The sequence below is a fragment of the Caulobacter sp. genome (assembly GCF_017744445.1).
Classification (GTDB): Bacteria; Pseudomonadota; Alphaproteobacteria; order Caulobacterales; family Caulobacteraceae; genus Caulobacter.
In genome coordinates this window covers 1-57,671 of sequence record NZ_JAGIBH010000018.1, presented here as the reverse complement: position 1 = coordinate 57,671, position 57,671 = coordinate 1, and the positions used below count along the sequence as shown (strand labels likewise).

General features: G+C 68.1%; 48 protein-coding genes (1 of these 48 running past the window's edge). 25 read left to right on the top strand and 23 right to left on the bottom strand.

Translation table 11 applies throughout. The features are described from left to right. Positions 1-1,361 carry the 3' portion of a M1 family metallopeptidase gene (locus J7528_RS21345; protein ID WP_291878708.1) on the top strand. It extends 1,069 nt beyond the left edge of the window, so the window shows 1,361 of its 2,430 coding nt (coding positions 1,070-2,430); the start codon falls outside the window, past its left edge; the stop codon is at positions 1,359-1,361. A 2-nt stretch (positions 1,362-1,363) separates the two neighbouring features. Beyond that, on the top strand, positions 1,364-1,873 hold the full coding sequence (locus tag J7528_RS21340) for a DUF6702 family protein (RefSeq protein WP_291878705.1): 510 nt from the start codon (positions 1,364-1,366) through the stop codon (positions 1,871-1,873). A gap of 180 nt (positions 1,874-2,053) precedes the next feature. On the opposite strand, the gene J7528_RS21335 is transcribed toward J7528_RS21340, so the two are convergent. Next, complete coding sequence (locus J7528_RS21335; RefSeq protein ID WP_291878703.1) at positions 2,054-3,265, bottom strand: HAMP domain-containing sensor histidine kinase; 1,212 nt, start codon at positions 3,263-3,265, stop codon at positions 2,054-2,056. Then, positions 3,255-4,733 carry a sigma-54 dependent transcriptional regulator gene (locus J7528_RS21330; protein ID WP_291878700.1) on the bottom strand — a complete coding sequence of 493 codons (1,479 nt, stop codon included), beginning with the start codon at positions 4,731-4,733 and terminating at the stop codon, positions 3,255-3,257. Before J7528_RS21330 ends, J7528_RS21335 begins: the two co-directional genes overlap by 11 nt. A gap of 19 nt (positions 4,734-4,752) precedes the next feature. Here J7528_RS21330 and J7528_RS21325 point away from each other — a divergent pair, with 19 nt between their 5' ends. The 7 genes from J7528_RS21325 to dinB all read left to right on the top strand — a co-directional run bounded on the left by J7528_RS21325 (position 4,753) and on the right by dinB (position 14,240). Further along, positions 4,753-6,036: an efflux RND transporter periplasmic adaptor subunit gene (locus J7528_RS21325; protein WP_291878696.1), complete on the top strand. Its 1,284-nt coding sequence runs from the start codon at positions 4,753-4,755 to the stop codon at positions 6,034-6,036. Between the two features lie 11 nt (positions 6,037-6,047). Beyond that, positions 6,048-6,728 carry an ABC transporter ATP-binding protein gene (locus tag J7528_RS21320; RefSeq protein ID WP_291878693.1) on the top strand — a complete coding sequence of 227 codons (681 nt, stop codon included), beginning with the start codon at positions 6,048-6,050 and terminating at the stop codon, positions 6,726-6,728. An 11-nt stretch (positions 6,729-6,739) separates the two neighbouring features. Further along, positions 6,740-9,199, top strand: coding sequence for an ABC transporter permease (locus tag J7528_RS21315; RefSeq protein WP_291878690.1), 2,460 nt, complete (start codon positions 6,740-6,742; stop codon positions 9,197-9,199). 133 nt (positions 9,200-9,332) lie between these two features. Beyond that, positions 9,333-10,019 carry a response regulator transcription factor gene (locus J7528_RS21310; RefSeq protein WP_291878687.1) on the top strand — a complete coding sequence of 229 codons (687 nt, stop codon included), beginning with the start codon at positions 9,333-9,335 and terminating at the stop codon, positions 10,017-10,019. Continuing rightward, positions 10,013-11,377, top strand: a complete 1,365-nt coding sequence (locus J7528_RS21305; protein ID WP_291878684.1) for a HAMP domain-containing sensor histidine kinase — start codon at positions 10,013-10,015, stop codon at positions 11,375-11,377. The genes J7528_RS21310 and J7528_RS21305 overlap by 7 nt, the downstream gene beginning before the upstream one ends. Positions 11,378-11,559: 182 nt before the next feature. Beyond that, positions 11,560-13,092, top strand: coding sequence for a serine hydrolase domain-containing protein (locus J7528_RS21300; RefSeq protein WP_291878681.1), 1,533 nt, complete (start codon positions 11,560-11,562; stop codon positions 13,090-13,092). Between the two features lie 77 nt (positions 13,093-13,169). Continuing rightward, on the top strand, positions 13,170-14,240 hold the full coding sequence (gene dinB, locus J7528_RS21295; protein WP_291878678.1) for a DNA polymerase IV: 1,071 nt from the start codon (positions 13,170-13,172) through the stop codon (positions 14,238-14,240). On the opposite strand, the gene J7528_RS21290 is transcribed toward dinB, so the two are convergent. From J7528_RS21290 to J7528_RS21280, 3 genes are all read right to left on the bottom strand, one after another. Then, on the bottom strand, positions 14,237-14,455 hold the full coding sequence (locus tag J7528_RS21290; protein WP_291878675.1) for a hypothetical protein: 219 nt from the start codon (positions 14,453-14,455) through the stop codon (positions 14,237-14,239). The genes dinB and J7528_RS21290 overlap by 4 nt on opposite strands. Positions 14,456-14,493: 38 nt before the next feature. Beyond that, positions 14,494-16,566, bottom strand: a complete 2,073-nt coding sequence (locus J7528_RS21285; protein WP_291878672.1) for an ATP-dependent helicase — start codon at positions 16,564-16,566, stop codon at positions 14,494-14,496. Positions 16,567-16,780: 214 nt separating this feature from the next. Then, the gene (locus J7528_RS21280; RefSeq protein ID WP_291878670.1) at positions 16,781-17,020 is read right to left on the bottom strand and encodes a hypothetical protein; all 240 of its coding nucleotides are present in this window, start codon (positions 17,018-17,020) and stop codon (positions 16,781-16,783) included. A gap of 262 nt (positions 17,021-17,282) precedes the next feature. Between J7528_RS21280 and J7528_RS21275 the strand changes: the two genes are divergently transcribed. From J7528_RS21275 to J7528_RS21255, 5 genes are all read left to right on the top strand, one after another. Continuing rightward, positions 17,283-17,645: a hypothetical protein gene (locus J7528_RS21275; protein ID WP_291878667.1), complete on the top strand. Its 363-nt coding sequence runs from the start codon at positions 17,283-17,285 to the stop codon at positions 17,643-17,645. A 122-nt stretch (positions 17,646-17,767) separates the two neighbouring features. After that, on the top strand, positions 17,768-18,529 hold the full coding sequence (locus J7528_RS21270; RefSeq protein ID WP_291878664.1) for a damage-inducible protein: 762 nt from the start codon (positions 17,768-17,770) through the stop codon (positions 18,527-18,529). After that, on the top strand, positions 18,492-19,967 hold the full coding sequence (locus J7528_RS21265) for a DUF6504 family protein (RefSeq protein ID WP_291878661.1): 1,476 nt from the start codon (positions 18,492-18,494) through the stop codon (positions 19,965-19,967). The genes J7528_RS21270 and J7528_RS21265 overlap by 38 nt, the downstream gene beginning before the upstream one ends. Before the next feature lie 8 nt (positions 19,968-19,975). Then, entirely contained in the window at positions 19,976-23,149 is a 3,174-nt protein-coding gene (locus J7528_RS21260) for an error-prone DNA polymerase (protein WP_291878660.1), read from the top strand. A 67-nt stretch (positions 23,150-23,216) separates the two neighbouring features. Beyond that, positions 23,217-23,435, top strand: coding sequence for a hypothetical protein (locus J7528_RS21255; RefSeq protein WP_291878656.1), 219 nt, complete (start codon positions 23,217-23,219; stop codon positions 23,433-23,435). 68 nt (positions 23,436-23,503) lie between these two features. On the opposite strand, the gene trbB is transcribed toward J7528_RS21255, so the two are convergent. Both trbB and J7528_RS21245 read right to left on the bottom strand, forming a co-directional pair. Continuing rightward, the gene (trbB, locus tag J7528_RS21250) at positions 23,504-24,457 is read right to left on the bottom strand and encodes a P-type conjugative transfer ATPase TrbB (RefSeq protein WP_291878653.1); all 954 of its coding nucleotides are present in this window, start codon (positions 24,455-24,457) and stop codon (positions 23,504-23,506) included. Between the two features lie 4 nt (positions 24,458-24,461). After that, positions 24,462-26,393 carry a type IV secretory system conjugative DNA transfer family protein gene (locus J7528_RS21245; RefSeq protein ID WP_291878650.1) on the bottom strand — a complete coding sequence of 644 codons (1,932 nt, stop codon included), beginning with the start codon at positions 26,391-26,393 and terminating at the stop codon, positions 24,462-24,464. A 137-nt stretch (positions 26,394-26,530) separates the two neighbouring features. Between J7528_RS21245 and J7528_RS21240 the strand changes: the two genes are divergently transcribed. Further along, a complete protein-coding gene (locus J7528_RS21240) occupies positions 26,531-27,409 on the top strand; it encodes an endonuclease/exonuclease/phosphatase family protein (protein ID WP_291878648.1) in 879 nt (292 codons plus the stop codon). Between the two features lie 52 nt (positions 27,410-27,461). Here J7528_RS21240 and mobQ read toward each other — a convergent pair whose 3' ends face one another. Then, a complete protein-coding gene (mobQ, locus tag J7528_RS21235; protein WP_291878645.1) occupies positions 27,462-28,958 on the bottom strand; it encodes a MobQ family relaxase in 1,497 nt (498 codons plus the stop codon). Positions 28,959-29,212: 254 nt separating this feature from the next. Between mobQ and J7528_RS21230 the strand changes: the two genes are divergently transcribed. After that, entirely contained in the window at positions 29,213-29,779 is a 567-nt protein-coding gene (locus tag J7528_RS21230; protein ID WP_291878642.1) for a hypothetical protein, read from the top strand. On the opposite strand, the gene J7528_RS21225 is transcribed toward J7528_RS21230, so the two are convergent. The 9 genes from J7528_RS21225 to J7528_RS21185 all read right to left on the bottom strand — a co-directional run bounded on the left by J7528_RS21225 (position 29,776) and on the right by J7528_RS21185 (position 38,385). Continuing rightward, positions 29,776-30,105 (bottom strand): hypothetical protein, encoded by a 330-nt coding sequence (locus J7528_RS21225; RefSeq protein ID WP_291878639.1) that lies wholly within the window; start codon positions 30,103-30,105, stop codon positions 29,776-29,778. The genes J7528_RS21230 and J7528_RS21225 overlap by 4 nt on opposite strands. 390 nt (positions 30,106-30,495) lie before the next feature. Beyond that, positions 30,496-30,729 carry a hypothetical protein gene (locus J7528_RS21220; protein ID WP_291878636.1) on the bottom strand — a complete coding sequence of 78 codons (234 nt, stop codon included), beginning with the start codon at positions 30,727-30,729 and terminating at the stop codon, positions 30,496-30,498. A 358-nt stretch (positions 30,730-31,087) separates the two neighbouring features. Then, the gene (locus J7528_RS21215) at positions 31,088-31,771 is read right to left on the bottom strand and encodes a cell wall hydrolase (protein ID WP_291878634.1); all 684 of its coding nucleotides are present in this window, start codon (positions 31,769-31,771) and stop codon (positions 31,088-31,090) included. Positions 31,772-31,785: 14 nt separating this feature from the next. Then, positions 31,786-32,307, bottom strand: coding sequence for a S26 family signal peptidase (locus J7528_RS21210; RefSeq protein ID WP_291878632.1), 522 nt, complete (start codon positions 32,305-32,307; stop codon positions 31,786-31,788). A gap of 165 nt (positions 32,308-32,472) precedes the next feature. Next, entirely contained in the window at positions 32,473-33,537 is a 1,065-nt protein-coding gene (locus J7528_RS21205; protein WP_291878629.1) for a ParB/RepB/Spo0J family partition protein, read from the bottom strand. Positions 33,538-33,551: 14 nt separating this feature from the next. Next, positions 33,552-34,760, bottom strand: a complete 1,209-nt coding sequence (locus J7528_RS21200; RefSeq protein ID WP_291878626.1) for an AAA family ATPase — start codon at positions 34,758-34,760, stop codon at positions 33,552-33,554. Between the two features lie 313 nt (positions 34,761-35,073). Next, positions 35,074-36,036 (bottom strand): replication initiator protein A, encoded by a 963-nt coding sequence (locus J7528_RS21195; RefSeq protein WP_291878623.1) that lies wholly within the window; start codon positions 36,034-36,036, stop codon positions 35,074-35,076. A gap of 309 nt (positions 36,037-36,345) precedes the next feature. Further along, positions 36,346-36,747 carry a single-stranded DNA-binding protein gene (locus J7528_RS21190; protein ID WP_291878622.1) on the bottom strand — a complete coding sequence of 134 codons (402 nt, stop codon included), beginning with the start codon at positions 36,745-36,747 and terminating at the stop codon, positions 36,346-36,348. A 708-nt stretch (positions 36,748-37,455) separates the two neighbouring features. After that, a complete protein-coding gene (locus J7528_RS21185; protein ID WP_291878620.1) occupies positions 37,456-38,385 on the bottom strand; it encodes a DUF2493 domain-containing protein in 930 nt (309 codons plus the stop codon). A gap of 558 nt (positions 38,386-38,943) precedes the next feature. Here J7528_RS21185 and J7528_RS21180 point away from each other — a divergent pair. Next, entirely contained in the window at positions 38,944-40,383 is a 1,440-nt protein-coding gene (locus J7528_RS21180; protein ID WP_291878617.1) for an EAL domain-containing protein, read from the top strand. Positions 40,384-40,482: 99 nt separating this feature from the next. Further along, positions 40,483-40,869: a response regulator gene (locus tag J7528_RS21175; protein WP_291878614.1), complete on the top strand. Its 387-nt coding sequence runs from the start codon at positions 40,483-40,485 to the stop codon at positions 40,867-40,869. A 2-nt stretch (positions 40,870-40,871) separates the two neighbouring features. Here J7528_RS21175 and J7528_RS21170 read toward each other — a convergent pair whose 3' ends face one another. Continuing rightward, the gene (locus J7528_RS21170; protein WP_291878612.1) at positions 40,872-42,395 is read right to left on the bottom strand and encodes a ShlB/FhaC/HecB family hemolysin secretion/activation protein; all 1,524 of its coding nucleotides are present in this window, start codon (positions 42,393-42,395) and stop codon (positions 40,872-40,874) included. 225 nt (positions 42,396-42,620) lie between these two features. On the opposite strand from J7528_RS21170, the gene J7528_RS21165 reads away from it, so the two are divergent. Genes J7528_RS21165 through J7528_RS21155 form a run of 3 tightly spaced genes read left to right on the top strand, consistent with a single transcriptional unit; the run spans position 42,621 to position 47,428 of the window. After that, on the top strand, positions 42,621-44,708 hold the full coding sequence (locus tag J7528_RS21165) for a FecR family protein (protein WP_291878609.1): 2,088 nt from the start codon (positions 42,621-42,623) through the stop codon (positions 44,706-44,708). Positions 44,709-44,750: 42 nt separating this feature from the next. Next, positions 44,751-47,021: a CHASE2 domain-containing protein gene (locus J7528_RS21160; RefSeq protein WP_291878606.1), complete on the top strand. Its 2,271-nt coding sequence runs from the start codon at positions 44,751-44,753 to the stop codon at positions 47,019-47,021. A 14-nt stretch (positions 47,022-47,035) separates the two neighbouring features. Continuing rightward, positions 47,036-47,428 carry a response regulator gene (locus tag J7528_RS21155; protein WP_291878604.1) on the top strand — a complete coding sequence of 131 codons (393 nt, stop codon included), beginning with the start codon at positions 47,036-47,038 and terminating at the stop codon, positions 47,426-47,428. Positions 47,429-47,485: 57 nt separating this feature from the next. Here J7528_RS21155 and J7528_RS21150 read toward each other — a convergent pair whose 3' ends face one another. After that, positions 47,486-48,007 carry a GcrA family cell cycle regulator gene (locus J7528_RS21150; RefSeq protein ID WP_291878729.1) on the bottom strand — a complete coding sequence of 174 codons (522 nt, stop codon included), beginning with the start codon at positions 48,005-48,007 and terminating at the stop codon, positions 47,486-47,488. A 328-nt stretch (positions 48,008-48,335) separates the two neighbouring features. On the opposite strand from J7528_RS21150, the gene J7528_RS21145 reads away from it, so the two are divergent. The 3 genes from J7528_RS21145 to J7528_RS21135 all read left to right on the top strand — a co-directional run bounded on the left by J7528_RS21145 (position 48,336) and on the right by J7528_RS21135 (position 50,347). Beyond that, positions 48,336-48,494: a hypothetical protein gene (locus tag J7528_RS21145; protein ID WP_291878602.1), complete on the top strand. Its 159-nt coding sequence runs from the start codon at positions 48,336-48,338 to the stop codon at positions 48,492-48,494. Between the two features lie 63 nt (positions 48,495-48,557). Further along, entirely contained in the window at positions 48,558-49,262 is a 705-nt protein-coding gene (locus tag J7528_RS21140; RefSeq protein ID WP_291878601.1) for a HEPN domain-containing protein, read from the top strand. A gap of 173 nt (positions 49,263-49,435) precedes the next feature. Next, complete coding sequence (locus J7528_RS21135; protein ID WP_291878599.1) at positions 49,436-50,347, top strand: 3'-5' exonuclease; 912 nt, start codon at positions 49,436-49,438, stop codon at positions 50,345-50,347. Between the two features lie 88 nt (positions 50,348-50,435). On the opposite strand, the gene J7528_RS21130 is transcribed toward J7528_RS21135, so the two are convergent. Next, positions 50,436-51,542 (bottom strand): N-6 DNA methylase, encoded by a 1,107-nt coding sequence (locus tag J7528_RS21130; RefSeq protein WP_291878597.1) that lies wholly within the window; start codon positions 51,540-51,542, stop codon positions 50,436-50,438. Beyond that, positions 51,539-52,150, bottom strand: coding sequence for a hypothetical protein (locus tag J7528_RS21125; protein WP_291878594.1), 612 nt, complete (start codon positions 52,148-52,150; stop codon positions 51,539-51,541). The genes J7528_RS21130 and J7528_RS21125 overlap by 4 nt, the downstream gene beginning before the upstream one ends. A gap of 308 nt (positions 52,151-52,458) precedes the next feature. Here J7528_RS21125 and J7528_RS21120 point away from each other — a divergent pair, with 308 nt between their 5' ends. Then, on the top strand, positions 52,459-53,547 hold the full coding sequence (locus tag J7528_RS21120; RefSeq protein ID WP_291878591.1) for a hypothetical protein: 1,089 nt from the start codon (positions 52,459-52,461) through the stop codon (positions 53,545-53,547). Between the two features lie 218 nt (positions 53,548-53,765). On the opposite strand, the gene J7528_RS21115 is transcribed toward J7528_RS21120, so the two are convergent. Together J7528_RS21115 and J7528_RS21110 are read right to left on the bottom strand one after the other, a co-directional pair. After that, a complete protein-coding gene (locus tag J7528_RS21115) occupies positions 53,766-54,905 on the bottom strand; it encodes an acyltransferase (protein ID WP_291878588.1) in 1,140 nt (379 codons plus the stop codon). 227 nt (positions 54,906-55,132) lie between these two features. Next, positions 55,133-57,671 (bottom strand): calcium-binding protein (locus tag J7528_RS21110; RefSeq protein ID WP_291878586.1); only part of this gene is annotated, 2,539 nt, incomplete at its 5' end.

Genomic DNA, 57,671 nt, shown 5'->3' with positions numbered 1-57,671 from the left:
TGGCCATGTCCTTCTTCCCGAAGGAAGCCCGTCCGCTGTGGGACGCCTATTCCACCAAGTCCATCGCCCACACCCTGAAGGTCTATTCAGACTTCACCTTCGCCTACCCCTATCCGGTGGCCCAGTCGGTCAACGGCCCGGTCGGCGGGATGGAGTATCCGATGATCAGCTTCAACGGCCCGCGGCCGGTGAAGGACAAGAAGACCGGCGCTCTCACCTACACCGAACGCGCCAAGTATGGCCTGATCGGCGTGGTCATCCACGAGGTCGGCCACAACTACTTCCCGATGATTGTCAATTCCGACGAGCGCCAGTGGACCTGGATGGACGAGGGCCTCAACAGCTTCCTCGAGTTCCAGGCCGAGGTGCAGTGGGACAAGGCGTTCCCGTCGCGCCGCGGCGAGCCCAAGGACATCGTCGAGTACATGGTCAGTCAGGACCAGGTGCCGCTGATGACCCAATCGGACTCGGTCATCCAGTTCGGCCCGAACGGCTACTCCAAGCCGGCCACGGCCCTGGTGATCCTGCGCGAGACGGTCATGGGCCGCGAGCTCTTCGATCGCGCTTTCAAGGAGTACGCCAACCGCTGGCGCTTCAAGCACCCGACCCCGTACGACTTCTTCCGCACCATGGAAGAGTCGTCTGGCGTCGATCTGGACTGGTTCTGGCGCGGCTGGTTCTACTCGACCGACCATGTCGACATCGCGCTGGACAAGATCGTCAAGGCGCGCCTGGACAGCGGCGACCCCGACATCGAGGCCAGCGCCCGCAAGAGCCTGGACGCCAAGGAGCCGCAATCGCGCACCGCCGCCAACAACACCGGCGCGACGGTGGTGGAGCGCGACCCTAAGGTCCGGGACTTCTATAACGAGACCGATCAGTTCTCGGTCTTCGAGAGCAGCCGCAAGAAGGCCAAGACGGCGCTCGAGGACCTGACGCCCGAAGAGCGTGCGGCTCAAGAGCTGAAGGACAACTTCTACCGCTTTACCTTCCGCAACATCGGCGGCCTGGTGATGCCGGTCATCCTGAAGATGGACTTCACCGACGGCAGCACCCAGACCGTCCGCATTCCGGCCGAGATCTGGCGAAAGAATTCCAAGCAGGTCACCTGGCAGTACGTCTCGCCCAAGGACCTGAAGGGCGCCGAACTTGATCCGCTCTGGGAAACCGCCGACGCCGATCGCGGCAACAATGTCTATGAGGGCGCCATCGCACCGATGACGCTCAAGATCCAGAAGGCGCCAGACACGGCCAACCGCATGAAAGACGCCAACCTCAAGGTCGAGCCGGGCGGCCTGGCCACCCTGCCCGCCGAAGAGCCGAAGAAGGACGACGCCAAGAAGGACGAAGGCGCGAAGTGAGCATGCGTGCGGCCGTCATGATCGCGGCGGCGAGCCTTTTGCTCGCCCCCGTTCCGGCGGCCGCGCATCGCGGCCACGGCGCGCTCAGCGTCGTGGAGATCGACGCCAGGACCGGTGGGATCATGGTCAGCCACCGGATCGCGGCGCACGACGCCGAGCCGGCCCTGGCCAAGATCGCGCCAGACGCCCAGGCCAGCCTGGACGATCCAGAGGCGATCGAGGCCTTCAAGGCCTACATGCTGGAGACGTTCACGCTCGCGGTTGACGGCGCGGCCGTCGACCTGACGCTCAAGGCGATGACGCTCGGGGCCGACGAGGTCCGCCTGGAATATGCCGGCAAGGTCTCCGCTCACGATGTCGGCGCGCCCGTCACGGTCAGGGCCGCCATGTTCGCCGATATCTATGACGACGAGGTCAACCAGGTGAATATCCGCCGCAACGGGATCACGCGGACCCTGGTCTTTAGCGGTGAGGAGGCGCACGCGACGCAATCGGCGCCCGAGGCGCCCTGACAGGCTCTGAAGGCCGCCGTTCATTCCAGGCCCATCCGGATCGTCACCCGACGTTGACGCGCGGTCCGGCCGTCTTCGACCAAAGCGCTCGTGATCGCGACAGCCACGCCGATCGGGGTCGCGCCGGAAGCCGAACCTTGATCTGGGCGCGGCAACCCCACAGGCGAGCGCTAACGGCCCTCAAACGAGGATGGTGAAGCGTGCGCCGCCTCCGGGCGCGGCTTCCGCCACGACGTCGCCGCCATGAGCCAGAACGATTTGGCGGGTTATGGTCAGCCCAATGCCGCTGCCGCCTGGCTTGCTGCTCAGAAACGGACGGAACACCAGCGCCGGATCGAGGTCGCCAAAGCCTGAGCCGCTATCCTCGATCGTGATCTGAAAGTGCTCGCCATGATCTCGGGCCATCAAGAGCACCCAGGGCTTATCGGCTCGGGCCAATGCGGCCTCGGCGGCGTTGGTCAGGACATTGAGCACCGCCTGCGAGAGGAGCGTTCCATCCAGGCGCCCCCGCAAGCCCGACGCGATGTCAGAGCGTAGCGCCACGCCCTGTTCATCCCATCGCCCTCGGAAAAGGTGGGCCATGTCCTCCAGCAGTCGGGTCAGATCGGTCGGCGTCTTCTGAGGCTCTGGCAGCCTGGCCAGAGTGCGATAGCTGTCGACGAACCGGAGCAGTTCGGCGGAGCGACGCGACAGGCTTTCCACCGACTGCTGGGCTTGCCGCAGCGCCTCGTCCTGCCGATCGACATCGCGCAACAGCCCAGCCGCCGTCTGGGCCAAGGAGGTCACCGGCGTCATCGAGTTCATGATCTCGTGCGAGAGCACCAGCATCAGCTCTCGATGCGCGGCGGCTTCGGCCACCTGCACCTCGGCCTGGACGTCCATCAGGACCGCGATGCGCACGACGTCGCCTTCGCTGACGAGCTCGGCCATCGTCAGGGCGTAGGCGCGCGGGGAGCCGGTGATGTCCAAGCTGAGCGCTCCGCGCACGCCCGGCTCCAAACCTAGCATCGACGCCACCAGCGCCTGGGGCGGATCGACGATCACGTCGTCGGTCCCAAACATCCGCCGGGCGGCGAGATTGATCGCCTCGATACGATCTCGTCCACGCATGGCCAGCAGCGGCGCGGGGGCGTGATCGAGGAAAGCCGTCAGGGTCTTTGCCTGCCGCTCTCTGTCGAGCAGGGCGCCGTGCAGCCTTTCCTCCGTAGCCTCCAGCCCCGCCCGCGCTTCCAGCGCCTCGGCGGCGATCCGGCTGATCGCCCAGACGCCGATTCCAGCGCAGATCGCCAGGCTGGCGAAGTAGCCGGCGTTCCAGGCCGCCTGGGCGCCCGCTCCAGCCAGGAACAGGATCCCAAGGCGAATGGCCAGGCGCGAGGCGGGCTTAGAGACCATGCTTGTCCATCCGCCGGTACAGCGCCGCCCGGGTCAGACCCAGATCGCGGGCCGCGTGGCTGACATTGTAGTGGTGCTTCTGCAGCGCTTGGACGATCTTGGCCTTTTCGGCCCGTTCAAGGTTGAGATCGTCCGTCGGCGCGGCGAACCCTGATCGGCGCGACGGCGCCGGCGCGCGGCTGAGGACGAAGTCCTCGGCCGCGTAGCTTGCGCCCTCGCTCAGGATCACCGCCCGTTCCATGGCATGACGCAGCGCCCGGACGTTGCCAGGCCAGGCGTCGGCCTTGAGCGCCAACCCGGCGGCGTCCGACAAGGGCTTCTTCTCCGGACGGCCGTAGCGTCGGGCGTAGAGCTTCAAATAGTGCCTGGCCAGCTCGACGATGTCGTCCCCCCGCTCGCGCAGCGGCGGGACGATCAACTCCACGGTGTTGAGCCGATAGAGCAGATCGGCGCGAAACACGCTCTCGGAATAGAGCTGGGGGCGCGGCAGATTGGTCGCGGCGATGATCCGGGCGTTCAACGGCACGGGCGTGTCGCCGCCGACGGGCGTGACCTGGCGACGCTCGATGGCCGAGAGCAGCTTGACCTGAAGGGCGAGCGGCAAGTGGCCGACCTCGTCCAGGAACAAGGTCCCGCCATGCGCCGCGGCCAGACGTCCTGGTCGATCCTCGCCGCCGCCGCGCTGGCCAAACAATTCGGCTTCGAAATTGGCTTCGGCCAGGGCCGCCAGATCGACCGGGATAAACGGCCCTGGGGCGCGCGGCGAAGCCTGGTGGAGCGCGCGCGCGACAAGCTCCTTGCCCGAGCCGTGCTCACCCAGCACCAGGACATTGGCCTCGGTGGGTCCCGCCTTCGCGATCAAGCCGCGCAGTCGAGACATGGCCGGGCAAGAGCCCAGGAGCATCGCCTCCTGATAGGCGTCTTGGACGAGCGCGGTGTTCTCGGCCTGGAAGGCGCGGGCTTGGCGCCGACGGCGACGCAACTCCACGGCGGTCGCCACGGTCGTGGCCAGGCGCTCGTTGCTCCACGGTTTGGTGACGAAGTCGCTCGCGCCCGCCCGCATGGCGCTGACGGCGATATTGATCCCGCTGTGACCGGTGATGACCACCACCACCGCGTCGGGATCGTGGGCCAGGATATCCTGCAGGCAGCTCAACCCCTCGTCGCCCGACGTCGCGCCGCGACTGAAGTTCAAGTCCAGCAGGACCGCGTCAAAGCTGTGCTCGCCGAGCAGCTTCAGGGCGGCGGCGGGACCGCTGGCGCCATGAGGCTCCATGCCCTCGCGCGACAGCAACACCCGCACCGACTGGAGGATGTCTGGGTCGTCATCAACGACGAGAATCACAGGACGGACGGACGCGTCTTTCGTCACCAAGCCTGACCGGACAAGTGTTCGTTTTCGGACACCTGCTTCGCGCGCTTGGCCAGGAAGTGCAAGTAAACTCTCAGGGTTTGGCGATCCTCCCAACCCGCCCGCCTAATGAGGCATGGATCCGACACCCTTCTCTACAGCCCCCGGCGCGGGCATGGACCGCGTGGTCGCCCGTAAACCTCGCCGGCGCTGGCTGCCCCTTGTCCTCGGGGGCGGCGCGCTTGTCATCGCCATGGTCGCGTACCTCGTCTTTTCGCCGCCCGGCGCGCTGGCGATCGAGGCTGAGAACGCGGAAATCACCACGGTCAGGCCGGCCGCCTTCCACGACTTCGTGCCGGCCCGGGCCCAGGTCACGCCTCGGGTCACGGTGTATCTGGACGCTGTGGAGGGTGGCCGGGTCGAGCGCCTGATCGCCGCCGATGGCGCCTTGGTCGGCGCGGGCGAACTGCTCGCGACGCTGACCAACCCGCAGCTGGCGCTTGAGGTCGGCGCGCGCGAGGCCGACATCTCCGCCCGCCTGGGCGATGCGCGCGGCCAGTTGCTGCAGATCGCGCGAAGCCGCGTCGACCGCGACCGTGAGCTGGCCCAGGCGCGTTTCGACCTCCTCCAGGCCGAGCAGAAGCTGGGTGTTCGGCAGCGGCTGCACGATCAGGACATCGTGTCGGACGCCGAGCTGAAGGCTGTCACCGGCGAGGCGGCCCACCACCGCGCCAGGGTCGCGGCGCTGGAGGCTTCGATCCAGCCGGAGGTCGGCATGATGCGCGGTCAGGCCCAGGAAATCCGGCAGATGCAGTCCCAGCTGCACGACAACATGGCCTCGGTGCGCGCCAGCCTGGAGGCGCTGAAGCTGCGCGCCCCGGTGGCCGGCCGGCTGACAGCCTTCGACCTGCAGTTGGGCCAGACCGTGACCGCCGGCCAGCGCGTGGGCCAGATCGACAGCGAGAACGACTACAAGCTGACCGCCGATGTCGACGAGTACTATCTGGGTCGCGTCAATCCGGGCCAGGTCGCCACGGCGCAATATGAGGGCAAGGCCTATCGGCTGACGGTCAGCCGCATCCTGCCGCAAGTCCGCCAGGGCCGCTTCCAGATCGACCTGGCGTTCGAGGGCGCGACGCCGCCCGCCTTGCGTCGCGGCCAGAGCCTGGACCTGGAACTGACGCTCGGCGCCACGCGCCAGGCGCTCGTCCTGCCCAACGGCCCGTTCATGCAAGCCGGCGGCGGCAGCTGGGTGTTCGTTGTTGGCCCAGACGGCCGACGCGCCGCGCGCCGGGCCATCCGGGTCGGCCGGCGCAATCCGCAATATGTCGAAGTGCTCTCGGGGTTACGGCCCGGCGAGCGCGTCCTGACCTCTTCCTATGACGGGTTCGCGCAAGAAACCCGCCTCATCCTCCGCTGAAGGACGATCCGATGATCACCCTGGCCGGCGTCAATCGCCTGTACCAATCCGACGCGGTGGAGACGACCGCGCTCCGCGACATCGAGCTGAACGTCACGGCCGGCGAGTTCGTCGCGGTCATGGGTCCGTCAGGCTCAGGCAAGTCGACCTTGCTAAACGTGCTGGGCCTGATCGATCGCCCCACCGAGGGCCAGCATCTCTTCCTGAGCCACAAGGTCAGCGACATGTCCGAACGCGATCGGGCCGCCCTGCGGCGAGACAAGCTCGGCTTCATCTTCCAGAGCTTCAATCTGATCGACGAACTGACGGTCGCCGAGAACATCGAGCTGGGCCTGACCTATCGCAAGGACTCGCCGAAGAACCGCAAAGCGCTGGTCGCCGACGCCATGGACCGGGTCGGCGTGGGCCATCGCGCCAAGCACCACCCCCATCAGCTGTCGGGCGGTCAGCAGCAGCGCGCCGCCATCGCCCGCGCCATCGTCGGCGAGCCGGCCCTGCTGCTGGCCGACGAGCCGACCGGCAACCTCGACACCGCCAACGGCGCCCAGGTCATGGATATCCTCAAGAGCCTGAACCAGGAGGGCGCCACCATCGTCATGGTCACCCACTCGGCCAGCCAGGCCGATCAGGCCAAGCGGGTCGTCAACATGCTGGACGGCCGGATCGTCGCCAGCGCCCGCCGCGCGGTCTGAGGGAGAACGCCATGCTCAAGAGCTACGTCCTGACGCTCTATCGCTCGCTGCTGCGCCACAAGCTCTTCTCGGCCCTGAACATCCTGGGCCTGGCCGTGGGGCTGGCGGTGTTCCTCACCCTGACCATCGCGACGCGGTTCGAGCTCAGCTACGACCGCTGGATCCCCAACGCCGAGCGCACCTTTCGCGTCACCGGCGTGATGGACATGGCGGGACGGCCGCGCGAGGCGATCGCGCCGATCCCCGGCCCGGTCCTGCCCAACCTGCGGGCGGAGTTTGGTCCTCAGATCCAGGCGGGCGTCCGACTGCTCAACCGCGCCTTTGCGGTGCGCCGCGGCGAGCAGGCCGACTACGAGGAGATCATCTTCGCCGACGCCAGCTTCTTCGACGTCTTCGACCTTCCCTTGGCGGCGGGTGACCGGGCCCAGGCGCTTGCCGGGCCAGGCAAGCTGGTGCTGAGCCAAACCGCGGCGCGCAAATACTTTGGCGAGGCCAACGCCATGGGCGAGCGCCTGACCCTCACCCTGGACGGCCAACCGCGCGACTATGTCGTGGCCGCCGTGCTCAAGGACCTGCCCGAAAACACCCACCTGAAGATTGACTTCCTGGCCTTGCTCGACAGATCGGTCTTGCCGGAATCGGCCGAGTATCTCGACCAGTGGAACGCCACCAACTACCTGACCTATGTGCGCCTGCCGCGCGCGGCCGCCGCGACACCGATCGACGCGGCCCTGGCGGACGTCATGCGCCGGCGGGGTGGCGGGGACGTGCATGAATGGTTGGGTCTGAAGCTTGAGCCTCTCACCGACCTGCACTTCAACGCCGAGCAGATGGGCCAGTTCAAGCCCGGCGTGGATCGGCGTTTCGTCATCACCCTGCAGGTCATCGGCGTCCTGACCCTGGGGCTGGCGATCATCAACTACGTCAACCTCTCCACCGCCCGCGCGGTGCTCCGGGCCCGCGAGGTGGGGCTGCGCAAGGCCTTTGGCGCGACACGCAGCGCCCTGATGGCGCAGTTCCTGATCGAGGCGGTGATCGTCAGCCTGGTCTCGGCGCTGATCGCCTTGGCCTTGGTCGAGCTCAGCCTGCCGCTGGTCAACAGCGCCTTGGGCGGCAAGCTGCAGTTGCACTACCTCGGCGCGGACGGCGTTCTGCGCCTGCTGATCCCCGTGGCGGTCCTGGTGGGACTGGCGGCCGGCATATATCCGGCCCTGGTGCTGTCGCGCTACGAGCCCGCCGCCGTCCTGGCTTCGGCCAAGGCGCCTGGCGGCGGCCGCGCCGCGGCCCTGGTGCGTGAAGTGCTGGTCGTCGCGCAGTTCTCCGTCTCGATCGCCTTGCTCATCGCCACCGCCGTGGTCTTTGCGCAAGCCCAGTTCGTTCGACGCGCTGAGCTGGGCTTTCAGCGACAGGGCCTGATCGTGGTCCCGGGGGTGGATGGCCCCGACATCCTGCCGCGTCGTGACACGGTGCTGGCGGCGTTCCGCAGAACCGATGGCGTGACGAGCGCGACCATTTCGGGCCGCTATCCCGGGCGCGGCGGCGTCGCGCGCAGCACGAAGTTCACCCGCACCGGCTCGACGGCCGATCCGTCCCTGTCGATGGAGTTTGTCGCGCCCGACTACTTCAAGACCTTGGGCATGGGCGTGGCGGCGGGCCGGCCGCTCGACAAGACAAACGCCCTCGATGATCTTGGCCGGGTCGGCGCGGCGGACAAGGGCCGCACGGCCAATGGCGTCAATGTCGTCATCAACCAGGCGGCCGCCAAGGCGCTGGAATTTTCGACCGCTCAGGCGGCGGTCGGCCAGTGGCTGCGGGTCGGCGACGATGAACTGCGGATCGTTGGGGTGATGAAGGACGCCCGCTATGGCTCGCCTCGCGAGAAGGTGCCGCCCCTGGTCTACTTCCTCAACAGCGCCCCCGGCGCTTCGCTCACTGGCTTGGAGACGCTGATCGTTCGCTACGATGGAGACCCCGGCCTCGTCATGGAACGCCTAGCGCGCGCCTGGCGCCAAACCCTGCCCAATGCGCCGTTCAAGGGGCAAACCGTCGAGGCCGCGCTCGATCCTTTCTATCAGCCCGACGAGCGCCGCGCGCGGCTCATCACCCTTGGCGCTGTCGTCGCCTGCTTGATCGGTTGCCTGGGCCTCTATGGCTTGGCGGCGTTCAACAGCGAGCGGCGCACCAAGGAGATCGGGATCCGCAAGGTGCTGGGCGCGTCCACCGCTGACATCTTCCGTCTCCTGGCGGGCCAATTCCTGCGCCCGGTGCTGATCGCCAACCTCGTGGCCTGGCCGCTCGCCTATGGCCTGATGCGCGAGTGGTTGAACGGCTTTGACCAACGTATTTCGCTGGGTCTGGCCTATTTCGCCCTGGCGACGCTCCTGGCGCTCCTCGTCGCCCTGCTGACCGTCTGCGGCCAGGCCTTCAAGGTCGCGCGCGCCGATCCCGCCGCGGCGCTTCGGTACGAATAGGGACACGGGCGCGCGCGGCCTCCCCGCGCGCGCCCATCGCCCCATGCGCCGCGGGGCGCAGCCGACCAGCCCTTTCCCATTCATCGACGCTGGCGCCAGCTTGCCGACAGGTTCGTCCTATAGGATCGCGCCTATGAACGAGGGTTCGCGCATCTTGCTGGTCGAGGACGATCCCGCGCTTGGCGCGGCGCTCGTCTGCGCGCTCGAACAGGACCGTTGGCCGGTGGACCATGTCACCACGCTCGCCGACGCCTTCGAGGCGATCCTGCAGCGGTCGTATCGGGTGATCCTGCTCGACCGCGGCCTGCCCGATGGGGATGGGGTCGCCCTCGTCGCGGCCGCAAAATCCCGCAAGCCGCGGCCCGCCATCATCTTCGTGACGGCGCGCGACGCCGTCACCGACCGGATTGAGGGCCTGGACGCGGGCGCTGACGACTATCTGGTCAAGCCGTTTTCGGTCGCGGAACTGAATGCGCGGCTGCGCGCGGTCTATCGGCGGCCGGCCGACCACGGAGACAGACGCCTCATCGAAGCTGGCCGCCTGGCCTTCGACCCCGTCAGCCGAGAAGTTCGCCTGGCGGAACGGCCGCTCGCGCTTGCCCGTCGTGAACTGGCCTTGCTGGCGGTGCTGATCCAAAGGTCGGGCCGGGTGGTCCAGAGGGCGCAATTGGAGTTGGAGATCTACGGCCTGGACGAGGAGGTCTCGGCCAATGCGCTCGAGACCCAAGTCTCAAGGCTGCGGCGTCGGTTGGAGGTCGAGGGCGCGGGGGTTGAGCTTCGGACGATTAGGGGCGTGGGCTACATGCTGCGACCATGCTGAGTTGGCCGCGCTCGCTGGCCCTGCGCGCCGTGGCCGCCCTGCTGGCGGTGCACGTGCTCACCATCGTCCTAGGTCTTGGCCTTGGAATGCTGGAGGGCCGCAAGACGCCGTACGCCGGCGCGGACGTGGCGCTCGAACTGGCCGTCAAGGACCTCGCCTTCGACGGCCGCCAATGGATCTTCCCCCCTGACGGCGACTTCGCGACGCTGGCCGCCAAGAACCCGTCTCTGTGGCTGATCGGCCGCGATGAGCATCACCTGGTTGTCGTGGGAGCTCCGCCGCCCGCCGCCCGAAGGTTGGTCGGGCTCGCTGGCGTCGAGCCCTCCCCCGACGGCGCCGATGACGGCTTTGGGGCCCTTTTGTCCGACGCGGTGATCGAGCGCGAGCAGATCGGCGGTCGCGCGATCCTCTTGGCGAGCGGCGGCGTGGATCCGGCGACGATCACGTCAAAGGACATCCTGCGGACGTACGCGCTGGCCCCCGCGGTCGCCCTTTGTCTCGGCTTTGGCGGACTGGGATTGATCGCGGTCTTCCTGGCGATCCCGCTGTTGTCACGCGCCGTCCGACCGATCGCCCAGGCCGCGGCGTCGATCCATCCCGACGACCTCGCAAGCCGGCTCGACGAGAACCGCGCCCCGCTCGAGCTCTTGCCGCTTGCCCGGGCGTTCAATGGCGCGCTCGATCGCCTGCAGGCCGAACTTCGTCGTCGAAAGCGTCTCATCTCCAATGTGGCCCACGAGCTGCGCACCCCTCTGGCCGTTCTCTCACTCCGCGCCGACACTCTCTCGGGTCCCGCTGGGGAGCGCGAGGCGCTGCGCGCGGCGGTCGGACGCATCGCCCGACTCGTCGAGCAGATGCTCGACCTGGAACGCCTCTCGCTGCCGGCTGGTCCGCGCACCGCGATCGAGCTGACCCAATTGGCGCGGGCGGTGATCTCGGAGCTGGCCCCGATGGCGTTGAGCACCGGCTATGACCTGGCGCTGGACGCTCCGGCGGCGCCCGTGACGGTTTTGGCCGAACGCCAGGCATTGGAGCGCGCCCTGACCAATCTTGTGAGCAACGCGATCCTGCATGGCGGCGGCCGCGGCCTGATCAGCGTCCGGGTCGGCCAGGCATGGCTTGAGGTCAGCGATGAAGGACAAGGCATCCCAACGTCGCTGGAACCGCGTCTCTTCGAAGCCTTCGCGCGCGGCAGCGGCGACAGCGAGGGGTCTGGCCTGGGCTTACATCTGACGCGGGAGATCATGCGGGCGCTGGGCGGCGAGGTTTGCTGGCGCCGCGAGGGCTCCCGAACGGTCTTCAGGCTCGAGTTCCCGGCAACGTTGACCTTGAGCGCCCAGCCCCCCACGACCTTCTGATCTCCCCGCCGGGGTCTCCCAAGGCCATGGCTGGCGACCGGTCCAGCTGGCGGCGAAACCTGTCGGCAGGCTGTCGCCTCGCGGTCTTCAGCGTCAGGTGACCGCCAGTCGCCGTCGCTATGGCTTGCAGGCCGCCCGCCCACTCTGGCGGCGGCCCAGCACCCGAAAAGGCGGAGCAGACAATGTCGATCAGCAGCTACCGGATTACGCTCGTCAGCCTTGCGGCCCTGAGCCTGAGCTTTGCCGCGACGGCGGCCACGGCGCGGATCAGCGACCCGCCCGCGGTCGATACCGCTCAGGGCGCCGCGACGCCCCACCCCTTCGAGGACGTGCGGAAGGTCATCCTCAAGACGCTTGAGGAAGCCAAGGTCCCCTCCATCGCCGTCGCCGTTGTCCAGGATGGCAAGATCATCTGGGAAGAGGGGTTTGGCTGGGCCGACAAGGAACAGAAAATCCCGGCGACGGCGCACACCGCCTATTCGCTCGCCTCGATGACCAAACCGATCACGGCCACGGCGGTGATGAAGCTTCGCGAGGCCGGCAAGCTTGATATCGACGCGCCGATCGAACGGTACCTGGGCGGCGTCAAACTCGCCGGCCGGGCGGGGAGCACGAAGGCCGTGACCGCGCGCCGCATCATGGCCCATTCGGCGGGCCTTCCACAGTACGGCAACTTCTATCTCGATGGCGCCGAACCCGCCGGCTCCAAGGAGACGATCGCGAAGTTCGGGATCGTGGTCTTCCCGCCAAACACCCGATTTGAATATTCCAACATCGGCATGAGGATCCTCGACGCCGCCATCGCACAGATGTCAGGCCTCTCCTACGGCGCGTACCTAGAACGCGAGATCTTCAAACCCCTGGGCATGACAGACAGCGCGCTGGGCCTGCCGCCCGGCGCGCGGGCCGCCATGCGCTACGACCATGACCGCCATCCCATGCGCTTCTACCGGACCGACCATCCCGGCTCGGGCGACGTGTGGGCCAGCGCTCACGACATGGCGCGATTCCTCGCCTTCCACATGGGCGCGCCCCTCCCCGACCAGGCGGCGATCCTTCGCGCCGCGACGCGTCTGGAAATGCAGCGCGCGGCCAGTCCCATGCCGATGCCGACACCGCCGGGCGCTCCGCGCCGGGATATCGCCGCCAATTGGATCGTGACGACCATCAATGGCCACCCTCAGGTCTGGCACTCGGGAGGGCAGCCGGGCGTCAGCACCTTCATGACCATGTACCCCGACCAGAAGCTGGCATTCGTGATCCTCGCCAATTCCTCCGCGCCCTTGGGCCGGGTCGGGCAGGCCATCCGCGCGGCGATCGCGCCGGAGGTGTTGGAGCCGACAACCGAGCCGTCGACCGCCTCCCCCCAACCCGTTCCGTTTCACGGCAAGTGGATCGGGACCGCCACGAGCTACGCTGGCGAGCAGCCCCTCGTCTTGACCTTCGAGACGACGGGCGAAATCAAGGTGCAGCTTGACGACCAGCCTCGCGCCGCCTTGATCAAGCCCGCGTTCGAGAACGGCGCCCTCACGGCGCGGTTCGACGGGCGGAGCAATATCCCAGAGGCGGCAAGGGCCGAGCATGGCCTTTCGCTGAAACTTATCCTCGTCAAAGGCGAGCTCGTGGGCCAGATGGTCGCCCAGGGCATGAACGACAAGACGGTGTTCATGCTGCCAAGCTTTGTTCGCCTCCACGCCGCGTCGGAGACACGCTAGCGGCGCCTTCATCCAGGAACTTACCTCGCTGAAGACGAAAGTTCCGGTTTCGTTCACGGGATGCTAAAGCTCGCGACATGGACTTGCCGGCTCGAAAGATCATCCACATCGACATGGACGCCTTCTACGCGTCGGTCGAACAGCGCGATAATCCGGACCTGCGCGGCAAGCCGGTCGTGGTCGGCTCGCCGGCCGCGCGCGGGGTGATCGCCGCGGCCAGCTACGAGGCCCGGCAATTTGGCGTACGCTCGGCCATGCCGTCCAGCACCGCATTGAGGAAGTGCCCGCAGCTGATCTTCGTGCCCCACCGGTTCGAAGTCTATCGGGCCGTCTCGCGCCAGATCCACGAGATCTTCGCCGACTTCACCGATCTCATCGAGCCCTTGTCGTTGGATGAGGCCTATCTCGACGTCAGCGCCGACAAGGCGGGGGTTGGTAACGCCACCGAGACGGCCCGTCGGATCCGGGCGCGCATCCTGGAGGAGACGGGCCTGACCGCCTCGGCGGGGATTTCCTACAACAAGTTCCTGGCCAAGATGGCCAGCGACCAGAACAAGCCCAACGGCCAGTTCGTGGTCGGACCAGGCCAAGGCGAGGCCTTCACCCGCACCCTGCCGATCGGCCGCTTCTACGGCGTGGGCCAGGTCACCGAAGCCAAGATGAGGGGTTTGGGCATCGAGACCGGCGAGGACCTGCATCGGCAGAGCCTGGAGTTCCTGGTCCGTCACTTTGGCCGCTTGGGCCCGTGGTTCTTCGGCATCGCGCGGGGGATCGACGAGCGGCCGGTCAATCCAGACCGCGAGCGCAAGTCCTCGGGGTCGGAGACGACCTTCGAGACCGACCTCCTCGACACCGACCGCATAGAGGCCGAGATCGCCGCCCTGGCCAACAAGGTCTTTGCCTGGTGCCAGAAGGCCAACGCCTATGGCCGCACCGCGACGGTGAAGATCAAATATGCCGACTTCGAGCAGGCCACGCGTCGCCGCTCGCTGCCCAGCGTGATCGGCGAGGCCGACACACTCAGGCTCCTGGCCCAGGACCTGGTCCGCTCGGTCTACCCGCTGCGCGCGGGCGTGCGTCTCCTGGGCGTCACCGTCTCCAGCTTCGAGACGCCGCCGCCGGCGGTGCAGGCCGCCCTGCCCGTCTAGCGCATCGTCCAGGGCCGCACGATCAGCACCATGACCGTGAAGAGGCCGACAAAGAGCGCTGGCGCAAACATCGGCGATAGGGCGGCTTCGAGATGCTGGACGATCGTGGTCAACACCAGGGTCGGCATGACGGCCGTCAGCAGACAGCCAAGCCAGGCGATGGGCTCGCGCCAAGGCCGTGGACCGGCCGGTTCGTTGTCGTCATGCCACCCCATAGGCGCCACCCTAACGCGGGCTCGACGCGGCCGGCCAGCTACTTCCACATCCCCCGCATCTGCGCGGCCAGGTTCACGGTCACGGCCGGCGCGGTGCGCGTGCGGTCCTCGTGATCGACGATCGGCCAGCTCGTCCTGTCGAACAGGCCCAAGAGACTTTTCGGAATGAAGCGGGTGCGATTGGCCAGGACGTGCCGATCCCCGGTCGGACTTTGGCCATGGGTGTAGAAGCGCTGGGGGGTCACCAGGCTGAGGTCTTCCTTGGCGCGGGTCATGGCCACGTAGAGCAGGCGCCTTTCCTCCTCCAGCTCGGCGGCCGCGCCGGTTCCCAGATCCGACGGAATGCAGCCATCGACCGCGTTGAGCAGGTAGACCGCCTTCCACTCCTGCCCCTTGGCCGAATGGATGGTCGACAAGATCAGGTAATCCTCGTCGAGCAGCGGCACGCCGGCCTGGTCGCTGGTCGCGTCGGGCGGGTCCAGGGTCAGTTCGGTCAGGAACTTTTCGCGCGAGGCGTAGCCGCCGGCGATCTGCTCCAACTGCCAAAGGTCGGCCAGACGCGTTTCGGCGTCTTCGTGCATGCGCTCCAGGTGCGGCTCATACCAGATCCGCGCCCGCTCCAGCTCGGCGGGCCAGGGCGCATCGCCCTGACGGAGGTCGCGCACGACACCCACGAAAGCATCAAACCCCGCAGCCGCCTTGCTTGGCCTGGGCGCGGTCTCCAGGGCCAGCACCAGATCCGGGCCGGCATCGACATGGTCGAGGATCTTGCTGGCCGAGGCCGGCCCGATGCCGGCCAAGAGATTCATCAGGCGAAAGCCCGAAACCCGGTCGCGCGGGTTCTGCACAAAGCGCAGCAAGGCCATCAGGTCCTTGATGTGGGCCGCGTCCAGGAACTTCAGGCCGCCGAACTTCACGAACGGAATGTTGCGCCGCGTCAGCTCCACCTCGAGCGGGCCAGAATGGCTGGAGGTGCGAAACAGCACCGCCTGGTGCTTGAGGCGCGTGCCTTCTTCGCGCCGGGCCAGCACCTGCTCGACGATGTAGCGGGCCTGGTCGGCCTCGCCGCGCACGGTGACCAAAGCGGGCCGACCGCCGCCTTGCTTGTCGGTCCAAAGGTTCTTGGTGAAGCGCTCGGCCGCCAGTTCGATCACCGCGTTGGCCGCTGTCAGGATGCCCTGGGTGGAGCGGTAGTTTCGGTCCAGGGTGACGATCTGGGCCGGCGGGTCGAAGGCCTTTGGAAAGTCGAGGATGTTGCGCACGGTGGCGGCGCGGAAGGCGTAGATCGACTGGGCGTCGTCGCCGACCACGGTCAGGCCCGCGCCCGTCGGCTTCAGCGCCAGCAGGATCCCGGCCTGCAGGGCGTTGGTGTCCTGATACTCGTCGACCAGAACATGATCAAAGCGCTCGGCCAGATCCGCCGCCAGAACCGGGTGGGCCATCATCTGCGACCACCAGAGCAGCAGGTCGTCATAGTCGAGCACGTTCTGGGCCTGCTTGGCCTCGACATAGGCGGCAAACAGCGCCCTGAGCTCGGCGACCCAGGCGTTGCACCACGGAAAGGTCTTGGCCAGGACGGTCTCGATCGGCCTTTGGCTGTTGACGCAGCGCGAGTAGATCGAAAGGCACGTCCCCTTGGTTGGGAACCGGTTTTCCATCTTGGAATAGCCAAGCTGATGCCGCACCAGGTTCATCAGGTCGGCGGCGTCCTCGCGATCGTGGATGGTGAAGGCCGGGTCCAGGCCGATGGCCTCGGCGTGCTCGCGCAGGATCCGCGCCCCGATTCCGTGGAAGGTCCCGGCCCAGACCAGCGCCTCGGTCAGGGCGTGGGCCTTGTCGCCCATAACCTTGCGGCCGATGCGTTCGACGCGCCGGATCATCTCGCTGGCCGCGCGGCGCGAGAAGGTCATCAGGAGAATGCGGCGCGGATCGGCGCCATTCATCAACAGGTGAGCGACCCGGTGGGCCAGGGTGTTGGTCTTGCCCGAGCCGGCCCCGGCGATGACCAGCAAGGGAGGCCCCGGCGTGGTGTCAGCCGGCGCGACGCCATGCTCGACGGCCCGGCGCTGCTGGTCGTTGAGACCGTCGAGATAGGCGAAGGCAGCGGACACGGGACTCGATCGCGAGGAAACGGAACGGGAACGAAATTCGCAGGTTCGCCAGGCCTTCGCAATGGGCGTGGCGGCAACCGGGCCGCATGCCGGGACCGTTGCGGTTCAAAGTGGTGACCCTGTCTGATCCGATCGTCCCGCTCGAGGATCGACCAGGCCGGCCGACGCCGGCTCAGGCGATGATCGGCCCCAAGACACGCCCGCTCAATGACGCCTAGGGCGTGATCTCGGGCGCGTCGCCGCTCGCATCGCCCCGGGGCCAGGCGCGAACGCCGTCGCGGGCGATCTTCTCGACCAGCTTTTCGTCCTGCCACACCTCGACGACAGCGGTGCTGGCGTGCTCGCGCAGGAGGTTGAAGGCGTGCGAGCGGATCGCCTCGGCGTCGATCGGTTGGGGATCGACGAAGGTGGCGACCTGATTGTCGGTCAGACAGATGAAGGTGTAGCTGCTCAACACGATCCTCACGGGCGGCGACGCTATCAGATCGCGCGGGCTTCGCCGTCCGCTAGCCGACCTTCGCCATAGATTCCGAACCGGTCCAGTAATGTCCTCGCCAGCGTCTCGAACCGCTTGGCCATCGCGGCGGCGCCCGCGACGCCGTCACGGCCGCCCGCCTGACCTCCTCAAAGCGGGGCCTGACAAGCGCTTCGCTTAAGCTTTGTTGACGGTGCGCGTCGGATGTCCTCGCCGTCCATTGGGACGGGAAGGCGGCGTCATGGTCGAGACAACCTTTGTCAATCTGGCGATGTCCGTCGGCGTCGCCGCCAAGATCGCCGCGCTGTCGGCCGATTGCGATCGGGCGCTCGCCGCGCTCTCGAACCAGGACGGCGCACGGTGGTCGTCGCGCCTTGAGGACCAGCGGCAACTGCTGCGCAATCCGACCTTGCGCGCCATCGTCGCCCTGACGACTCGCCTCGCCGAAGAACAGCCGGGCCTTGCCGCGCCCGTCGCCCCCGCCCTGGCGAAGTTGATCGAGCGGCATCCGGAGTTCGCGCCCTACTATGCGCGTGTCCAGGCTCTGCAACCGGCAGGCCTTCCCCGCACGGCGTCAAAAGCGGACGCCGCCAAAAAATTCTGATTCCTCGCAAAGCCTTGCGCCACCGGGAATCTTGACCTTGCAACGCCGCAAGGTCGCACCCTGCCGCCGTTGACTCCGCATCGGCGACAAGAACAAAGATGGAACAAGATCGTTCTGTCAGCATGTCATTGTCCCTCTCCTCGCCCGCGCTGGACGCGCTCCGCCGTCAGGTCCGGTCTATCGAGACCGCCGACCAGACGCGGCGCGAGGTGCTGCCGTTCGGGGTTCCGCAGATCGACCAACGCCTGCCGGGCGGCGGGCTGGCGCACGGCGCCTTGCACGAGGTCGCGGGCGGCGCGGATGACGCGCTCCATGGGGCGAGCGCCGCGGCCTTCGCCGCCGGCATTCTCGCCAGAGCCGAGGGGCCGGTGCTGTGGTGCCGTCGATATGCCGACCTTTTCGCCCCGTCCCTGGCCCAGGTGGGCCTGGCGCCGGACCGGGTGATCTTCGCCGACGCCGGCGACGAGGCCGGGGTGCTGGCGGCGATGGAAGAAGGGCTCAGACATCCGGGTCTGGCCGGCGTCGTCGGCGAGGTCGCCAAGCTCTCCATGACCGCCTCGCGAAGGCTGCAGCTGGCGGCCGAGAAAAGCGGCCAGCTGGCCGTGGCGATCCGGCGCTGGAAGCGGGTCGCTGACGCGGCCGACCTGGGCCAGCCCACCGCGGCCATGACCAGGTGGCGGGTCTCGACCCTGCCCTCACCGCTTCTCCCCGTGCCCGGCGTGGGTCCCCAACGCTGGTTTCTCGAACTTCTCCGCTGCCGCGCCGGCGACGCCTTCGACATTGAGCTGGAAGCCTGTGACGCCAAGGGTCATCTCCATCTACCTGCCCCACTGGTCGACCGATCGGTTGGCGAGATCGCAGGGCAAGGCCGCGCCGCCGCCTGAGACGCCGGTGGCGATGATCGGCCGCCGCAACCGCGCGCGGGTGGTCGCGGCGATGAATCCGGCCGCCGCCCAGTTGGGCCTCCGTCTGGGACAGGCGGTGGCCCACGCGACCGCCGCCACACCAGGCCTGGTCCTGCACGCGCTGGACGCCGCGGACGACGCCGCCGCCCTGCATCGCCTCGCCCTCTGGGCCCAGAAGCTCTACTCGCCGGTCGTGGCGGCCGATGGCGCTGATGGCCTGGTGATCGAGGCCAGCGGCTGCGCCCATCGCTTCGGCGGCGAGGAGAAGATGTTGATCGATCTCCGCGCGCGGCTGACCAGGGCAGGGTTTGGCGTCAGCATCGCCATGGCCGACAGCTGGGGCGGCGCTCATGCCTTGGCCCGCTGGAGTCGGCGCGCGATCTTCGTCGCCGCCCCGGGAGGCACCGGCCGCGAGCTCGCCGCCCTGCCGGTCGCGGCCCTGCGCCTGCCCCACGACCTCGTCCAGACCCTTTCCGGCGTTGGCTTCGACACCATCGCCGAGCTGGAGCAGACGCCCAAGGGCCCGCTGGCCAAGCGCTATGGGCTGGAGCCGGTTCGCCGCCTCGATCAGGCCTTCGGCCGCGTCGCCGAACCGATCCAGCCCGTGATGGCCCCGGAAACCAAGGCCGTGAGCCGGGTCTTCGCCGAACCGATCGGCGCGCCCGAGACCCTGGCGCGCTATCTCACCGACCTCACGAGCAGCCTGTGCGGCGCGCTGGAAGAGGCCAGCCTCGGCGCCCTGCGGCTCGACGCCTATTTCATCCGGGTCGACAATCGCATCGAGACGGTGCGTCTGGGCCTGGCCAAGCCTTCGCGCGACGCGCCCCGTCTGGCCAAACTGCTCTGCGGCAAGCTGGAGACCGTCGATCCGGGCTTCGGCGTCGAGAAGATGATGCTCGCCGCCCCTGGGGCCGAGCCCCTGGTCTACCACCAGGCCCAAGCCCTGGGCGGCCGGGCGCCCGCGCCGGATCTGGCCGCCCTGGTCGACACCCTGGCCACGCGCCTGGGGCCTGAGAACGTCTACAGCCTGGCCAGCGTCGATAGCGACATTCCCGAACGCTCGGTGCGCAAGGCCTCGGCGCTGGACCCGCTGGCCACCCATTCCTGGCCGATCGATTGGCCAAGGCCTTCACGTCTGCTGGGCCGCCCCGAACCGATCGAGACCATCGCCCTCTTGCCCGACGCCCCGCCCAACCTCTTCACCTGGCGCGGCAAGCGCCGGCGCGTGCGCTGCGCCGACGGGCCCGAGCGCGTCTATGGCGAATGGTGGAAGCGCGACGCCGAGCTCTCGACCTCGCGCGACTATTTCCAGGTCGAGGATGAGGGCGGCGAGCGGTTCTGGATCTTCCGGGACGGCGACGGCGAACATGCCGACAGCGGCAGCCAGCGCTGGTTCATGCATGGCCTGTTCGGATGAGCGGCCCAATGTCCGATGCCGAAGACCTTGGCGCCTATGTCGAGCTGCAGTGCGCCTCGCACTTCTCGCTCCTGCGCGGCGTATCCTCGCCGGGCGAGCTGTTCGAAGAGGCCGCCCGACTGGGCTACCGCGCCCTGGCGATTTGCGATCGCAACAGCCTGGCCGGCGTGGTGCGCGCCCATGTGGCGGCCAGGGCCACGGGCGTGCGGCTGATCATCGGCTGCGAGCTGGCCTTGAATGACGGCACGATCTTGCTGGTGCTGCCCACCGACCGGGCCGCCTACGCCCGGCTCTGCCGGCTGCTGTCCCTGGGCAAGAGCCGGGCCGGCAAGGGCGAGTGCGACCTGGGCCTGGACGATGTCGCCGCCCATGCCGAGGGCCTGATCGCCATCCTTGTCCCCGACCGCGCCGACGAGACCTGCCGCCTGCGGCTAAGGAAGATCGCCGCGATCTTCGGTCCAAACGCCCACGTCGCCCTGACCCTCAGGCGTCGACCCAACGACGCCCTGCGGCTCTATCAGCTCGACCAGCTGGCCCGCGCGGCCGGGGTCACCCCCGTGGTGACCAATCGCGTCCTCATGCATCGGCGCGAGCTGCGGTTGCTGCAGGACGTCGTCACCTGCATCCGCGAAAAGACCACTATCGACGATGCCGGCTTTCGACGCGAACGTGACGCCGACCGCCAGCTGCTGGCCCCTGCAGAAATCCAGCGCCGGTTCTCGCGCCTCGGATCGGCCTTCGACATCGCCGGCGCCATCGCCGCCTCGACCCGGATCGCCGGTCGCTGCGGGTTCTCGCTCGACCAGCTGACCTACCAGTATCCCCACGAGGTGGTGGAGGCGGGCCGCACGGCCCAGGAGACCCTGGAGCGCCTGACCTGGGAAGGCGCGGCCCAGCGCTTTCCCGACGGGGTGACGCCAGAGGTCGAGCGTCTGCTGCGCCATGAACTGAAGCTCATCGGCCAGCTGGGCTATGCCCCCTACTTCCTGACCGTCAACGCCATCGTCCGCTTCGCCCGCAGCCAGGACATCCTCTGCCAGGGCCGCGGCTCGGCCGCCAACTCGTCGGTCTGCTACGTGCTGGGCATCACCAGCATCGACCCCGAGCGCAACGATCTGCTGTTCGAGCGTTTTGTCAGCCAGGAGCGTGACGAGCCGCCGGACATCGACGTCGACTTCGAACACGGTCGGCGCGAAACGGTGATGCAGTGGGTGTTCGAGACCTATGGCCGCCACCGCTCAGCCATCGTCGCGGTCGTCCAGCGCTTCCGCCCCAAGGGCGCGGTCAAGGACGTCGGCAAGGTCCTGGGCCTGCCCGAGGACATGACCGAGGCCCTGGGCAACCAGGTCTGGAGCTTCTCGCGCGAGCAGATCGAGGAAAAGCACGCCCGCGACGTCGGCCTGGATCTGACCGATCGGCGCCTGCGCCTGACGCTGGAGCTGGCGGCCCTGCTGCTCAACACCCCACGCCACTTCTCCCAGCATCCCGGCGGCTTCGTCCTGACCGAGGACCGGCTCGACGAGCTGGTGCCGATCGAGCCGGCCCGCATGGACGGCCGCCAGATCATCGAGTGGGACAAGGACGACATCGACGAGCTGAAGTTCATGAAGGTCGACTGCCTGGCGCTGGGCATGCTGACCTGTCTGAAGCGCGGCCTGGACCTGCTGGCCGATCACAAGGGCATTCAGCTGGACCTGGCCACCATCCCGCCAGAGGATCCGCGCACCTACGCGATGATCCGGCGGGCCGACACCCTGGGCGTCTTCCAGATCGAGAGCCGAGCCCAGATGGCCATGCTGCCCAGGCTCAAGCCCCGCAGCTTCTACGATCTGGTCATCGAGGTCGCCATTGTCCGGCCTGGCCCGATCCAGGGCGACATGGTCCACCCCTATCTGCGCCGGCGCGAGGGCAAGGAGAAGGTCAGCTACCCCAAGCCGGAACTGGAGAAGGTGCTGGGCAAGACCCTCGGCGTGCCGCTCTTCCAGGAGCAGGCCATGCGGGTGGCCATCGAGTGCGCCGGCTTCACGCCCGGCGAGGCCGACCAGCTGCGCCGGGCCATGGCCACCTTCAAGTTCACCGGCGGGGTCAGCCATTTCCGCGACAAGCTGGTCGGCGGCATGGTCGCGCGCGGCTATGATGAGGCCTTCGCCCTGCAGACCTTCAGCCAGCTGGAGGGATTTGGCAGCTATGGCTTTCCGGAAAGCCATGCGGCCAGCTTCGCGCTCCTGGCCTACGCCTCCAGCTGGCTCAAGCGCCACCACCCCGACATCTTCTGCGCGGCCCTGCTCAACAGCCAGCCGATGGGCTTCTACCAGCCCTCCGACATCGTCGACGACGCCAAGGCCCACGGCGTCGAGATCCGGCCGATCTGCGTCAACGCCTCGCGTTGGGACTGCACGCTCGAACCCATCGGCCAGACCGGGCGGTTCGCCGTGCGCCTGGGCTTGAGACTGGTCCGAGGGCTGCGCGAGGACGAGGCCGCGCGCATCGTCCTGGCCCGCGCCGACGCCCCTTATGTCTCGATCGACGACGTCTGGCGCCGGTCCGGCGCCATGACCGCCTCGCTCGATCGCCTGGCCAAGGCCGACGCCTTCGCCCCGTCGATGGTCCTGCCGCGCCGCGCGGTGACCTGGACGATCAAGGCCCTGTCCGATGCGCCCCTGCCGTTGTTCGATCATGGCCAGGTTGCCGAACTGAACGAGCCCGAGCCGGCGCTCAAGCCCATGACCGAGGGCCGCCAGATCATCGAGGACCTGCACAATGTCGGCCTGTCGCTGCGCCGCCATCCCCTGGCCCTGCTGCGTCCAGAGCTGGAGGCCCTGGGCCGCGTGCCCTGCCAGGTCGCCGCCACCGCCCGCGATGGGCGCCACGTGCGCACCGCCGGTCTCGTCATGGTTCGGCAGATGCCCGGGACGGCCAAGGGCGTGATGTTCATGACCATCAAGGACGAAACGGGCGTCTCCAACCTGGTGATCTGGAAGACGCTCTACGAAAAGCAGCGGCGCATCGCGCTCGGCGCTCATCTGATCGGCGTCGACGGCCGCATCCAGCGCGAGGGCGATGTCGTCCACCTCGTCGCCGACAAGCTTCACGACCTCAATGCGGTCCTGGGCGACCTGCAGGATCGCGGGGCCGACGCCGGCGACTTGGCCTGGGCCCGGCGCAGCCGAAACTTCTGCTAGGCTGGCGGCCCGCCAATCCCCAGCAGAGCCAAGACAAGCCGCCGCGGATCATCCCGCCAACCCGCGCTTGGCGCGACGTCCAGACGACGGCGTCATCACCCCGTTCCGGCGCGTCAAGCGCAAGGCCTCGACCGCCGAGCACCTGAACAAGCGTCACCACGATATCGCGGTGACCGACATGAACGGCTTCCGCGGCGAGACCGGGCGGGTTTGGACCCGCGACGCTGGCCCCCGGGCTCTCGCCCATATCGACACCCCGCGACGGCCGCGCGCCTCCAAGCCCTGATGATTCAAGGCGCGGATCGCGCCGGGCGGCGCGGGACCGAAACGTCGCCCTGGCGCGGGCCCCGAGGATCATAGCGGCGAGAGTTGGTAGCCGATCCCCTCCTCCCAGCCGTCCACCCGCACCAGGCTGTCGAGCAGCCGCCCGCCCGGCGCGCGGCGCAGGAAGGCGATGAGGTCGATCGCCTGGCCGATCGCCCGCCGCGGCACGGTCTGGCTGACCTCGCCGATCAGATCCTCCAGGCGGGTCAAGGCTTCGGCGGCGCTGTTGGCGTGCAAGGTCGCCAAGCCGCCGGGATGGCCCGTGTTCCACGCCTTGAGCAGATCGAGCGCGCTGCCGTCGCGCACCTCGCCGATCACGATCCGGTCGGGTCGCAGCCGCAAGGACACCTTGACAAGGTCGGCCATGGTCACGGCTGGATCCGCGCCGCGGGTCAGCAGGGAAAGCTGATCGCGCGCGGCGCATTTCAGCTCTTCGGTGTCCTCGATCAGGATCACGCGGTCCTGCGCGAACGCCGGCAGGGCCAGGATCGCATTGCCCAGCGTGGTCTTGCCCGACCCCGTGCCGCCGGCGATCAGGATGTTGTCGCGGGCGGCGACCGCCTCGGCGAGCGCCCGGGCCTGCGCCGGGCTCATGACGGCCTGTTCGACATACTGATCGAGCGTGAAGATTTCCGAGGGCGGCTTGCGGATCACGAAGCTGGGCCCCTTGGCCACCGGGCCGTAGACGCCCTGGAACCGCTCCCCGCCCGGCAGGGTCGCGGCGATCAGCGGCTGGTCGTGATTGACCACCACACCGGCATGGTCGGCCACGAGCCGCAGGACCCGCTCGGCGTCGAACCGCGTCAAGGTCGCGCCGCTGAACGCGCGGCCCGCCGCGAGCCGTTCGATCCAGATATGGCCGTCGGCATTGACGATGACCTCCTCGACGTCGGGCGCGGCGAGCGCCTCGGCGATCGCCGCGCCCAGCGCCTGAATCAGGGCCTCGGACTTGCGCGACAGGGTTTCTGGCGAGGGGCTCGACATGGGGTCAGTCCTCGAAGCTGTAGACGAGATCGGCGATGCTGAGGCTGGCGGGCGGCGGGGCCTGGCCCGCCCCCGCCCCCACATCGGGCGCCGGCTGGAGCGGCGGGGCGTAGGGCTCCACGGGCCGAACCCCGAGCCAGTCGATCGGCGGCGGGCCCGCAGTGTCCAGCGTCTCTGGCGTCTGCACGAACCGAGCGCGCTCGCCGGCGAAGAAGTTGCGCGTGCGCGCCTTCAGGGCCGGCTCCTCGTGATAGCGCAGCTTGTCGGTAACGAAGGGCTTGGCGTTGTTGACGAACAGGAACTGCTTGTCGGCCGGCAGGGCGCGGACATCCTGTTCGCCCAGGATGTAGCGTTCGACCTCGGCCTGGCTGCGGCTGCGGTGGCCCTTGGCGAAGGCCAGCCTCGGATCGCTGAAGCTTTCCCGCATCTCCAGCGCCCGGCCCGCGCGCTTGACCACCCGCTCGATGCTGGTCGGCTCGGACGTCGCGAAGGCGGCCGTGACGTGGCAGTTGTCGAAGATCGAGGTGTGGACGCCGTAATATTTGAACACGTCGTTGAACGACTGGCAGATCAGGTGCGCGACGATGCCGTAGCCGGCCATCTCACCGATGGCGTTCTCCAGGAACGGCATGGGGCCAAGCCTTGGAAACTCGTCCAGCATCAACAGGAGATCATGGCGTTTCTCGCGCCCCCGGCTGTCGCAGTCGACGGTTTCCATCAGGCTGTTGATGCTCTGGCGCAGCATCACCCGCACCAGAAAGGCCAGTCGGTCGGCATGGGCCTGGGGCGTGATCAGGTAGAAACTCACCGGCGCCGTCGCGCAGACCAGGTCGCCGATGCAGAAGTCCGACGCGCTCGTGGCGTGGGCGACCAGCGGGTCCGCCCACAGGGCCAGCGATTTCTGGGCGGTGGCCAGGACGCTCGAACGAACCCGAGGCTCCATCGTCCGAAGCGCGGTCGCCCCCAGCCAGACCTCCGGATGCACCTCGGCGATGGGGCGGCCATCCTGATCACGCGCCAAACCGTCGGCCGCCGCAGGGTCGGGCTTCCAGCGGTGCTTTGTGCCCAGCATCGCATCGAGCGTCGCCTCGATGTCGATCAGCAGCCGCCGGACATGGGCCAAGGTCTTGTTCTCGTCGGCCTCCGCATAGAGGCAATGCAGGATCACGCCGGTGAAGAAATTGGCCGCGCTCTGGTCGAAGAAGTCGAGATTGCCGCCCTTGAGCCCGATCGGATCGACCAGGATGCCCACGATGTTCTGAATGTCGGCGACTTCCATGGGTCCCTTGCGGACCTCGAACAGCGGATTCCAGCGCGCGGTGCTGGGGTCGGTCGGCGCGAAATAGAACGTGTGGGAAAAGGTGCGCCGATGGTCAGCGGTGATGTGCCAGAGCTCGCCCTTCCGATCATAGACGAAGACGCTCTCGCCCCAGCTGATCAGCGTCGGCACGACGTGCCCAGCCCCCTTGCCGGATCGCGAGGCCCCGACGATCACGCAATGGACGAGCAGGGTGATGACCAGCAGGCGGCCGCGCAGCCGGCCCAGCACCCGGCCCGTCAGCCTGCCGTTCGACACCAGCCGCGCGCGGCGGGCATCGGCCAGCGTCCCCCAGGCGCCCTTGCCGAACGGTTTGGGCCGCGCGACGAAGCGACGCGTCAGGCCGATGGCCAAAAGCAAGGGCCAGAGGAAGACGCCGAGCCCAGCCAGGGCGGCCTGGTCGAAGGCGCGCGGATAGGCGTTGGCATAGCGTCCGTACCAACGCAGAAACGTCCATGGCGCATAGATCCTGACCGCGGCCGCGTCCGACCAGCCGGGCCCGAGCGCGGCGGCATAGTCGAGCTGGTGGGCCAGCATCTGCGTCGCCGTCGCCAGACCACAGCTCGCCGATACGGCGCCCAGGATCACCATGGCCAGGCCCTTGCGCGCGGGGATCAATCACACACTCCCTAGCCCCCGCGCCTAGACGAGCAACCCGCGCGGACGGCGCCAATCCCTCAATTTTAAGGGGTGGCGGCCGAGGCCTTGGCCGCTATGCAGGCCAGGCGCCGCGGGGCGCCAAGCTGGAGATCCTGATGTTGCGATCGCTCGCCGTTCTTGCCGTCTGCCTCGCCGTGAGCGCCTGCGCCCACACACCCGCGCCGCGTCAGGGGCCGCTGCGGATCGCGACCTGGAACATGGAGCATCTGTCGGAGGATGGCGCGCAGGGCTGCAAGCCGCGCGCCGACGCCGACTACGATCGCATGCGCGCCTATGCCGATCGGCTCGGCGCCGACGTCGTCGCCTTCGAGGAGGTGGAGTCGATCAAGGCCGCCGCCCGCGTGTTCGATCCCGGAAAATACCAGCTCATCATCGAGGACCGGCCGGCGGGCGACCACTTCCCGTGTGGCGGCCAGGCCGGTCGCAGGCTGACGCGCCAGGCGGTCGGCTTCGCCGTTCGCAGAGGGCTGGCGTTCGATCGCGCGCCCGACCTGGCCGCCCTGGCCCTGGGCAATCCGAACCTGCGCTCGGGCGTTGACATCACCGTCAAGCCGCGCGGCCGCGCGCCGGTCCGGCTCCTGGCCGTCCATCTCAAGTCAGGCTGTTTCAATGGCCTGAACGGCGAGGCCTGCCAGACCCTAAGACGGCAGATCCCGGTGCTTGAGGCCTGGATCGACGCGCGCGCGGCCGAGCCGCTTCGCTTCGCCGTGCTCGGCGACTTCAACCGCCGCCTGGCCCGCAAGGACGACCCCCTCTGGGCCGACCTGGACGATGGGCAGCCGGCCAATGCCGATCTGACCCTAGCCGAGGGCGTTGCGACCCCGCGCTGCGACCCGCGCTTCAAGGAGTTCATCGACCACATCGTGCTCGACGCGCGCGCGACGCGCGATCTCGCCGGTTTCCAGGAACTGACCTACGCGCCTGCCGATGGTCACCCCTCCGATCACTGCCCGATCATGGCGCTGCTGAACTAGTCGCGGCGCTCCGCCACGAGGGCTCACGGCGCGCCAAGGGTCGCCCTTGGGATCACCGCTGCGGACGAAGGCCTGGAGCCTTGCCGGCAATGAGCGCCTGCACCTTGTCGAGGCTCTTTTGCTGGGCGGCCGCGGGATGCCCGGCGATCGCGTCGACCACCCGTCGGTCGATTTCGCGCACGGCTTGGCTAACCCCCAGTCGCATCTGCGATGGGGCCACGAGCGTCTCCTCGCCCAGCGCCTGGGCCACCAGGAGCTTGGTGCGGGTGCGCGCGACCGCCTCGATCCGCTTGTTGGCGCGCTTGATCTTGCGCTCGAGCGTGCGGCCTTCGCGGCGCGCGGCCTCGGCGGCCTGCTTTTCCGGATCAAGCCTCGCCGCCAGGAAGGCCCGCCCATCGGCGCTTCGGAGCCAATCGCGGCGGACCTCCCAGCGCACCCGCGCCAGTCGAGCGTCGCGTTGGGCGCGGGCCAGGGCGTTGAGCTCGGCGTGGGCCGCCCAGATCATCCGCGCCGGGTTCTTGATCCACCGCGCCAGGGTCGCGCGCCGGACCCGGCCCTCTTCAATGCGGCGCTCGGTCCTGGCGAGCCGCTGCACGGCGCGGGTCCTGTCCGCCCCGGCCTCGGCGAGAATTTCGCGCACGATCTCGCCAGCGCGCGGCGGATCCGGGCGCTGCAAGCGACCAAGCTCGCGGGCCCAGGCGTCGCGTTCCTGAACCATGGTGGCGTGGATCGTCTCGAACTCGCGGATGACGGCGCCGATGGGATAGGGCCCCCGCTCCAGCGTCTGGGCCATCCGGTCCTCCAGGTCGCGAACCTTGGCCGGGCCCTCCTTGCGCGCGGCGTTGCGGTCCTCGATCCGGCGGTTGATGTCGCCCCGGTCGGAGGCCTCGCCCCGGCGCTCCATGCCCGAGGCCGCCGGGCCCAGATGAATGGTCGGCTCGCGATCCTCGGCCTGGTGGGTGAGGCTGTGATGGGAGACCTGCGGGGCGTCGGGCCCCAGGTGTTGGCGAAGATGCTGGTTCTGGATCTCGCACCACGCCAGCCGCAGCGACCGCACGGCCTCCGGACCGTCCCAATCTCGCGCCTTGAACGCGAAACCCTCGGGCGTCACCCGGCGGGTGGTCACCAGGATGTGGGCGTGATGATTGCGCTGGTCGCCATGGGCGTCTGGGTCATGCAAGGCGTAGTCGGCGATCATGCCGCGGGCCACGAGGCTCTGGGTGACGAAGGCCCGCACCAGGGCGTGACGCTGGTCGTCGGTCAGCTCGTGCGGCAGCGAGATCAGCACCTCGCGGGCCGTGCGCGAGTCCGCGCGCTTGTCGGCCGCCTCGGCGGCGTTCCACAGCATCTCGCGATCCAGGAACTGAGCCGGCGCGGTTTCAGGGGCCATGACGCCGGCGAACACCACTCCGCCCTTGGCGGTGTAGTCGAAGGTCATCTCCAGGCGCTTGTCGTGCAGGCTCGTCGCCGCCCGATAGGCGGCGGCGGCCACGGACGAGCGGCCGTCCGCGCGCTTGATCGCCTGCACTTCGAGCCGAAATTGGGCCACCTCAACTCCTCGTTCCCAACGCGCCGCAGGCCGGATCGCTAAGGGGCTTGCCCCTTGGCTTCTGCCGACCCGGCGGCCCGATTTCGGGCCGGCCCTGGTCGGCGCGCCGGCGACGCCGGCCGCAGGCATTGTTCGCAATGCATAACTGCGCCCTTGCCACCAACGGCGAGACAGGGTTACGCTCCCGCCAGTCCGAAATCAAGACGTCCGAAATCAAGACGCCGCCCGCCCATTCACGCACAGCCCTCGCCGTCATGCCCGCCTCCGCCGCTCGCCCGCCCCGTAGACCCGAAAGCCAAACCGCCCGTCGCCGGCGCCTGGACGCGCTCGAGGTCAATCTCGCCGATCGCGAACACCAGGCGCAGGAACGGCTCGCGGGTCTCAGTGGACGGCTGCCCCGCAACCGGGGTCACGTGAAGCCCCTGGCCAAGATCGAGGACGACGAGACGCGCCTGGCCGTCTGGCGCGCGCGGGTCGAGCGCCTGGAAGCCCTGCTCGACCAGACCGAGCGCAAGCGCGAGACGCGGGCCAAGATCGTGCTGGGGGCCACCCTGCTGGCCGAGGCTGTCGCCGATCCCGACGACCCGTTGCTGGCCCGGCTGATGGCGATCGTCGATCAGCGCGTCCATCGGCCGAAGGATCGCCGCGCCATCGCCGAGACCCTGGGCCTGGCCATCGCGCCCGTGAAGGATCGCGCGGTCCCGGACCTGCCCGACTTCGACGCGATGGCCCAGGCGAAGATGGCGGCCGGCCATGGCCCGGCGACCGCGGCGCCCAGGCCAGACCGGCGCAAAAAAGGGGGCCAAAGCCCCCTGCCCTAGTGCCGGGTGGTCAGGGTCCACCGGTCGATCATCTGGTCGATCAGCCGATCGCACTCGGCCTTCAGCTGCGCGTTCGACTTGCCATGCGGCGGGAAGGTCACCGCGACGGTGTCGAGACCAAGATGATCGAACGTCACCACCGAGAGCATGGCCGGCTCGGCCGCGGCGATGGCGTGCCGCGTCAGGGCCTCGTGCTTGTCGTCGGTCCAGCTGCGGATAAACGCGCCGCCATCGAGCTTCAGGACGATGCTGTAGCGGGGCTGGCCGCTGTCGATATGGGCTTGGATCAGCTGACGGTCGATGAGGTCGAAATGGGTCGAGGACATGGGACAGCTCCGGCTGGATCGACGCTCCCCTTGAGCGCCTTTGTCCCCCTCCCTCTGTCGGGCCCCGGCCTGTCACCGCAGGGGGCGTGCGCGCGCGACCCCGGAGGGGAACCCGCGCCAGCGGGTTGACGGGCCGGGTGACAGGGTATCCTTGGAAGAGGCGCCCCCAGGCTCAGTAGCCGACGCCGCGCCGTCGCCAGTCGACGGCGACGGACGCCCTTCAGGGCGGACGCCAGCGAGGCGGGCCCACGGCCAGACGCGCGCCGACCGACCCGCGCGCGCCAGCGCTGGGGCGCGGAGGCAAGCGCCCCCAAGCTGTCGGTAGGGCGCGCGCCCCGAAGGTCGGCGCCGCCCGGTCCGCTCAGAGGGTCAAGCGCAAAAAGGGGGCCGTCAGCCCCCCCTCCCCTTCTCCGCGCCCATGATCACGGCGTCGAAGACCAACAGGTAAAGCATTGCCACCAGGTCCATGGCGATGATGCAGCCGCACGCGTCCATCACCCTGGGCCCGATCGCGTGCGGCAGGAAGAACGCGGTGACGAACCCCAGGCAGCCCAGGACGCCGGTCGCCATGGACAGCTTGAAGAGGACGGTGACAACGCGCTTTTCGAGATGTGAGAAGGTCATGGTTCTGATCTCCGATCGACGCTCCCCATGAGCGCCTCTGATCCCCTCCCCCTGTCGGGCCCCGGCCTGTCACCGCAGGGGTCGCGCGGGCGCGACCCCGAAGGGAAACCCGCGCCAGCGGGTTGACGGGCTGGGTGACAGGGTCCCCTTGGAAGAGGCGCCCCCAGGCTCAGTAGCCGACGCCGCGCCGTCGCCAGTCGACGGCGACGGGCGCCCTTCGGGGCGACCGCCAGCGAGGCGGGCCCGCCGCCTGACGCGCGCCGACCGACCCGCGCGCGCCAGCGCCGGGCTGCGGAGGCAAGCGGGCTCGCTTGATCCGTAGGACCCCGCGCCAAAGGCCGCGGCGTCCGGCCCCGCCCTAGCGCCGGCTCTCGACGGCCTGGCCATCGCTGAGCACGAAGATCCCGCGCCCCGGCGCGGCCGGGGCGCTGGCGACGGGCGACACGGCCGCGCCAGGCGGCGCGCGCTTGGGCACGAAGATCGCCTCGGGCGCGGCGGCCGCGACCTTGGCCCGGCGCGCGCGTCCGGTGGCAAGGTAGAAGGCGTGGTCGCCGATCACCGCGCTGGGCGCGGCGCCGCCAAAATGCACCAGGCCCGGCGCCACCTGTCCGGCGGCGGCGCGGGCGGCCACGATCCTCGGGTTCTGGAAATAGAGCGCGCCGCCGGTCAGGTCCGGCGCCCGCCCCTCCAGAACCAGGTTGATCAGGGTGTCGATGCGAGCGCGCTGGACGGGCGTGGCGGCCGGCAAGGCGCGCCAGTCGCCGCCGGCCCGCATCACCGGCTCGAACTGAGACCGGGCGTTGAGGACCTGGTCGACGCTGGCGCCCCAGCGCTGGTCGGCCACCCGGTTGAGGATCGTGTAGACGACGGCCAGGCGCCCGCTGTCGCCCTGGTTGGCCGCCTCGGCATAGGCCACCCGGGCGATGGCCTCACGCGCCCCGGGCGCGGCCAGTGCCGTGTGCACGTCCGGCCCAGGCGGCCCGACCTGCGCGACCGCCTCGGCGCTTACCAGCACCGCCGACAGGCTCAGCGCGAGGGCCAAGACCTCCCGCCGCCTCATCGTCCCGGCGCTCGCGACGCGGACGTCCACACCGGCGCGTAGACCCCGATGATGTCGCCGCGCCGGATCGGACCGTAGTAGCGGCTGTCGAAGCTGTTGGGGATGCGGTCTGAGAACACCAGCTGCTCGCCGGCGGCCAGCCGCCGGCATCCCGACCAATGCGGCAGATCCCGACCAGACCGATCCGTCCTGGCCACCGCGCCCAGCCGCCGCCCGTCGACGAGCAGGCGCCCGTCCGCGACGCAGGCGAGCGCGCCAGGCCCGGCGACCACGGTCTTGAGGACGCTGCGCGGCGCGGGACCCGCGCCGGTATGGTTGAGAAAGGCGCGCGCGGCGGGCGGTGGCCGGAACGCGATCAGCACGCCCGGACGCACCGTCGCGTCGATCCGGCGATAGACGCCCATCGGTTCGCTGGGCGAGGTGTTGATCAAAATCAGGGGCGTGGGCGCGACCAGGCTAGCCAGCGCCGCGGGCGCGGGGATCAGGGCGGTAAGGATGATCGGGCCAGTGACGCGCATGGCCCGAGCCTGCCGCGCTCGGCCAGGCCCGCGCAATCCGTCAAAATTGGGGGGGTGGTCACTGATCCCCCGTGAATGTTGGCACGTGCCAACATCGACCTGGCCGCCAACAAAAAAGCCCCGCCGGTCGCCGGCGGGGCTTTTGGATGAACGCCGCGCCGCGCCCTAGGCGCTCGGCCGCAGGCGGGCCAGCTCGGCCTCGAGGGCGGCGACGAAGTCTGCATTGCTGGCGCTGGCGTCCAGCGCCAACTCCAGAACAACCTTGGCCGGGCCCTTGGGCTTGACGGTGAACAGCGTCACCGCGCCGGCCTTGACCACCCGCGTCTCGGCCGACAAAGCGGCCGGCGCGGCCTTGGCGATGGCGGCGTTGCGCAGGGCCGCCACGACCTTGGCCGCTTCGAGATAGGGCTCGCCGCGCTGGCGACGCTGGGTCTGTTCGGCGGCGAGCTTCTTGGCCCCGGCGATCACCCGGCCGCGTTCGGGGTTCTGGTTGAGGAACGCCTTGAGGTCCCGAGCATGCTTGACCTTGATGGCCAGGTGATCGCCGAAGGCGGCCACGACATCCTCGGGCAGCTTACCCAGGTCCAGGAACCGCGAGAGCCAGCCGCGTTCGACGTCGAGACGCTCGGCCATGCGCATGGCCACGCCGCCATAATAGCGCTCGATGGCGTCGAGGTAGTCGACGGCCCGCTCATAGTCCGACAGGTCCTGGCGGGCGCGATTTTCGATGTCGGCCAGGCGGAAGGCCTGCTCGTCGTCGAGAACCCGTTCCTCGACCAGATACTTGAAGTCGCGGTGCTCGACGTTGCGCAGGTACGACACCGCCCAGTGACGCCGCGCGCCGCAGATGACCTCGAAGTCGACGTTAGGATCGTCGGTCACCCGGCGCACGATGGCCGGAAACTCCTGTTTCTGCTGGGAGCGCAGGCCTTCCAGCAGCTCCGAGCAGGTCTGGGGCGTCAAGAGGTCGTACTTGCGGTTATGCCGCTCCCACATCCGGCAGCGGGCCGGGTCGACTAGTTTCAGGGTCTTTTCCTGGTAGTCGCCGGAGGTGACGCGCGCCAGGCCCAGCATGCGGTCGCTGACCCGCGGCGGTATGGTCGGAGCCGGCGTCGTCTCGACGGCCGCGCTGGGGCCGGTCGTCGGAGTATTGGTGACCGGCGGCGGCGGGGCGTCGCCCATGATGCCGGCCAGAATGTTGCGGTTCTTGCCCGTGGTGGATGCGGCCATGACCCCCTGCCCTTTTAAGCCAGACCCAGACGACGAAGCTCGGCCCGATGGCTGGGCCACGCCCGCCGGATCAGGAGCTCGACCTCGCTGTTGAGCCGATCGAGATTGTTGCGGCAGCGCTCGTGCACGCGGCTGCCCCCGCCCGACACCTCGTAGACCGTGCGCAGCTGGACGTTGGCGTTGTCGATTTCGGCCGAGTCGAGCAGCGAGGTCGCCAGCATGTCGGCCCCGAACACCGCCGACATCATGTCGCGGATCTGGGTGTGGGCGCTCTTGCCCTCGTCGACCTTGGTGGCCACCACGCGCAGGAACTCAAAGCCCCGCTTGGTCAGGCCATAGTCGTCGAGCACGCCGAGCGTATCGACGATCATCCTCAGGAAGTGGGCGGTGGAGGCGAAATCGACGGTCGAGGGCGGCGTGGGGATCAGCAAGGCGTTGGCCGCGCGCAGCACCGCCAGGGAAATCATGCCCAGGGCCGGCGGCGGATCCAGTAGCACCACGTCATACCGGCCGGCCATACCGTCGATGCCGCGCCGCAAGCGGTCCAGCACCTCGGGACTACCGCGCATCCTGGCGGCGGCCTCGTATTCGGCCTGGTAGAGCCCGAGATTGGCCGGGATCAGGTCGATGCCCGGCCAAGCCGTCGGCCGGATCGCATAGTCGAGATTGGGCTCATCGCCATGCCGGAAGAACGGCAGCAGAGTGTGGTCGTCATCGATGTCGATGTCGGGATTGAAGCCAAACACCGTCGTCGAGGAAGCCTGGCTGTCGCAGTCGATAATCGCGACGCGATAACCCTTTAGCGCCAAGTACTGGGCGATGTGGCAGGTCAGGGTCGACTTGCCCACGCCGCCCTTGAAGTTCTGAACGGCCAGGACGATCGGCGGATCGCCCTCGCCCCGGCGCGGCCGGGTGCCGAAGACGTCGCGCATGTGATTGATCTCGGCGAGGCTATAGCCCTCGCGGCGGCCATTCTCGGTCATACGCGGCGCGGGTAGTCTCCCGTCAGCCTCGTAGAGACGAATGTTCTCGGCGGACCTACCCACCATTTCGGCGGCCTTACCGACCGGAAAACGGAAGTCGACGATCTTCTCCGAGCCCGGCGCGAACACCGTCGCCCGCAGGCGATTGATGACGTGGTCGGCGCGCTGGGTCAGATGGGTCAGTGCGTCGAGCAGCACCGGACCGGTGTCGCGTTGCGACGTTGCGGCGATAGCAGACATCACCCCCTCCATTTTGCAAATTTCGGCGACCTTACCGGAATTTTGCAAAATAGTCCTGCCCAGGGTTAACAAGTCCCTAATGTTCTTGCGCGGCGTCGAGCCCTCCAAGGCTCGAGGCGCCACGCACGCACCAACGCGGCCACAGCGCCGTTAGAAGGGAATGTTATCGGCGAAGGTTAGAAGGGTTAGATCCTGGCCGACCACAGCCAAACCCTTACCCGACAAGGGCTTCCAAGAAGACCCGGTCACCAATCCCCCGAGACGCGGTCACTGATCCCCCGAAGCGAGGGTCACCAATCCCCCGAGGAAAAGGTCACCGATCCCCCGACCGGGGGCCCCTGCCCTCGAACCGCGCGTCGAGCTCGGCCGCGCGGGCGTCCTCCCGGGCGCGACGCGAATCGGCCGCCGCCATCGCCTCCAGCTCGGCCTTGATTCGTCCCCGCTCGGCCGCGTCGCGCCGGATGAAGTGGACGGCCGCCTCGCCGTCGCGGGTGGTGGCGTGGCTCATGGCGTAGTCGGGCAGGCTGTCGGCCGCGACGATCTTCTTCAGCAGGTAGGTGAACTGCTTGAGCGGTCCTTCGCTGCCCGACTTTTCGTGCAGCAGCTTGACCCGGCAGGTCCAGCCGCTGGCCTGGTCGCCCGCGTGCTTGCGGGCGATGCGATAGATCGCCCGCTCCAGCCCCCCGGTGAGCAGGAAGTAGTCGGGATGCAGGGTCAGCAGCGCCCGATCAGCCATCAGGCCTTCATAGACCCAGTTGGACAGGGTCAGGGTCAGGCCGCGCGGCGCGCCGGTGACCGGATCCGATTCCAGGGTCCACTCGTCGAGCCAGCCGAACTGGGCGCGCTTGTTGCGCTTGGGCGCGCGCAGGCTGGTCTCGATGGTCGTCGACTGCAGCCGCTCCAGCGCCGCCTGCAGCTCGCGATAGCCCGTGCCGCCGGTGTCGCGATGGATGGCCTTGAGCAGGTCGTAGGAGGTGGTGCGGATGGTGCGCGGGATGTCGTTGTCGCCGCGCTCGCGCAGCTTGTTCAGGTGCGAGGTCGCCCAGATCAGGATGTCGGCGTCCCAGATGGTGGCGATGCCGAACTGGGGATTGGCGCTCACCCGCACCGTCACGTCGCCGTCGGGGGAGACATACGCGATCGGCTTGAGGCGCTTGCGCTTGCCCAGCGAGAAGAACGGCCGCTCCATCAGCTCGCGCTGATCCTTCCACGCCAGGTCGGCGACCTGCGGGATGAAGAGATCGAACTCCTGATTTCGAATCGCACGCTTGGACATGATCGGTCGCCATTGTGCGCCCAGGCGAGGGGTGAGGCAAAACCCCAAGGCCCGCCGGAGACATCAACACCGCGCGTGCGGCCCGATGTTGGCACGTGCCAACATTGGCCCCTGCCGCGCCCTCGGCCGCCTCGCGGCCCCGCCTCTGCGGTCAACACCCAGGCCATGTTGGCACGTGCCAACATCGCCTCGGGGAATCGGTGACCCCGGCCACCACGCCGGCCCCCGGCCGCTCGGGCCGCCCCTTTTGTCGGGGGATCGAAGACCTTAAGGAACCGCCCCGGCCGATGGCCGGGGCGGTCTTGCGCCCTAGGGCTCTTGCGGTTCGAACGCGCCCGGCTCGGGCTCGCCGGTCCCGCTATCGGGGGCGCTCAGACGTTCCAGCGCCTTTAGCTCATGGCCGGGTCCGGCAATGACGACCTTGCTGAAGAAGCGCTTCTGGCCGTCCTTGTCGAGGTACTGCTCGTGGCGGATCTCGCCTTCGACATAGACCTTCGCGCCCTTGGGCAGCGCCCGGCCCTCCAGCCACTTCACCGTGCCGGGGCTCCAGATCTCGATCTGATGCCAGGTGGTGTAGTCGCAACGTTCGTCGCCCTTCTTGGCGTAGCGGCCGGTGGCGACCCGCAGCGTCGCGTATTTCTTGCCGTTGGCGGTGCTGCGGATCTCGCTGTCCGCGCCGGTGTTGCCGATCAGTTGGACCTTGTTCAGCATGGTCTTTCTCCGTCTCCCGCCGGAAGGGGATCCCGGCGGTCCGCGGCCCTCGCCGCGATCACGCTCCTCGTGGGGCGGGGACCAAGGGCCGGGCCCAAGCCCGCGACGGCTGGAAACCGGCCTGCACGATGCGCAGCAAGGAAGGCCGGAGGATCCAGCCGGCGCGCCTGGCTTGGCCAGGTCGGCTTGGACCCGCGCCCGTCCCGCCCTAGAAGGCGGCGTGATTGATCGCGGCGAAGGGCCTGGACCGGGGTGACCGCGCAAGGGCCCTGGAAAGCCCTTCTGAACCGGGACCAACACGACGACGGGGCGAACGGCGGCTCCAGCGCCCGCCGGCGAACGCCGCGCGCCCCGCCGCCCTCGCGCCGCACCAAAGGGCGTCGCCGCTAGACGCCGCCGGCGACATCGGGAAAATCTGGCCCGGCCACGAGACGGGGAGGGCGGGCGCTCCCTAACGGTGGAACGGTGACCGCGCGCCACCCCCGGGACCCGCGCCACGGCGGCCGCCGCGCCTGCGCTGTCGCCGTCCATCCCGGCTAGGATCGCAACGCCAGCGCCGCCCAGCCCCGCAACGAGACGCCGATCAGAACGAATCGCCAACCGCAAGGCCTCGTGGCGCACGACCCCGCCGACGCTAGATCTTGGCTTACGTTCTGGGTCCATTCCACCGACCAGGACGCGGCGGCGCAGCCGCCGCGTCCTGACGCCCTACTGTGCGAGCCGGATCGCCACGCAGCGCACGCCGCGCTCGCTGGCCCGTTGCGCCAGGTTCAGGGCCGGCCCGAACGCCTTTGCCTCGCCCTGGCGGTGTGGTTGGAGGCTGGCGGCCAGGGTCAGCACGCAGACCGGCTCCAGCGCCAGCATCGCCTCATTGGCCTTGAACGGCGCGGCGCGTCCGTCGCGATCGAAATCGGCCTTGGCCAGGACGAGCTTGACGCCTTTCTGCTTGGCCCAGCCGATGGCCAGCTTTTCGCCGCCGCGCGCGCCGCTGGTCGCCAGGGCCATGTCCGGCCAGGTTTCCAGAGCCCAGTTCAGCGCGTCGAAGATGCGGCCGCCATCCACGGCGGTGTCGGCCGCCGGCGCGGCGCGGAACGCCACCACGGCGCGGCCGGGATCGACGGCCTGGTGACGGCGGGCCTGCATGGCGCGCAGCGCTTCGCGGGCCTCGACCTGGGCGGCCGTCACCCGCGAGGGCCGCACGCTGCCGCGCCAGGGCGTCCAGACCTCGCCCGTGGCCACCCGATAGGCCTCGGCCGCCGCATCGCGCACCAGATCGGCGGCCAGCACCGCCACGTCGGCCGCGCGGGTGCGGCGGGTGGCGTCCTGCAGGTCGGTATCGGCCACCTCCGAGGCGTCGAAGTCGCGCACCAGGCGGTTGATCTCGTCGCGACCGCGATCAGCCTCGCGGTCGATCCGCTGCGAGGCCGAGTGAAAGGCGCCGATCAGGGCCTCGCAGAGCACGCCCTGGAAATCTTCCAGGGCGGTGTCGCCGACGAGGTCGAGCAGTTCGGTCATCAGCACCTGGCCAAGCTGGACGAGGGCGTCCTCTGGCGGATGGGGCCGCGGATCGTCGAGGGCGACGGCCTGGGCCTCCAGGACCGAGAGGGGACCGGTGAGGGGAGGGGCGGGGTGGGTCATGAGGCGCTCCTGCGCTGAGGGGACGGCGAGAGCCCGCGGGCTCGCGACCGCCCCCCGCGCCGGCGGCCCGGCCGGCGGGGCACGGGCCTTGAGCGCAGCGTCCCTTGCCCCGCCGAGCCGGACGCTGGCGAGGTCGTTCGAGCCCAGGGCCTCGCCACCCCGCCCGCGCCCCGTCAACCCGCCCCCCGCCCCGCGCGGATCGCCAAGCGGCCATCGGCGGGCTGCAGGGCCCAACAGCCACGGCGGCGCCTAAGGGCCGAACGCCTCGCTGACCTCGGCGCGGCGCGGGCGTCGCGCGGGCCAGCGGCGCGCTTGGCGCACGAGGCGGGGGAGGGGACTTTGGCGCTCGACGCGGCCCAGGCGGCTCTAGCCGGTGTGGTGGGACGCCGGCCGGTCGGCGGCGCCGGGGTCCAACGCCCAGCCAGGCCAGGCGGTGAACCCTGCCGAACGCTGCTCAGGCGCCGCGACAGACCTCATCTTCTATTGCCAAGCTTACGACGCGGCCCGGCCTTGTAACCATTAATCCGAAATTAGAGCCTGCAAGATCATCTCACGGTCATGGACGCGCTCACGTCGCCAAGGTCTGACGCTGAAGCCTTTGACATCCAGGCGGGCTGGTCGCGCTTGGCTGCCGGCGAAACCGGCCTACGCGCGCCTGGCGACACCGCGCCCGAGCGGGTGTTCAATCAGATCGCCGCGCAGCTGGAGGCGGCCCGCGCGCCAAGCTTTGCAAGCCTCAGGGACCTTGCCGACGACGCTGGCGGCTATGTCGCGGCCATGTCGATCAGGGGCCTAAATCCCCTGCGGCGCAAGCTCGGGTCTTCGGTGGCCGACCACATCATCGCCCAAACGGCCGAACGGCTGAAAGCCCTGCTGCCCCAGTCGCGCCTGGGGCGCGTGGGCCGGGCGGGCTTGGAGTTTGGTTTTAGCGCCGCTGACGACGCTGACGCGGCGGACGCTCTGGCCAGGCTGGAAGCCGCCCTCGAGCGGCGCCTGCACGTCGATGGCCAGGTCTTCGACCTTGAGGTCCTCATCGGGTTCGCCAGCCGCGCGCGGCACGGTGAGTACGCCGCCGATTGCGCCGCTGACGCCCTCATCGAGGCCCAGGCCAAAGGCCGCGGCGTTCGGCTCTATCGCGAGGCGGACCTTCAGCAGGCCGCCGAGACCAGCGCGATGTTGCGCGACCTGCGCGTGGCTCTGGCGGAGGACGCCCTGTCGCTGGTCTACCAGCCCAAGCTCCATGTCGCCTCCCAGTCGGTTGCGTCCGCCGAGGCCCTGCTGCGATGGCGTCATGGCGCCAAGGGCTGGATCTCGCCCGAGGTCTTCATCGGCTTGGCGGAGGAAACCGGCCTGATCGCCGACATCACCCGCTGGGTCGTGCGGCGAGCCCTTTCGGACCAAGCCTGGCTCGCCCGCGCCGGCAAGCCGGTCACGGTCTATCTGAACCTGTCGGGCCGCCTGCTGGCGGATGTCTCGTTCTGCGCTTGGATCCTGGAGACCGTGCGCCAGTGCGATGGCTGCGCCCTGGGGTTGGAAATCACCGAGACCGCCGTGATCGAAGACCCCGAGCGCGCGTTGGCCAACCTTAAATTACTGGTCGATGCGGGCTTGAAGATCGCCATCGACGACTATGGCTCGGGCCTCTCATCGCTCTCGTACCTCAAGCAGATGCCCGCCCATGAGCTGAAGATCGACAAGATGTTCATCTCGTCCCTGACGTCCAGCCACCGGGATCCGCTGCTCGTGCGCTCGACCATCGACGTCGCGCATGCGCTGGGTATGGAGGTCACGGCCGAGGGCGTGGAGACAGCCGGCGTGCTGGCGCTGCTGCGGGTGATGGGATGCGATCATATTCAGGGCTATTTTGTCTCAAAGCCGCTTGAGCTGGCGGCGTTCGCCAAGCTCCTGGACGACGAGAGCTTCGGCGCCGGGCTCGCGCGTCAGGCCTTGCCGTTCAAGGTGCCGATGAAGGCCGCCGCCCCGGGTATGGCTGAATAATTCCTGGCCATACTGTCGGCAAGGCGACAATATCATAAGGGATTGTCCAAGCTCGCGTTTCAGTCGATGAACGAAGCCTCGAGTATTGGGAGTAGGGCCTTGCGGATTTTGTTCGTCGAAGACGATGCCATGAACCGCCGCGTGGTGCGGGACATGCTGTCGGTCGCGGGCCTAGATCTTGCCGAGGCCCCAGAAGCCGAATCCGGTCTTCGTATGATCGAAAGCAACGATTACGACCTGATCCTGATGGACCTGCGGATGCCGGGCATGGACGGCCTGACGGCCATCCGCGCCATTCGCGCCCGCGACGACGCCAAGGCCAAGCTGCCGATCGTGGTTGTCACCGCCGACATGGCGTCCGACATCCGTCACCAATGCCTGACCGCCGGCGCCGACGACGTCATGTTAAAGCCGGTCGCGATGGAAAACCTGTTCGACACGATCGGCAGGGCCATCGCCGCGCGTGGCGATCAGACGTTGATTTAGCTTTAGAACGCGGCCGAAATCGCGCCGAAGACGCGCCAGTCCTTGTCGCCCGTCTCATAGGGCGTCCGGGTGAGCGGCTTGGCGGCCTCGACGCGCGCGGTGATCTTGTTGTTCACCGTCACCCGCAAACCGCCGCCGGCGGATGAAAGGGCCGCCGAGCGCAGGCTGTAGGCCGAGGCCGTGTTCCAGACCTTGGCGCCGTCGACAAAGGCGTAGGCTTGGACAAAACTGACCGGCCCGGCCTTTTTGGGCGCGAAGCCATAACGCAACTCGGCCATGGCGCCAGCGCCGCTGTCGCCCGAGATTTCCGCGTAGTTGTAGGCCCGGCCATAGGGCAGGCCGCCGGGGGCGAACTCCTCGGAGAGCAGCAGGGGGTTGGGGCTCCACTGGGCATCGGCCGAGACATAGACGCCCATGCGTTTGCCCAGGTCGCGATAGTGGCTGGCGCCGACATTGACCTTCCAGAAGCCGCCGTCGGCGTCGAAGCGCGAGTGGCCGCGGCTTGGCGTGCGCGTCGCGCCCAGAACCTGCAGCCCGCGCGAGACCTGGGCATAGCCGCTGACCGCGCTGCGGTTCGTGCCGATGTCGGCCTGGATCGAGGCCCGCGCCACGCGCAGGTCGTCACGATAGGCCCCGCCGCCGCGGTAGGATTGTTCGACGTGCCGGCCATCCAGCGCCACCGCGGCCCAAACCGCGGTCTTGCGGTCGCGGATCAGCGGATGGGCCAAGCGCACGCTGACGGCCTGGCTCTCGGTGCCGACGCTATTGTTGCGCGGGGCGCTTCCCTGGCGCGATCGAGACGCCGAGGCGCCCAGGCGCAGGCGTGTCTCGCCCGCCAGCGGCGCGCCATAGGCCAGGTCGGCCTGGAGATACTCGCCCGGATCGCTGGGCGTGGTCAGCGCCGATAGGGCCAGTTGGTCGCCCGCCGTGACGACGCCGTTGCGCGCCAACCGGACATTGGCCTGCACCGGCCCCAGCGTCCGGGCGCCGCGATTGTCGACATAGACGCTGCCCGTCCAGCGCTTGAGGCCCGCGACCACGACCAGCTTGTGACGGGCCGGATCGTCGAGATTGGGCTCGATGCGCGAACTGGGGCGCACGCCTGGAAGATCGCGCGCCAGGGTCAGGCGGCGCTCCAGGTCCGCCAGGCGCAGGGGGCGACGGCCAGACACCCCGTCCAGCAAGGCCTCAACGGCCGGGGCGGCGTCGCCGGTGACCTCGATCTGGTCGATATAGCCTTCATAGACCCGAATGCGAGCATGGCCGCCCGGCCCCTGAGGCGGCACGACGGCGCGCGACAGGAAATATCCGTCGGCGCGATACTTGTCGGTGATGGCCTGGGCGATCCTGACCAGATCTTCCATGGCCACGTCACGGGCCAGATAGTCGGCGTAGAGCGGCGCCAACTGCTTGAGCGGATAGGCGCTCACGCCGTCGATGGTCAGGCCCGTCAGGACGAAATGTTCAGGCGCGGCGGTCTCGCCGGCCGACTGCTGCCGCGCAAGCGCCGGCGCCGCCAGACTCATCGTTGCAAGAATAGCGACGAGCACGCCCGCGCGAAACCTCAAACAGGTCTTTCCGCCCAGCAGGCGTTTAACATTTGATATGAGATGTCCCACAACGAAACCAATAGCTTGGATAGATAAATCCAGCGTTAAGTCCGCTTGGAAACTACAGGCATTAGGAGAGATTTAGCTTAGTGGATTTATACCTGACCAACTACATCGATCGGCAGGTATAGAGGCACTACCATGGGTCTGACCCGTATGGCCATCGCGGTTTCCGCCCTCGCGCTCAGCGCCACCGGCGCCTTCGCGGCCGATTGGAAGCTGGTCGAAGTCGCCGGCGTCGTGCGGATCGCGGCCCCAGGCAAGGCGCCCGCGCCGGCCGCCGCCAACCAGGTCCTGCCGGTGGGAAGCATCGTCACGACGGCCGCCGGCGGCCGCGCGGCGTTGTTCAATGGCAAGCAGCGCATCACGCTGGGCCCCAACAGCCGCATGTCGGTAGCGCCCGAGTCGAACGAGGGTATGACCCGGGTCATGCAGGATCTGGGTTCGATCCTGTTCCAGGTCGACAAGAAGCCTTCGCAGCACTTCCGCGTCGAGACCCCACTGCTGGCCGCCGTCGTGAAGGGCACCACCTTCACCGTGAACGTCGAGATGGGGGCCGACTCCGTCCACGTCGCCGAAGGTCTGGTCGAGGTCCATGCCGGCCAAGGCGGCGCGGTGCGTGATGTGGGCGCTGGGGCCACGGGCGTCGTCTCCAAGGCCGCGCCTGAGCAACTCACCGTCGAGACGCCGCGCGCCAGCGTTGAGGCCCCGCTGCCCGCGCAAACCGTGTCGCTCGACTATAGTTCTGTATCGGGCGGCCTGGTTGAGGGCCCCTCCGCCCTCTCTGGCTTGACCGCCGGCGCCGCCGCCGCGCCGACGGCGCCGCCCGCGCCCGCCCAGCCGTCCGCGCCCGTTCAGCTGGCCAACCAAACCGCCGTCGCCGCGATGGTGGACAGCTCGGGCTCGTCGGCCTCAACACCCATGCAAGCGCAGGCGGCCGCCCTTGTCCGCGTCAGCCTCGCGGCCAGCGGAGACATCGCCGCGACAGAGTCGGGCGGCGGTTCGGGCCCGCCGGCGTCGGGAAGCGAAGGCCATACCGCCGGTAATACCGGCGCCGGCGCCGATCCTGGATCCAACCCTGGCCATGGAAACGGCGTTGGCGGCGGCGCCAGCGACACCTCGAGCGGGAACGGGCCGAGCACCGCAGGCAACAGCGGCAATTCAGCGGGCGGCGCCGGGCCTTCAGGTTCGGGCGCGGGCGCCAATAGCGGCAATGGCCAAGGCCCCGAGACCGCGGGCGGCGCCAGCAACGGCGACGGCCAAGGTCCTGGCGCGAACAATGGTAACGGCCAGGGCCCCGGCGCCCCGGGCGGTCCCGGCAACGGCAACGGCCAAGGCCCCGGCGCGAACAATGGTAACGGCCAGGGTCCCGGCGCCCCGGGCGGTCCCGGCAACGGCAACGGCCCAGGTCCTGGCGCGAACAATGGTAACGGCCAGGGCCCCGGCGCCCCGGGCGAGCCCGGCAACGGCAACGGTCCAGGTCCTGGCGCGAACAATGGCGCCGGCCAGGGTCCGGGCGCCCCGGGCGGTCCTGGCAACGGCAACGGTCCAGGTCCCGGCGCGAACAATGGTAACGGCCAGGGCCCCGGCGCCCCGGGCGGGCCGGGCAACGGCAACGGCCCAGGCCCCGGCGCGAACAATGGCGCCGGTGAGGGTCCGGGCGCCTCGGGCGGTCCCGGCAACGGCAACGGCCAAGGTCCTGGCGCGAACACGGGCGCCGGCCAGGGTCCCGGCGCCCCGGGCGGCCCCGGCAACGGCAACGGCCAAGGTCCTGGCGCGAACAATGGCGCCGGTCAGGGTCCCGGCGCCTCGGGCGGTCCCGGCAACGGCAACGGCGCAGGTCCTGGCGCGAACAATGGCGCCGGTCAGGGTCCCGGCGCTCCGGGCGGCCCCGGCAACGGCAACGGCCCAGGGCCTGACGCGAACACGGGCGCCGGCCAGGGTCCGGGCGCTTCGGGCGGCCCCGGCAACGGCAACGGCCCAGGCCCCGGCGCGAACAATGGCGCCGGTCAGGGTCCGGGCGCCTCGGGCGGCCCCGGCAACGGCAACGGTCAAGGTCCCGGCGCGAACAATGGCGCCGGGCAGGGTCCGGGCGCTCCGGGCGGTCCCGGCAACGGAAACGGCCAAGGTCCCGACGCAAGCATCGGCAACGGCCAGGGCCCCGGCGCGGACCCCGGAAAGGGGAACGATCCGGGCGCTAACAGCGGTCCTGGCAGACCGAGGGAATAGGCCTTGTTTTTCCAGAGCCTTCGGCCGGGTTTCGGCGCGCGGATGAAGTCCGCGCTTGGCGTGATGTGCATCACCGCGTGCGCCGTGCTGGCCGTCCAAGCCGGCGCGCTGCATCCGCTGGACGACGCCCTCTCGCAATGGCGCTTCCAGCTGCTCAAGCGGCCGCCGAGCGGCGCGCTGACGGTTGTCGAGATCGACGCCGAGAGCCTGAAGGCCGCCGGAACCTGGCCCTGGGGGCGGGACCGCTTCGCGCGGGCGATCGAAAACCTGAATGGCGCGGGCGCCAGGGTGGTTGGTCTGGACGTCGATTTTAGCGCCCGATCTTCGGCGGCCGCCGACGCGGCGCTGGCCGCGGCCGTCCGGCGCTGGCCGGGCCAGGTCATCATGCCCACCTTCGTCCAGGCCGGCCGCGAGGCCGACGGCCGAGCCATCAGCACACGGCCGATGGAGGCCTTGACCCAGGATGTCGTCCTGGCCAGCGTCAACGTGCCGATCGACGCCGATGGCCGCGTGCGACGCTACAAGCTGGGCTTCGACACCGCCGGCGGCTTGCGGCCCTCGATGGCTTCGACGCTCCTTGGCCGCCCGCCCACAGCGGGCGCGTTCCTGATCGACTACGGCTTCGACGCCAATGCCGTCCCCAGGATCAGCTTCAAGGACGTTTACGCCGGCACGTTCGACCCAAGCCTGGTCCGGGGTCGCGACGTCTTGATCGGCTCAACGGCCATCGAACTGGGCGACCAGTTCGCCACGCCCAAGCGTGGGATCCTCCAAGGCGTCTATGTCCACGCCCTGGCCTATGAGAGCCTGCGCGTGGGCCGGGCCCTCCAGGCGCCGAGCCTGCCGCTGCTGATCCTCTGCGCGGCGCTGGCCGCCGTCTTCCTGCGCCCCAGAGCGAGCGCCGACTACGGCGCGGCGCTACGTCGGCACCTGCTGGTGGGCGGGGCGATCATCGTGCTGCCCGTCGTGCTGCAGGCCTGGACGCCGATCGCCTTCGGCCCGGGCGCGGTGATCCTCACCCAGGTTCTAAGCCTGGCATGGCTGGTGCGCACCGAGCTGAAGCGCCGCGCCGACGCGGTGATCCAGGCGCGCGAAACGCATCTGCGCCAGCTGGCCGATCATATGCGCGAGAGCCGCGACAGCATCCGCGCCGCCCACGACGAGTTGGCCGTCGCCAACGTCGCGCTGGACCGGGCCCTCAAGGCGCGCACCGACTTCCTGGCCATGACCAGCCACGAGATCCGCACGCCGCTCAACGGGGTGATGGGCATGACGCAGGTCGTCCTGGCCGACCAGGCACTGCCGCCCGAGGTGCGCGAGAAGATCCGTCTGGTTCACGCCAGCGGCGAGACCATGCTTGCGCTGGTGGAAGACCTTCTGGACGTCGCCAAAATGGAAAGCGGGGCCGTCGCCATCACCAAGGCGCCCATGGATTTGGGCCGCTTGCTTGACGAGACCTTGGCGGTCTGGACCGACAAGGCCCAAGCCAAGGGCCTGCGCCTGAAGGGCGACAGAGCTGCGGCGCCGCGCCTGATCGATGAGGACGCGGGCCGTCTTCGCCAGATCCTCTTCAACCTGCTGGCCAACGCCATCAAGTTCACCGACACGGGTGAAATCTCGCTGACCAGCGGGGTTGAGCGATCGCAGGCCGGCGACAGTCTGGTGTTTACGGTCACCGACACGGGCATCGGCATCGCCCCCGACGACCTTGAGCGCATCTTCGAACCCTTCACCCAGGTCGACGCGAGCACCACGCGCAAATACGGGGGCACTGGCCTGGGCCTGCCGATCTGTCGCCGGCTGGCCAACGCCATGGGTGGCGAGCTGCACGTCGAAAGCGCCTTGGGAGCCGGGTCGCGCTTCATCGTCCGGCTGCCGCTGACCGAGATCGTCCTGCCAGAGGGCGGGACGGCGACGACCTTGCAGGACGCCAGGGTGTTGCTCGTGGAGGCCAACCCGCTGGCGCGCGGCGTTCTGAAAGCCGCGCTTTCGGCTCAGGTCGCCGCGCTCGAGATCGTCGCGACCCTTGAAGAGGCCCGCCAGCTCATCGCCGCTCGCGCCTGCGATCTGGTGCTGATCGAGGGCAAGGCCTTGTCGCAGGGCGAGCAGTCGCCCGCCGAGGCGTTGGCCGCTTTCGCCAGCCAGGCGGAGCCGCCAAGGATCGCGGTGCTGTGGGCCGGCGAGGCCGAGGCGGCGACATCACTGCGCGCCGTCGGCGCCGATCTCGTCGTGCAAAAGCCCATAGCGGCGGGCGAGCTGTCCGAGCGCCTGGGGCAACTGTTCGCGGCCGACGCTGTCGCCGACGCGGCCTGAAGGAGACGTCCGACATGCGTGTGCTCTTCGTCGACGACAACGCGATGAACCGGCTGGTCGTGAAAAGCATGCTGTCGGCCGCGGAGGTCGAGATGGCCGAAGCCGATAACGCCGAGGCCGGCCTGAGTTCGATTGAGACCCAGCACTTTGACGTCGTCCTGATGGATTACCGCATGCCCGGCATGGACGGCCTGGCGGCCATCCGCGCCATCCGAGCGCGCCCGGACGCCAAGGCGCAACTGCCCCTCCTGCTGGTCACGGCCGATGAAGGGCTCGAGCTGCGCGCGCAAGCCATCGCGGCGGGCGCCGACGACCTGTTGCGCAAGCCCGTCCAGATGCAGGCGCTCTTTGACGCCATCGCCATGGCGATGGCCAAGGGTCCGAGCGGCGAGGAACTGGTTATCTAGCCCTCGGGCGGATGGGTTCGCTCAGGCCCAGGGCCTCGCCACCCCAACTGCGCGCCGTCAGCCCACACCTCGCCGCCGCGCCGGGCTCGCGCTCCGGTCAGCGCGCCCCGGCGCCGCCCGATAGGCCCGCCCCCGGTGATCGTCGCAATAGGGCCGCCGCACGGTCGGCGCTCCACAGAACCCAAAGCCCGCCCCGCGCGGATCCCCGATCGGCCAGCGGCAGGCTCCGGGACCCAATAGCCACAGCGGCGCATAGGGACCAGAGGCCTGCGCGACCTCGGCGTGGCGCGGGCGTCGCGCCGCCTGCGGCGCGCTCGGCGGCCGGGGCGGGGGAGGGGGCTTGGGCGTCGACGCGGCGCGGGCGGCTCTGGTCGGTGTGGTGGGACGCCGGCCGGCCGGCGGCGACGGTGTCGGGCGCCCAGCCAGGCCCAGGCGATGGACCTTGCCGATGACGGCGTTGCGACTGACGCCGCCCAGGACCTTGGCGATCCGAGCCGCACTTAGACCGTCCGACCACAGACATTTCAGTTCGAGGACCCGGGCCTCTGGCCAGGACCCGGCGGTTTGGGCGGTATGCATGGGACCCACCCCGGCTTGCGCGCCCGATCGGCGCGCTCGCCCCGCCCTGCCTCCCGCCTCCAAACCCCTTAATTCTCGGGTATTGCGGCGCGTGGAAATGCAACCTATCGGTCAGGGCGTTGAACGACTCGCGGCGCAGAGCATCCCGCGCCGTTCGCCAAAATCTCCCGGCCGGGAAGTCGGCGCGTATGTCCAGGCCTCACGGCTAAAGGCGCCGACGCACGTGTTCTTGCGTGTTCTCACCTCCCGGCTCCCCCAACCCTTCAATGCTCGCGCCAACGAGCAAAAGCCTTGTCCGCCAAGGCCGGCTCGGCGAGACTCAAGCCCGATGAAGTCGAATCTCGATCACCTGCCCGATCGCCAGCAAGACGAGCTGGCCGCGATCACGGGCCACCTGCTGCGCGGCTTCGAGGCCGCCGTCGCCGGCGGCACCCAGCCGTGGCGGCGAGGGGCCAAGATCTACAAGATCATCCTGTTTGGCAGCTAAGCCCGCGGCGACTTCGTCGACGCGCCCGAGAACGGCTATCTGTCGGACTTCGACATCCTGGTCGTGGTCAGCGACGACAAGCTAACCGACATCGCCGACTACTGGTTCGAGACCGAGCAGCGCATCGCCCACGACCCGGCCATCGGCCGTATCGTCAACCTGCTGGTCAACGACCTCGACGACATCAACAAGGGCCTGGACGCGGGCCTCTACTTCTTCCGGGAGGTCATCGACCAGGGCATCGCCCTCTACGAGGTGCCCGGCCACGCCTTCAGCCCTCTGAAGCCCTTGACGCCCGAGGCGGCGCTGGCGCTCGGACGGCGACACCACAGGAAGATTTTCGGGACCATCAGAACGTCGCTTCAGCTGGCCCAATACGCCATGGAACAGGGCGATGTCGATGACTGGCTGCATAAGGCCGCCTTCAACCTGCACCAGGCCACCGAAGCGGCCTACATCGCCGTGCTGCAGCTGACCGGCTTCTACGCGCCCCGTTCCCACAACATTAAGTTCCTGCGCAGCACCGCCGAAGCCAAGGCCCCGTCGCTGACGCCGGCCTGGCCGCGCGAGACCCGCGCCCAGCGCAAGCCGTTCGAGAAGCTCAAGCGGGCCTATGTCGACGCCCGTTACAATCAGGACTCCTTCGAGATCTCCCTGGCCGAACTCGAGGACCTGAAGCGCACCGTGGAAGGACTCGTCGCGCTGGCCCGCCAGGTCTGTGACGCACGCCTGAGCCAGCTCGCCCACGACGCCGGCCAAACGCCCTGACCCCCGCGTCAGGGATCGTCACCCGCCAGGGCCGAGACCCGCCCCGGAGCGAGAGGGGAGGGGAGGCGGCTCGGGGCGGCCGCGCCGCCTAGGGCCCGGCCGCTTCCGGCGGGACGCCCTGCCTGTCACGCCCGCCGGTATGGCAGGATGAGCCAATTGATTCTCGCCACGCTATGTCCGACACCTCGCCCACCGATCTCGACCTTGCCGCCCTCGACGCCATGGCCGCCCAGCTGGAAGCCAGCGGCCGCTACCGGCTGCTGCGCCGGTTCGAGACCTGCACCCTGCACACGGGCTTTGATCCGGCGACCTTGAAACGCGGCGTCTATCTCGATACCGAGACCACCGGCACCGACACCCGGCGCGACGAGGTCATCGAGCTGGCGATGATCCCGTTCGACTACGATCCGGAGGGCCGCCTCTGCGCGGTCGGCGCGCCTTTCGTCGCCTTGCAGCAGCCCGCCAAGCCTATCCCGCCCGAGATCACCCAGATCACCGGCCTGACCGAAGCCATGGTGGCGGGGCATAGCATCGACGCCGGCCAGGTCGCCGCCTTCATCGCGCCTGCGGTGATCATCGTCGCCCACAACGCCGCCTTCGACCGTCCCTTCGCCGAACGCCTCACCGAGGCCTTCAAGCTCAAGAGCTGGGCCTGCTCGATGAGCCAGGTGGACTGGAAAGGGCAGGGGTTCGAGGGGACTAAGCTCGGCTACCTGGCCAACCAGTGCGGCTTCTTCTTCGACGGCCACCGGGCCGAGAACGACTGCCTGGCCGGCCTGGAAATTCTCGGCCGCCCGCTCACCGACGGCCGCACGGCCCTGGCCCACATGCTGGAGGCGGCCCGCGCCCCGACCTGGCGGATCGTCGCCGAACGCGCGCCCTACGAATTGAAGGACAAGCTCAAGGCCCGCGGCTATCGCTGGAACGGCGACGACGCGACCGGCCCCAAGGCTTGGTTCACCGACATCCCCGAACACAACCGCGAAGCCGAACTCACCTGGCTGGCCCAGGACATCTACGGCTACGACCCCCAGCTCAGCCCCCGCCGGATCACCGCCTTCGAGCGATTCTCTGACCGAACCTGACTCATTGCCGAACCTCGGAAGGTCTGCTCGTCGGTGGCCAGGTTGGCATGCCGGCGGACCCGTCGGCGAAGATTTGCACAGCAGGCGGCTATGCGACTTCCCGACTGATCGACCCAAGCTCATCCTGCGACGACATGTCGGTGACGATTTCGCTGTGGACTCCAAGCGACAGTAGATGGGTCTGGAGCTGCCCAACGGTGATGTAGGGTGCGCAGCTGCCGCCATACAATGCTTCCAAGGCACTCCAGCTTGAGCGCAGCGCCCTGAGTACTTCGTCTTCATGCCCGCGCGGGACGGTCTGGATTCCAATCACGCAATCGGACAGGACGACATTCGAAAGATTCATCTGGACGAGCTTGGACACGTCGGGTCTGCCGACCCTCGGCAGGAGTACGGTTCGTCCGCTTACGAGCCGTCGAGAGCCAACAGTCCATCGTTGAGGCTTCTCAACCTTGTCCCTCAAATCCACCGTGTGCAGGACCGGTAGCCCTTCTATGGCTCCGCTTGTGCGATGGATCGAGGTCGTTCCGCGCATAATCAAGACTTTGAAGGACTTTAAGGCCACGAACTTGTGCGGAGCAGCCGGCCGTTTACGGGGCGCAAGTCGGCCTCGATGCCGAAGGCGCAGCATGATAACGGCCACAGAGCAGCCGTCGAAGCCGTTGCGATTGATTTCGCCGACCTGTTCCACTGTGAAGGTCTTGCGGAGCGTTTCCAGCAGCGCGTTGTCGCGTTCGCTGGTGGCGCATGAGGCAGGCACGATCGCGAGGATTTCGCCGCCCGGCTTTAGATAGCGAAGCGCCCGGGCGACGAAGACAAGCGCCTTGCTTCCGGCCAGGGAGACGCCCTTGACGTCGACTGAGAAGCGCTTGTTGCCCTTACAGGTGAATGGCGGGTTTAGAAGGATGATATCGCACCGGCCAACGAGGGGCCGCATTTCGTCAGGCTCGGCGCCATCCGAAAGGAAATCGAAGACGCTGAAGTTTGGTCGGCAATCCAACCCGGCTGCCGCCTCGCCCGCGGCCGGATTAATGTCCGAGCCGAAGAGTTTAGCTCGAGGCCAGCGAGCTTCGGCTGCGCGCAATAGGGCACCATCGCCCATGGCGAAGTCGGCGATGATACCGGGCCTACGGACGCGGGCTGCCCCGGCCAGAAACGTTGCCAGGGCCGGGGGCGTGTAAAACTGGTCGATCATGCCGCCGGCCGACGCTCTGCGGTCAAGAACTCCGAGACGCCATAAACTAGGCAGCGCGCGGCCCCCCTCGTGCGGCCTGTTTTCCGCTTAGCGTGGTCGTAGACGATCTCGACGGTCTCAGGTCGGGCGATAGCGAACAGGATGGCCCCCAGCGCATGTGGCTTCGTGCCAATCAGCCCGATCCGCATGAAATCGTCGGGATGACGACCCGCGACATCTTCTAGAGTGTAAAAAAGGCTAAAGGGGCAATTGGATCGAGCAAATTTGAGGTTTCGGGAGGCTTTGTATTTCTCAAGCGCCAAGGCGTTGCCGATATAGGCATCAAAAGGATAGTGCAGGCGAAATCCAGGAACACCAATTACCGGAAAGATTTTTTCGGGGTTCGGTTGAACCTCGTTGAGCATATGAGAAAAGCGAACGCCTTCGAAGCCGAGCAAGGCGACGAAACAGGCGTCGCTTTCCGGAGGGTCTGCCAGCGTTGTGAAAAGGGGTATTGGTGCAATCCCATCGACCTGCTCGCTCAGGTCGAAGATCTCTCCGGAATCTGGTCCCGCTACGACGCTGTAGGTGGCCGGCTCAAGGTAGATGACGCGGAAGGTCCTTTCCATGTCGAGGCATATCAGCCACGCCGAGATGGCGCGATTTCCCTCTCCCCATTCCACCGGGCAATGGAGCAGCGTTGGCGGGAGCTATCTTGGATCGTGCAGGGAGCCTGCATGAGGTGCCCTCACTACGCCACGCGCCAATGCCCTGGCGCTAAGTTTGGCTGAAGGCCCGCGTTCTGGCGCCGCGCCAAGGTCCGCTGCTGGCGCGCCCGTGTCCCGACTCGGCTGGGTTGCCCGAACGTTTCGGTGGTTGGGCTTGCTTCACTGTGTACGTTTCATTGATGGTCCTCTCGCGAAGGAGGGCCGAGCCGTTGGTGGTCGAAAGCGACGATAAAACCTACGACCTAATGGAGTCATTTCCGGCGAAGGACGCTCCGAATTACGATGGTTTCGTCAAGTTCAAGCTCGTCCACGGTGTCGGCTATAGCGTGTTCCTGCCCGACGCGGTCTTTCTCCAGGACGGGGAGGGTTGGCGCTGGTTCGAGCCCCAGATGTTCGACGCGCCCTTGCTCTCATTCTATGAGCAGCAGTCATACGCGCAGTTCGCGATCGAGACGTCTCATGGTGACGAGCTACTAGTCGCGACGACAGAGGATCGGTTCGTTACGCGCTTTGCGGACGGTGCGCAGCTGTTTCGTTGCAGGGTCGCCGGTGATGCCGAGTTGCTGCGACGCAGCGCGGGCAGGGCGCACCTGCGGCTGGACGGCGGGTTTGACCTTGACCTATTCCATCACACGACGCCGGCCGCCCGCGACGCGATCCTGGCAAGCTGCGAATTGCGTGGCTCGGCGTGGAATATCCGTGGGACGCGGGCGCTCGAAAACGTTGCCTATGCTTACCTGACGAGCCTGCCGCAGATTACTAACTCGCTCGACCTGCAGGCGATCGCCATGGCTTCTGATGGCGTGCTCCACTTCCTACTGGACAATCGCGTCGCGCCTGACGGGATAGTCACGCTCCGGGTTTATCGGGAGACGACGGCAAACCGCATGGCGACGGTGGCGTTGCGCATTCCCGCCGAGTTCGTCGCGGGTCAGCATCTGTGGCGCCACGAGCCCGACAATCGGGGTGTCTTTTACGAGAGCAGCCACACCGCCATCTATCGCGTCGGCTTGGCGCCGGGCGCGACACTCCGGTTCTCCGAAGGTCGGGTCGGTCTCGAAACGCCGGGATTGAAGCGCTTTGGGTACGCCATCGTTGGCGACGCGCGTTCGCCCAGCGGAATCGCGGCACCATTCGAGGAGGAGACAACCTCTGGCATCGTGAAGGTCGAGTTCTGTAACGATCTCGACCTCCTGACCTTCTGGCGCACACGGGCGAACGAGGACCATTTTAGCGGCAGGTCGGCGGAGCTTCAGGTTCTTCGCGGCGCATCTGGTGATTTTCGTGAGCAGCGCTAAGGAAATTGAATCTGTGGACCGCGAGTCCGCACTTCTTCGAACCGAACAACTCGAAGTGAGGTGCGCCACGGTCTTGCCGGGCTACTGCTTGCAGGGGCTTGGACGTCCGCATTTCGCCTGGAAGCCAACGTCCGTTCCTGGCGCGACGCCGGCTCCAATTGGTGAAGTCGGCGATTTGGACACTGGCAGATGCCGCGACGGAGGCTGAAAATCTAGACTCACTTCGTGACCAATCCTCGTAGCCTGGAAGCACTGTGCAATTGAGCTCGTTTGATCATGACATCGCTCCAGCGCCAGCGGCGGCCATAGTCCATGGCCGGCTCCTCAAGCGACTTAGTCAGGCCCCAGCCCACCAGCAGCGTCACCGGCAGTGCGGCCAGGCTGACTAAACCCTGGACAGGCGTGGCCAGATCCGGCGCAGCGCCCAGCAGGCCGCCGTGCATCAAGCCCAGCACCGGCATGTGGGTCAGGTAGATGCAGTAGCTGTTGGTCCCCAGGAACCTCAGGATCGGAGAATGGTAGACCCTGGCCTCGGGCGCGCCATGGACAATAGCCAGCAAGTAGCCGGCGCAGCCAGCAGCCACCAAGGTCGGCGAGAACACCGGAAACAAAGTCGGCGACAGCATCTGCAAGGCGCCGACTGCGACCAGAGCGACCAAAGGCGAGGCGCGTAACCAGATCATCCAGCGCGCCCAATCGACGCCGCCACGCACCATGGCCACCGCGCCGAGCAGGCCCAGTACCAAAATATCAGCACGGGCCGGCAGTAGCACCAGGCTGGCGTATTCGGCGCTCGGTCTGGTCCCGGCCAGGAGAGCGCGCAGGATGATAGCGACCAAGCCCGCGCCGATCAGCCAGCCGGTCAGACGGCGAAGGGGCGTGAACACCAGCACAGCTGGGATGATCAGGTAGAAATGCTCCTCGACCGCCAAGGTCCATGTCGGCGCCAACCAGTGCGCGCCAATTGAGGCCTGATCGATCATGAAGAAGGTCTGGGTGAACGAGAGGTAGGACCATAGCGGGAACTGCACCGGCGTATCGGTCCAAGCCGGAAGCATCTCGACCAAGCACCAGACGAGCACCGTGACCAGCGCGTAGGGCGGGATGATGCGCAGGCAGCGGCGGACGTAGAACACTTGGAAGAAGTTGGCGTGATCCTTCCGCTCCAGGATCAGCTTGCCGATCAGATAGCCGCTCATCACGAAGAACATGTCGACCGCAACCCAGCCGAACATCACGGCGCGCAGGCCGTGCGGCAGCTCGCCAAAGAAATGCGAGACCACCACCAGCAAAGTCATCATGCCGCGCAGGCCGTCTAAAGCCGGTAGACGGCGTTCGACGCCGGACGCATGCGTCACTAAGCTTTCGCCAGGCACGAAAATAACCCCAAGGTTGTTTGCGCAGCCTATGAGGGAAATTATTTATACCACTTTAAGATGATGTATCTGCCTCAGTCGCGTGGCGTCTAACAACGTCGCAAAAGCCCTTCTGCCCCTGCTAAGAAGTCGGAATGACATGCCAGTGGCAGGTCATCCCGAAGGCGGGTGGTCGCGGCGCGAACCGCGACCACCCTGATACGGAGAGGCTAGGCGAATATGAAGTCGCTCTGGACGAGGGTGCTGAGCGTGACGCCTTTCAAGCTGATGGTGTTGTCGGCGTCATAGGTGATGAGGACGTCGCTCCCGACCTGCTGGCTGCTGGCCAGCATGTCGCCGAAGGTGGCGAAAAGTCCCTTGAACTCGATCTTGTCGCCATCGCTCGACTTGAAGTCCGTCACCGTGTCCTTGCCGAAACCGGTTTGGAAAACGAACGCGTCAGCGCCGGCGCCACCCGTCAAGGTGTCATTGCCAGCGCCGCCGACGATGCGATCGGCGCCGCCACCGGCATCGATCGTGTCGTTGCCGCCGCCGCCGTCGATCTTATCCACGCCCGAGCCGCCGATCAGCAGATTGCCAGCGCCATCACCTCGCACCCAGGCCGCAGCAACGAGATCTGCCTGGGCCCAAATCGTGCCGTCGGCGAAGACGATCTGCTCAACACCCCATCCCGATCCATACATTTGGGTGTCGAGTCTCACCGAGCCTAGGGCATTGGCGAACGACAGGACGGCGTGATCGCCAGCGCGGGTGACAACGAGATCCGCGGCGGTGATCCCCGCGCCAAAGACCAGCTTGTCGGTCCCGCCCCCGGGGCCCTCGTAGATGGTATCGGCTCCATCGCCGAGATTGTAGATATAGCTGTCGTTGCCGCCGTAGCCGCGCAGCACGTCATCGCCCAAGCCGCCCTGCAGCTCTTCAGCCGTGCCATCGAAGCCCAGGATCGTATCAGTTCCTGTGGTGGACGCTTTGGAGAGGTAGAGGCTGCGTAGATCCGCTTCGGTCCAGGTCGTCCCATCCGCGAACACGATCTGCTCCACGCCCCAGCCTGAACCATAGAACTGGGTGTCGAGTTTGACTTGGCCGGCATTGCCGACAAAGCCGATCGTGGCGCCGGTGGGGCCCGTACGTGAAACGATGATATCGCTCGTGCTGATCCCGGCGCCGAACACGAGGCGATCAACGCCGCTGGCCGGCCCCTCGTAGATCGTGTCAACGCCGTCACCCAGGTTGTAGAGATAGGTGTCGCCGCCGCTGAAGCCCTGAAGCGTGTCGTTGCCAAGACCGCCTTGCAGAGTTTCCCCAGTCGTATCGAAACCAAGGATGGTGTCGTTACCCGCGGTCGAGGCCTTGGCCAGATACGCGGAGCGAAGGTCGGCCTCGGTCCAGATCGTGCCGTCGGCGAACTGGATCGTCTCGACACCCCATCCGGAACCATAGAACTGGGTGTCGAGTTTGACTTGGCCGGCGTTGCCGGCAAAGCCGATCGTGGCGCCGGTGGAACCTGCACGTGTGACGATGATGTCCGCGGCGCTGATCCCGGCGCCGAATACCAGGCGATCAACGCCGCCGGCGGGTCCCTCGTAGATCGTGTCGACGCCGTCACCCAAGTTGTAAAGATAGGTATCGTCGCCGCTAAAACCCCGAAGCGTGTCGTTGCCAAGGCCCCCTTGCAGGGTTTCCCCGGTCCCGTCGAAACCCAGGATGGTGTCATTGCCTGCGCTCTGGGCCTTGGCGAGATAGGCGGCGCGGAAGGCCGCGTCGTTCCAGATTGTGCCGTCAGCGAACTGAATCGTCTCGACGCCCCAGCCCGAGCCGTAGAACTGGGTATCAAGGACGATCGATCCAGCTTGGCCCGTGAAGCTCAAGACCGCGCCGGTCGATCCGCTACGCGTGATCACCAAATTGCTTGCGGTAATGCCTTCGCCAAACACCACACGATCTTCACCGGCTCCAGGGCCTTCGTAGATCGTGTCAGCACCGTCGCCGAGATTGTAGAGATAGGCGTCCGCGCCCGCCCCGCCGCGTAGGGTGTCATTTCCCCCGAGCCCGGCAATGACATCCGCGCCGTTGCCGCCAGTCAGATTGTCGGCGCCCGTGGTGCCAACCAGGGTGGGGGTCAGCGGCGGCGGCGTCGGCGGCGCGTTGAGCAGATCGGTTCGCGACCAGATGGTTCCGTCGGCGAAGACAATCTGTTCGAGGCCGGCCCCATAGGGATCCTCGCCACCCTCGATCACAAGGCTTTCGGGCCGACCGACAAAGCTAATCCTAAGCTCGGTGCCTTGCCGGGTGATGCGCAGGTCGGAAGCGTTAAGGCCCTCGCCCAGCACGAGTTTGTCGATGGCGCTGTCGAATGACGGCGTGTCGACGATGCGATCGTTCCCGTCGCCCACGTTGAAGATGTAGGTGTCGGCGCCGGGGCCGCCGATCAAGGTGTCGTTGCCTTTGCCGCCAGTGAACGTGTCGGCTCCGCCAAGGCCCGAAAGGGTATCGGCGCCGTCCGTGCCGATCAGAACATCGGCGCGGGTGTTGAAGCCCATGATCGTCGTGGCGCCGGCGGCCTTTTCCTGAGCGATATAGGCGCCCTGAAGGTCGGCGAGGGTCCAGATCGCGCCATCGCCAAAGACGATCTGCTCCACGCCGCCGCCATAGGCGTCGTCCATAGCGTCCAGCCGGATCGAACCGGCCTGGCCATCAAAGCTCAAGGTCAGCTCGCCGCCGTCGCGGGCGATCGTGAGGTCGGCGGCG

What these genes read in the sequence shown, in the direction of transcription:
- J7528_RS21340 (WP_291878705.1), top strand. Translation starts at nt 1,364, where the DNA reads ATGCGTGCGGCCGTCATGATCGCGGCGGCGAGCCTTTTGCTCGCCCCC.
- J7528_RS21335 (WP_291878703.1), bottom strand. Translation starts at nt 3,265, where the DNA reads ATGGTCTCTAAGCCCGCCTCGCGCCTGGCCATTCGCCTTGGGATCCTG.
- J7528_RS21325 (WP_291878696.1), top strand. Translation starts at nt 4,753, where the DNA reads ATGGATCCGACACCCTTCTCTACAGCCCCCGGCGCGGGCATGGACCGC.
- J7528_RS21320 (WP_291878693.1), top strand. Translation starts at nt 6,048, where the DNA reads ATGATCACCCTGGCCGGCGTCAATCGCCTGTACCAATCCGACGCGGTG.
- J7528_RS21315 (WP_291878690.1), top strand. Translation starts at nt 6,740, where the DNA reads ATGCTCAAGAGCTACGTCCTGACGCTCTATCGCTCGCTGCTGCGCCAC.
- J7528_RS21310 (WP_291878687.1), top strand. Translation starts at nt 9,333, where the DNA reads ATGAACGAGGGTTCGCGCATCTTGCTGGTCGAGGACGATCCCGCGCTT.
- J7528_RS21305 (WP_291878684.1), top strand. Translation starts at nt 10,013, where the DNA reads ATGCTGAGTTGGCCGCGCTCGCTGGCCCTGCGCGCCGTGGCCGCCCTG.
- J7528_RS21300 (WP_291878681.1), top strand. Translation starts at nt 11,560, where the DNA reads ATGTCGATCAGCAGCTACCGGATTACGCTCGTCAGCCTTGCGGCCCTG.
- dinB (WP_291878678.1), top strand. Translation starts at nt 13,170, where the DNA reads ATGGACTTGCCGGCTCGAAAGATCATCCACATCGACATGGACGCCTTC.
- J7528_RS21290 (WP_291878675.1), bottom strand. Translation starts at nt 14,455, where the DNA reads ATGGGGTGGCATGACGACAACGAACCGGCCGGTCCACGGCCTTGGCGC.
- J7528_RS21275 (WP_291878667.1), top strand. Translation starts at nt 17,283, where the DNA reads ATGGTCGAGACAACCTTTGTCAATCTGGCGATGTCCGTCGGCGTCGCC.
- J7528_RS21270 (WP_291878664.1), top strand. Translation starts at nt 17,768, where the DNA reads ATGTCATTGTCCCTCTCCTCGCCCGCGCTGGACGCGCTCCGCCGTCAG.
- J7528_RS21260 (WP_291878660.1), top strand. Translation starts at nt 19,976, where the DNA reads ATGTCCGATGCCGAAGACCTTGGCGCCTATGTCGAGCTGCAGTGCGCC.
- trbB (WP_291878653.1), bottom strand. Translation starts at nt 24,457, where the DNA reads ATGTCGAGCCCCTCGCCAGAAACCCTGTCGCGCAAGTCCGAGGCCCTG.
- J7528_RS21240 (WP_291878648.1), top strand. Translation starts at nt 26,531, where the DNA reads ATGTTGCGATCGCTCGCCGTTCTTGCCGTCTGCCTCGCCGTGAGCGCC.
- J7528_RS21230 (WP_291878642.1), top strand. Translation starts at nt 29,213, where the DNA reads ATGCCCGCCTCCGCCGCTCGCCCGCCCCGTAGACCCGAAAGCCAAACC.
- J7528_RS21225 (WP_291878639.1), bottom strand. Translation starts at nt 30,105, where the DNA reads ATGTCCTCGACCCATTTCGACCTCATCGACCGTCAGCTGATCCAAGCC.
- J7528_RS21220 (WP_291878636.1), bottom strand. Translation starts at nt 30,729, where the DNA reads ATGACCTTCTCACATCTCGAAAAGCGCGTTGTCACCGTCCTCTTCAAG.
- J7528_RS21210 (WP_291878632.1), bottom strand. Translation starts at nt 32,307, where the DNA reads ATGCGCGTCACTGGCCCGATCATCCTTACCGCCCTGATCCCCGCGCCC.
- J7528_RS21205 (WP_291878629.1), bottom strand. Translation starts at nt 33,537, where the DNA reads ATGGCCGCATCCACCACGGGCAAGAACCGCAACATTCTGGCCGGCATC.
- J7528_RS21200 (WP_291878626.1), bottom strand. Translation starts at nt 34,760, where the DNA reads ATGTCTGCTATCGCCGCAACGTCGCAACGCGACACCGGTCCGGTGCTG.
- J7528_RS21195 (WP_291878623.1), bottom strand. Translation starts at nt 36,036, where the DNA reads ATGTCCAAGCGTGCGATTCGAAATCAGGAGTTCGATCTCTTCATCCCG.
- J7528_RS21190 (WP_291878622.1), bottom strand. Translation starts at nt 36,747, where the DNA reads ATGCTGAACAAGGTCCAACTGATCGGCAACACCGGCGCGGACAGCGAG.
- J7528_RS21185 (WP_291878620.1), bottom strand. Translation starts at nt 38,385, where the DNA reads ATGACCCACCCCGCCCCTCCCCTCACCGGTCCCCTCTCGGTCCTGGAG.
- J7528_RS21180 (WP_291878617.1), top strand. Translation starts at nt 38,944, where the DNA reads ATGGACGCGCTCACGTCGCCAAGGTCTGACGCTGAAGCCTTTGACATC.
- J7528_RS21170 (WP_291878612.1), bottom strand. Translation starts at nt 42,395, where the DNA reads ATGAGTCTGGCGGCGCCGGCGCTTGCGCGGCAGCAGTCGGCCGGCGAG.
- J7528_RS21165 (WP_291878609.1), top strand. Translation starts at nt 42,621, where the DNA reads ATGGGTCTGACCCGTATGGCCATCGCGGTTTCCGCCCTCGCGCTCAGC.
- J7528_RS21160 (WP_291878606.1), top strand. Translation starts at nt 44,751, where the DNA reads ATGAAGTCCGCGCTTGGCGTGATGTGCATCACCGCGTGCGCCGTGCTG.
- J7528_RS21155 (WP_291878604.1), top strand. Translation starts at nt 47,036, where the DNA reads ATGCGTGTGCTCTTCGTCGACGACAACGCGATGAACCGGCTGGTCGTG.
- J7528_RS21150 (WP_291878729.1), bottom strand. Translation starts at nt 48,007, where the DNA reads ATGCATACCGCCCAAACCGCCGGGTCCTGGCCAGAGGCCCGGGTCCTC.
- J7528_RS21145 (WP_291878602.1), top strand. Translation starts at nt 48,336, where the DNA reads ATGAAGTCGAATCTCGATCACCTGCCCGATCGCCAGCAAGACGAGCTG.
- J7528_RS21135 (WP_291878599.1), top strand. Translation starts at nt 49,436, where the DNA reads ATGTCCGACACCTCGCCCACCGATCTCGACCTTGCCGCCCTCGACGCC.
- J7528_RS21130 (WP_291878597.1), bottom strand. Translation starts at nt 51,542, where the DNA reads ATGATCGACCAGTTTTACACGCCCCCGGCCCTGGCAACGTTTCTGGCC.
- J7528_RS21125 (WP_291878594.1), bottom strand. Translation starts at nt 52,150, where the DNA reads ATGGAAAGGACCTTCCGCGTCATCTACCTTGAGCCGGCCACCTACAGC.